The organism is Caulobacter sp. S45, assembly GCF_009765965.1.
In the GTDB taxonomy this organism is placed as follows: Bacteria; Pseudomonadota; Alphaproteobacteria; order Caulobacterales; family Caulobacteraceae; genus CAHJWH01.
This window is the reverse complement of the sequence record NZ_LMUL01000014.1, coordinates 1,730,969-1,785,598: the sequence shown is the minus strand read 5'-3', so window position 1 is coordinate 1,785,598 and position 54,630 is coordinate 1,730,969. Positions and strand designations below refer to the sequence as shown.

The following is a 54,630-nucleotide window of genomic DNA, read 5'->3' as shown; positions in this document are numbered from 1 at the left end:
AAATAGCGCCCGGTTTGCGTGGGTGAGGAGCCGTGGGCGCAGGCCGCCAGCAGAGACAGCAGCACGGGCAGGGCGAGGAGACGCAGCTTCATGCGCCCTCCCTAGCCGTCGCCGGCGCATCCGTCATCCGGTCGTGCGCGGCGAGATTGGCGGAGGCTTCGGCGAAAACGCCGCTATGCGCCTCGGCGCGGCCGTAGGGGTCGGGGTGGATCAGCAGGTCGGCGGAGGGAAAACGCGCCAGGATGCGATGTTCGGCCCGGATCAGGATGCGATGCGCCTCCTCCAGGGTCAGGCGCGGGTCCATGTCCACATGCATCTGGATGTGGACGATCGGGCCGGCGGCGCGGGTCCTGAGGTCATGCACGCTTTGGATCGCCGGGTCCTCAATCGCCAGGGCGACGATGGCGTCGCGTTCCGTGTCGTCCAGCTCGTGATCCATCAGGTTGTCGGCGGCGTTGCGCAGGGCGTGGACGCCGCCCCAGGCCAGGGCCAGCGCCACCGCCAGGCCCGCAAGGGCGTCGGCGCGGGGCGAATGCAGCAGGCCCGCCAGGACCACGCCGACGAAGGCGGCCACATTGGAGCCGGCGTCGGCGAGATAGTGCAGGCGGTCGCTCTCCACCGCCACCGAACGGCTGTCCTTCAGCACCCGCCCCTGGGCCGCCGCCACCGCCAGGGCCAGGACGGTGGAGAGCACCAGGATGGCCAGCGCAAGCCACTGGGTCTGCAAGGGCCTCGGGTCGATCAGCCGGCTGATCGCTTCGCGCGCGATAAGCGCCGCCGAGGTGAAGATCAGGGCCGCTTGCAGCAGGCTGGCGAACGCCTCCGCCTTGCCGTGGCCGAAGCGGTGCTCGGCGTCGGGCGGGGTCGAGGCGTAGCCGATCGCCGCCAGGGTGCTGCTCGCCGCCACCACGTCCAGCCCGGAGTCCGCCAGCGACGCCAGCAGCCCGACCGAACCGCTCAGCCACCAGCCGACCAGCTTGATCGCCGTCAGTCCCAGCGCCACCGAAACCGACAGCATCGCCACCCGGCGAGCGGGGAGGGTGGCGTCTTTTAGGGTCGCATGTCGGGGCGCGAGGTCGCTCATCGCGGCGACCATAACCCAGCTCGAACCGATACGGCGCCGGCCGTTGCAGGATTCACCGCCGATTCCGGCTTTTTAGCGCCGCCCGATCACCTGGCCTGATCACTTGGGATGGGTCTTCAGGTCTGGGGCGGGAAGGATTAAGTCATGCGTCATGACCGTCCTTGCCAGCCCAGCCGTCGCACCCGCCTCCGCCCTGGGGGCCAAGGGCGTCCGTTATGTCGAACTGGTCGAAGAGATCGCCGCCGTGCTGGAGGGCGAAGCCAACCAGATTGCGCGCTACGCCACCGTGGCCGCCATGCTGGCCGACGCCTTCCCGCAGTTCTTCTGGACCGGCTTCTATCTGGTCGACCCCGAAAAGCCCGAAGAGCTGGTGGTCGGGCCTTACCTGGGTACGCTGGGATGTCTGCGGATCGCCTTCGGGCGGGGCGTGTGCGGAAAGGCGGCGGCGACGCGCACGACCCAGATCGTGGCCGACGTCCACGCCTTCCCCGACCATATCGCCTGCGACAGCCGCTCCGAGAGCGAGATCGTCGTGCCGGTGCTGGACCGCAACGGGGTCCTGATCGCGGTGCTGGACGTGGACGCGACGGAGAAGGACGTCTTCGACCAGACCGACGCCAAGGGCCTGGAGGCGATCGTGGCGCGGATTTTCGGCAGCTAGTCCGGCTGGCCAGTCCTAGGCGGCCAGCGCCGGCGCCGGTTCGCGGAAGACCCAGAACCGGCAGACCAGGAAGGTGCTGACGGTGTAGACGCCCATGCCGGCGAGTTGGGCGGTCATGTGCTGGACCGCGCCGGGGCCCAGGACGTGCAGGGCGGTTTGCAGCACCAGCTGGTTCAGCACGAAGCCGGTGACGGCGGCGAGCAGGTATTTGGGACCGGAGCTGCGCGCGCGGGTCTGGCTGCGGAACACGAAGCGCCGGTTCAGCAGGAAGCCGCTCAGCATCCCCACCGCATAGCCCGCGGCGTTGGCCAGGGCCGGCGGCGCATGCAGGCCCACATCCAGCGCCGCGATGATCGACAGCCCGACCAGGGTGTTGAGCGCGCCGGCCAGGCCGAAGCGCGAGAGCTGCAGGATGTGGGGCAGATACCTACGCATGGGCGAGCGTGTAGTACTGCGCGCCGATGGGCAGGCGGGCCATGTAGCGCTCCAGCGGGCGCAGCGAGCGCAACGCGCCGGGGAAGAAGCCGGTGTAGGCGACCTCGATCCTGTCGAAGCCCGCCGCGGCCTGGCTGCGCTTCAGTTCGCCCGAGGACAGCAGCACCGCATTGGCGTCGAACGGGCAGGTGGCCACGATGTGGCGCGTGGCCGGATTGACCGGGTTGTGCTCGAAGATCGCCATCAAGCCGCCCGGCCGCAGCAGGCGGCGCAGCTGGGCGAAGATGGCCGCGTGCTCAGCCGCGTCGATATGGTGGAACACGCAGGCGGAGAAGATCAGGTCGAAGCTCTGCGCCGGCAGCGGGATCTCCACGCCGTCGTAGGGAACCAGGGTGGCGATGCCGGAGAAGCGGCGGTCGGCCACCGCCAGGCTCTTTTCCGAAACGTCCAGCCCCGTCAGCGCCGCGCCGGGGAACAGGCGGGCCAGGTGGGGCAGGGAATTGCCGATGCCCGCGCCGAAATCCATGATCGCGCGGGGCTCCGCACGGCCCGTCTCGGTCCAGCGGCGGCGGACTTCCTCGATCTTGTAGCGGGCGAAATACTCCGGGTCCTCGCCGCTCATGCGGATATTGGCGGCGTGGGTCGCGGTGTACTCGTCGGCGAACTGGTCGAACTCGGCGACGTCCATCTCAGGCCTCTCCGGCGCCGGCGGAATTGGAGCCGCCCACCACCTCGTCGATCATGAACAACGGACGTCCTTTAACTTGTGTGTAGATGCGGCTCAGATAGGCGCCGATGATGGCGATGCAGCCGAGTTGCCCCACTCCGAAGAACACCGTGATCAGCGCCAGGCTGGTCCAGCCCGGCTGGGCTGTGCCGGTCATGAAGCCGATCAGGGCGTAGACCACGATCAGAGCCGCCAGCCCCATGCCGGCGAAGGCCAGCACCACGGCGATCTTCAGCGGCGCGGTGGAGAAGCCGGTCAGCCCGTTGACCGCCAGCCGCACCATCTTGGACACGGTGTAGGCGGTCTCGCCGGCGACGCGCGGGTCGCGGTCGTACAGCACCTCGGTCTGGCGTCCGCCCAGCCACGCCACCATGCCGCGCAGGAAACGGTCCCGCTCGGGCATGGCGTTCAGCCGGTCCACGATCCGCTTCGACATCAGGCGGAAGTCGCCCACATCCTGAGGAATCTCGACCTCCGAGATCGAATGCAGCAGGCGGTAGAACAGCTTGGCGGTGGTCAGCTTGAAGACGCTCTCGCCCTCGCGATTGCGGCGGCGGCCGTAGACGACGTCGAACCCCTCGTCCATCTTGTCCATCATCGCCGACAGCACCTCGGGCGGGTCCTGCAGATCGGCGTCGATGATCAGCACCCGCGCCCCTTTGGCCAGGTTTAGCCCGGCGCTGACGGCGAGCTGGTGGCCGTGGTTGCGCGACAGGTTGACCCCCACGATCTCCTGGCGGCTCATGGCCAGGGCGCGGATGCAGGGCCAGGTGGCGTCGCGCGAGCCGTCGTTGACCAGGATCAGCTCGAACGCCGGCCCCGCCGCCGCGCGGGCCGCCGTGCACATCCGCTCCACGAAGGCCGGAAGCGCGCCTTCCTCATTGTAGCAGGGGGCGACGATGGACAGGATCATGGGGTCGCCCGTCCTGACGCCTGTCCCTGGGGCTGTCCCTGCACCGGGGCCACGAACGGCAGCACGCCGGTGAAGGCGGTGGTGTAGGCCTGATGGTAGTCCAGGCCCTTGGGATAGACGCCAAGCCCGGACGCGGTGTCGAAGAAGGTCTTCCAGCGGGCGTCGGTCATCGCCCCGATCCCGCCCGCGACCGCATCGCCCGAGCGGACCAGGCCGTACTGGCGCATCTTGGCCCGCGCCTGGGACAGGATGTCGGGCCGCATCTCCTTGTTCAGCTTCAGGATCAGCGCGTCGGCGGGGGCCGGATCGCCCTCGAGATAAGTCTTCCAGCCGATGGCGGAGGCTTCCACGAAGGCCTGCACCGCCTTGGGATTGGAGGCGATCAGCCGGTCGGGGGCCAGCACCATGGCCGCGTAGCCGGGATAACCGTTGTCGGCCAGCAGGAAGACCTTGGGCGCTTTGCCGATCTGCTGCTCGATGGTGTAGGGCTCCGACGTCGCATAGCCTTCCTGCACCGCGCGCGGATCGGCGATGAAGGGCGCGGTGCTGAAGCTGTACTTGCGCACCTGGGCGTCGGTCAGGCCGTACTTGGCCTTCAGCCAGGGCCAGAACGAGGTGACGGCGGCGTCGGCCAGCAGGATCGGATGGCCCTTCAGGTCGGCCAACCCGTTCACGCCCGCGTCCGGGTGGGCGATCAGCACCTGCGGGTCCTTCTGGAACGAGGCCATCACCGCCTTGATCGGCACGTGCTCGGCCGCCAGGTTCATCACCCCGAAGCTGTTGGAGCCAATCCCCATCTCGGCCGCGCCCGAGGCGATCAGTTCCGGTACGTTGGCGCCGGGGCCGCCGGGGATGATGGTCACGTCCAGGCCGCGCCTGGCGTACTCGCCGGTGGCGTAGGCTTCGAAGAAGCCGCCCTGCTCGGCCTCGGCCCGCCAGTCGGTGGCGAAGCGGATGGCCGTGCGCCCGCTGGCCGACGCCGACGGCTTCCTGGTCGGGGAACAGGCGGCGAGCACGAGCAGCAGCGCCAGCATGGCGGGACGGAAACGCAAGGGTGGGTTCTCCGGGGCGAACTGCCGAAATCCCATGGGCGGAACTCTAAGGCAAGCATAAGGCCCGCAACCCACGCCCTGGCGTCGCGCGGCGGATTGCGTGAAGCTGGCCCCATGACCACGCCCATTCCGGCGCCGGCCGCCGACGCCGCCCTGTACGCGCACATCCGGGTGATGGTGAGCATCATCCTGGGGCTGGCGGTCGCGCGCCTGCTGAGCGGGCTGGCGCGGTTCGCCCAGCATCCGGGGCGGCTGCGCGCCTGGTGGGTGCATCTGGGGTGGTGCGGGTGGACGCTGCTGTCGACGACGGCCTTCTGGTGGTGGGAGTTCCGCCTGGCCTATGTGCCGCAATGGAGCTTCGGCGCGTATCTGATCGTGCTGGCCTATGCGGCCGCCTATTTCGCCCTGGCCGCCATGCTGCTGCCTGACGACATCGGCGAGTATGCGGGTTTCGAGGACTACTTCCTCTCGCGCCGGCGGTGGATCTTCGCCGTGATCGCGGTGGTGTTCGTGCTCGACCTGCTCGACACCGGGCTGAAGGGCGCGGCGCGGTTCCAGGCCCTGGGGCCGGAGTATGTGGTGCGGTTCGGGCTCTATATGGTCCTGTGCGCGGTCGGGAGCTTCAGCCGCGACCGGCGGGTGCAGGCGGGGCTGATGGTCTTGGCCCTGGGCTATCAGGCGATCTACATCGCGCGTTTCTACGGCACGCTGGCCTGAGGCTGTGGCCCTGACCGGGTCAGGACTGGGACGGGACCAGCGCATCGGCCCGGCGCAGTCGCGTGGCGAAGATCACACCCATCACCGCGCAGACCGCTATCGTGTCGGCCGCCCAGTCCGTGATGCTGCTGTCGCGATGCACCCAGGGCAGCCCCTGGACGACCTCGATCAGGGCGCCGCTGCCGCTGAGCGCCGCTCCGACCCACAGCAGGGGCATGCGGGGAAAGGCCACGATGGCGCAGGCGGTTAAGGAGAAGAAGGCGCTGAAATGCTCGGCCTTGTCCCAGGGGAACAGGTGCGGCTTGTACGAATGCTCCGGCGCGAAGGCGCCCCAGGCCGTGAGCAGGATGCAGATCGCCAGCGCCATCCGCGCCGAGATGACCCAGAAAGACAGGGGAGTGCGATCACCGGGGCTCATGGCCGCTCCCTTGCCGAGCCATTGCGGCGGCGGCAAGGCTGGACGGGGCGACCCGGGCGAGGGTAGGGAAGATTGACTGGAAATGATCCAGGCCGGCATAGCTCAGCTGGTAGAGCAGCTGATTTGTAATCAGAAGGTCGCGGGTTCGATTCCTGCTGTCGGCGCCACCCTCCATCGTTCACGCCGTTAACGATCCGGCGCGCGGTCCGTGCTTTAAGCTGCGGAACACATGACGAACGCGATTCGAATCCTAGGGCTCGATCCAGGCCTCCGCCGCACCGGCTGGGGGGTGGTGATCTGTTCCGGCGCCCGGCTGACCCACGTGGCCCACGGGGTGGTCACCGCGCCCGAGAAGGGCGGTCTGGCCGAACGCCTGCTGGTGCTGCTGGAGGGGATCGCGGCGGTGATCGCCGAGCATTCGCCCGATGAGGCGGCGGTCGAGGAGGTGTTCGTCAACGTCAATCCGTCCTCCACGCTGAAGCTCGGCCACGCCCGCGCCTGCGCCCTGCTGGCCCCCGCCCAGGCCGGCCTGCCGGTGGCGGAATACGCCGCGCGGCTGGTCAAGAAGGCCGTGGTCGGCACGGGCGCGGCGGACAAGGCCCAGATCGCCTTCATGGTGCGCCGCCTGCTGCCCACCGCCGGCGAGACCACCGCCGACGCCGCCGATGCGCTTGCCGTCGCCATCACCCACGCCCACCTGCGCACGGCCTCGATGCGCGACGCGGCGCTGCGGGGCGCGGCATGATCGGGCGGCTGCGGGGCGTGGTCGCCGACATCGAGACCGAAGAGACGCTGATCGACGTGATGGGGGTGGGCTATGTGGTGCGCTGCGGCGCGCGCACGCTCCAGCGTCTGCCGCCGCTGGGCGAGGAGGCGGTGCTGCACATCGACAGCCAGACCCGCGAGGACGGCACACGGCTGTACGGCTTCCTCAGCAAGGACGACCGCTCGGCCTTCCTGGCGCTGCAGGCGATCCAGGGCGTGGGGCCCAAGGCGGCGCTGGCGGTGCTCGACGTCCTGCCGCCGGCCGAGCTGACCCAGGCCATCGCGCGGGAGGACAAGGCGGCGGTGGCCCGCGCCAGCGGGGTGGGGCCGAAGCTCGCCCTGCGCATCGTCACCGAGCTGAAGGGCAAGTCGCTGGGCGCGGGGCTGTCGATGCCGGCGCACAGCGGGCTCGGCCCGGTCGCGGCCCCCACGCCGGAACACCCTTCCGCCTCGGGCGAGGCGGTGGCGGCGCTGATCGGGCTGGGCATAGCCGAGCCGCTGGGTCGCCGCGCGGTGGAGACCGCCATCGGCCGCCTGGGCGTCGACGCCACCCTGCCCACCCTGATCAAGGCCGCCTTGCAGGAGCTTGGCCGTTGAGAGCCGCCCTATGAGCCGGTTGGTGTCCGGCGAGCCCGGCCCGGCGGAGACGGCCGACCGCGCGCTGCGTCCCCAGACGCTCGCCGAGTTCACCGGCCAGGCCCCGGTCAAGGCCAACCTCAAGGTGTTCATCGACGCCGCCCGCGCGCGCGGCGAGGCGCTGGACCATGTGCTGCTGTTCGGGCCGCCGGGCCTGGGCAAGACCACCCTGGCCCAGATCGTCGCGCGCGAGCTGGGGGTGAACTTCCGCGCCACCTCCGGCCCGGTGCTGGCCAAGGCGGGCGACCTCGCCGCCATCCTGACCAATCTTGAGCCGCGCGACGTGCTGTTCATCGACGAGGTGCACCGCATGCCCTCGATCGTGGAGGAGATCCTGTATCCGGCGATGGAGGACCACGTGCTGGACCTGATCATCGGCGAGGGGCCGTCGGCGCGCTCGGTGCAGATCCCGCTCAACCCCTTCACCCTGGTCGCCGCCACCACCCGCGCGGGCCTCTTGGCCACGCCCTTGCGCGACCGCTTCGGCATCCCGCTGCGGCTGGAGTTCTATACGCCTAAGGAACTGCAATCGGTGCTGGGCCACGGCGCGCGCAAGATGGGGATCGAGCTGGCGGCGGACGGGGCGGCCGAGATCGCGGCCCGCGCGCGTGGCACCCCGCGCGTGGCCGGCCGCCTGCTGCGCCGGGTGCGCGACTTCGCCGAGGCGGACGGGTGCGTGGTCATCGACCGGCTGGCCGCCGCCAAGGCGCTGGCCCGGCTGGAGGTGGACGAGGCCGGGCTGGACGGGCTGGACCGCCGCTACCTGCGCGCCCTGATCGAGACCTATGGCGGCGGCCCGGTGGGCGCCGAGACCCTGGCCGCCGCCCTCGCCGAGGCCCGCGACGCGGTCGAGGACGTGATCGAGCCCTACCTGCTGCAACAGGGCTACGTCCTGCGCACCCCGCGCGGCCGCGTGGCGGGCGGCAAGGCGTACGAGCACCTGGGACTCAAGCTGCCCGCGCAGAAGCCGCCGCAGGGTGGGCTGTTCGAGGAGTGAGGGGGGCTGAGACAGCAATGCGGCCCGAGTAAGGGGCAGCACAATCTGACTCAGCAAATGGTGCAGTGGGGAAAAGGGATTCTGTTCAAAGGGTTAGGCGTGTTCTCAGCACGACGGCGAGAATTTCTTTTAGAGTCATTGACTTAAGCGTGCCAATCGGTGACGATTCTGAGGTCCTTAGGTCGGGCAATGGGTAACCACCCCCGTAGCGTCCGTGCAGCACGCTTGGCATTTGAGCTGGGCTATTCGGCGGCGGAGTAGACGGCCTAGGGGCTACCTGCCCGCCACTGGTCAGGGTAGCCGAAGTGTCGAAATATCTCGAGTTGTTCGGACTGCGTTTTGTTTATTAGCTTGCCCAACGTCGGCATTAATTTGACGCCATAGCCGGCGATCGCCCCATTTGGCTCTGGCCAGCGCGCCATTCTTGGCGCTAACGCCTTTGCAAAGCGCGGATCGCATGCTCCCGTGTCCCATCTATCGGCGGCCTTAAAGAGAGCGCTGGCAACTATGTCCGGCATCTTTAAGCCGTCATGGCCAGTGTGATTTTGAACTTCCAGAAGCCGCATATCCATAGTTTCATAAACCAAATTTCCTGCCGTCAGAAATTGGTTTTCACCCTTTGATCGAAGCCAGCTATAGTAGGCGTTCATTTGAGAATATGATAAACCGCCTCGCTCGCTATAGACCAATTTGACCTTTCGGATTTCTCCATAATCTTTTAAAGAACGATGTTCCGCCCAATGCGTCACACGTTCGAGTAGAAGGCGAGTCATCCAGCAATAAAACCAATTGTCTGAGCGAATTTTCTCAGCGAAAGGATTGCGCCAACCGCGCATATTTTGTTTGTTCGATGCAACGGCAAAGCATCTGACGGGGAGGCTGGCGACGTGTTCGCAGGCTTGAAGTTTGCGAGTCGGATTGAGCTTTGCGAAATGAACCTCCCGCATCTGACGGCTGTTTAGAGTCGACATCAGTGTGCCGTTCCAGGCGGATAATTGCGCTTCTCTCGAAGCTGCAACGACAACTGCTGCGACTATCAACCATTCACTCGAGCCGCGCTCATCCAAGGGCTTTACCCTGGTAATGCCTGGGTCGCCCGACTCGTCGATATATGCAACGTAGTCGTAGTTCGGCGGCGCATCTGCATTAGGCATGATGACGAGAATCGTTCATCAACCACCGATTCGCGCAAGTGTTATTGACAACTGATACGCGACCGAGCCCTTAGCAAAACAAATTTCACGGCTCTGGTTCACAGAGCGAGGACGAGGGCCCTCAACAAAGAGCAGTGTTGGCCAATGGGAATGCGAGACTTAAACTTGTACCCGCCCCGCCAACCGATCCACCACCGCACACACCGCCTCGAACACATAGTCCGGCCGCGTCACGCTCACCGGGCCGACCCCCACTTCCGCCAGGGCCGCCGCCAGATCGAACAGGGCGCTTTCGGGGGCGAGCAGGCCGTCAGCCACCGCGTCTGCCGCAGGCGACCGCGCTACGTTAGCTCTGATCGCCTATCTCTAACCTCTGATGCCCAAAACTTTTCACCAGGCAATCCGTTTTGCGGACCCGGATGAACCATGGTCCCGTTTCCGGGAGACCATTCGGGTCCGGGCTCGATCCGGAGACGAGCCAATCTTCCCCTAAATCCGTGGATCGCAACGGCTGCTGTTGGGCGAGTTTCGCCGCGCCGTATAACCTCTTCAAAATAATGGTCGCGAACGCCTCGGCCACTTCCTCATTTTTGAGCAAGGGGCCAAACAGCGGTCCGAAGAGCTGCATATAGCCCGTTTCGGAAGTGTCGTTCATGCCGTTCCCCCATTTGCAATCGGGAGGTAACGATACGTTCGTCTTTTGTTCCACGCAAGGTGGGCGCTGAAATCGGATTACGTTTGCGGAGGCGCATTTAAGCGCGGTGACTCACCCGCTCCGCCAACCGATCCACCACCGCGCACACCGCCTCGAACACATAGTCCGGCCGCGTCACGCTCACCGGGCCGACGCCGGCCTCCGCCAACGCCGCCGCCAGATCGAACAAGGCGCTCTCCGGGGCCAGCAGGCCGTCGGTGCGGCGGGTGGCGCCGGCGGTGAGCCAGGGGGCGACGGCGGCCTCCGCTACGGTGTCCGCCTCCGGGGGCCAGCGCAGGGAGGCGAGCTTGCGGGCGCGGGCGCGGGCCTCGGCGGTGGAGACCAGCCGGCGCACCGAGCCGAGCTGTCCCGCCGTCCAGGGCGCGCGCAGGGATGCGGCGAGCTGGGCCTGGCTCTTCAGGATCACCCCGTCGGAGATGATCTTCAGATTGTTGGCGGCCAGCGTCGCGCCGGTGGTGGTGATGTCGACCACCAGCTCGGCCAGGCCCGCGGCCGGCGCGCCCTCGGTGGCCCCGCCGCTCTCGACGATGCGGTAGTCGGCAACCCCCTTGGCCGCGAAGAAGGCGCGGGTCTGCACCGCATACTTGGTGGCCACGCGCAGCCGCCCGCCGGTGCGCGCCAGATACAGGTGCGCCACCTCCTCCAGGTCGGCCATGACCTCGACGTCGATCCAGCTCTGGGGCGCGGCGACCACCAGATCGGCCCGGCCGAAGCCGAGCGCACGCAGCAGCATCACACGGTCATCCGTATGCGGATCGTCGGTGAGCGAGCCGCTCTCGCGCAGCAGATCCTCGCCAGTGACGCCCAGGTGGATGTCGCCGGCGTCCAGCGCCGCAGCGATGTCGGAGGCCGACATCAGCCGCACGTCGACCTGGGGCAGGCCGCGCAGGCGGGCGCGATAGCCGCGCTCGCCACCGTCGGTCTCCAGCGTGAAGCCGCAGTCGGTCAGCCAGCCGTCGACCTGTTCCTTCAGACGCCCCTTGGAGGGGATGGCGAAGATGAGGGGTTCGCTCACGCCTTGGCTCCTGACCACGCCCGGCCGGGCCGGACCATGCAGCCCACCGCGCCGCCGCCGGCCGGCGCACCGAGCCGGGTCAGCAGGCCGTCATAGCGTCCACCGCCCACCACCGGCTGCTCGAAGCCGAGCGCCAGGCTGCGCACCTCGAACAGCACGCCGTCGTAATAGCCGAATGGGCGCACGAAGCCCGGCGACAGGATCAGGGCGTGTTCCGGCACGCCGGCCCGCTCCAGCGCCATCAGCCGCCGCGTCCAGGGCTGAAGCTGGATGTCGAACTCCGCCTTGGCCTCGTAGGCCAGGCTCTCGACCCGCTCCAGCGCCTCCTTGGGCGGGGCGACGATGTCGAGATAGCGGCCGATCAGGGCGGCCTCGGCGGGGGTGAGGCGCGGGCCCTGGGCCTGTTCGGCGCGGGTGGTCAGGCGATGGGCGATCTCGGCCGGGGCGCGGCCGCCGACCGGGCGGATGCCGGCCAGCTTCCACAGCTCGTCCAGCACGTCGGCCGCTTCGCTCTCGGGCAGGCCGCTGAGCAGTTCGGCCAGCCGCCCGCCCGCCGCCGGGCCGGCATGGGCCTGGGCGCGGGCCAGTTCGGTCTTGACGTTGCGGCCGGCGGCGAAGGCGCGCTTCAGTCGGGCCTGGATGGGTTGAGGCAGGTCGAGCGCCGCCAGGAAGGCGCCGAAAAGGGCGACGTCGCCAAACACCAGCCCCAGGTCCTGGCGCCCTCCGGCGCTGGCCGCATGCCAGCCGAGCGCGGCGATCTCCACCTCCTGCTGCACCGGGTCGGCGCTGGCGCCGTAGACCTCGACCCCGATCTGCAGGAACTCCACCGGCCGGTCCTGGGCCTGGGCGACGCTGCGGAAGGCCTTGCCCTCGTAAAGGTAGCGTCCCTCGGCGGCGCCCGACGCCAGGTGGGCGGTGGCGACGGGGATGGTGAAGTCCGGCCGCAGGCAGGCCTCGGTCGAGCCCTCGCCCTGGACCACGAACAGCCGCCCGCGCATGGCCTCGCCGGCTAGGTCCAGCAGCAGGGTCAGGGGCTGGAGCATCGGTGTGTCGGTCCACACCCCGCCCGACGCCTCGCCGAACGCCTGGAACGGGGCGCGGATGGCGGCCAGGATCGGGGCCGGCGGCGCGGGCTCGGTCAGCAGGGCGGTGGCGTCCGGCATCAGGATCAGCCTTCCAGGATGCGGCGGATGTGGGCGACCAGATCGGCGCGCGGGATGGTCGCCTGGCCCGGCCGCTCGTTGCGCCAGGCCTGGTTGTCGCTGACCTTGGACGCCAGCTCGCGGCCGAGGTCCAGGTCCTTCACCGTGGCCGTGCCGGCGGCCAGCTCGTCGTCGCCGACGATGATGGCGGCGGGCGACAGGCGGCGGTCGGCGTACTTCATCTGCGCCTTCATGCCGGATGCGCCCAGATAGACCTCGGCCGCGATCCCCGCCGCGCGCAGCTCGCCGGCGATGGCGAAGTAGTCGGCCATGTTGGCCTCGTTGAAGGCGATCACCACCACCGGCCCGCGGGTGGTCGCCGCCGCCTCGCGTCCCGCCGCGCGCAACGCCGAGGCCAGCCGGCTGACGCCGAAGGAGAAGCCGGTGGCGGGCGTGCGCTCGCCGGTGAAGCGCGCCACCAGGTCGTCGTAGCGCCCGCCGCCGCCGACCGAGCCGAAGCGGACCTTGTGGCCCTTCTCGTCCAGGGTATCGAGCAGCAGCTCGGCCTCGAACACCGCGCCGGTATAGTATTCCAGCCCACGCACCACTGAGGGGTCGAAGGCGGCCTGGTCTTCGGCCACGCCCAGCCCCTTCAACGCGGCGTCGATACGCGCCAGGTCGGCCAGGCCCTCGTCGCCCTCGGCCGAGCCGCCGATGACGTCGGCGATCTTGGCCAGGGTCTCGGCGCGCGACCCGCCGCCCGCCGCCACGAAGGCCAGCACGCTCTCCGCGCCCTTGGCGTTCAGGCCCGCGCCCTTGGTGAAGGCGCCGCTCTCGTCCTTGCGGCCCTCGCCCAGCAGCAGGCGCACGCCGTCCGGCCCCAGCCGGTCCAGCTTGTCCACCGCGCGCAGCACCGCCAGCTTCTGGCCGCCGTCCACCACGCCCGCGGACGACAGCAGGCCGTTCAGCAGCTTGCGATTGTTGATCTTCAGCATGGCCGCCCCGCGCGGCAGGCCGGCGGCCTCCAGCCCCTCGACCGCCATGGCGATGATCTCCGCGTCCGCCTCGGGGCGGGCGGAGCCGACGGTGTCGGCGTCGCACTGGATGAATTCGCGGAAGCGGCCGGGGCCGGGCTTCTCGTTGCGCCACACCGTGCCGAAGGCGTAGCGGCGGAACGGCTTGGGCAGGGTCTCCCAGGTCTGGGCGGCGAAGCGGGCCAGCGGCGCGGTCAGGTCGTAGCGCAGCGCCATCCACTGCTCGTCGTCGTCCTGCATGGCGAACACGCCCTCGTTGGGACGGTCGCTGTCCGGCAGGAACTTGCCCAGCGCATCGGCGTACTCGAAGGCCGGGGTGTCGAGCTGCTCGAAGCCGTAGCGCTCGTAGACCGCCGAGACTGCCATCAGGATGGTGCGCTCGGCCCGCAGGTCGCGGGCGCGCCGGTCCTGGAATCCTCGCGGCGAGCGGGCTTCGGGGCGGAACGGAACGGTATCGGACATTTGGGCGCAGCCTGACTTACAGCCGGGCGTGCCTAGCGGATCGGGGCAGGTGCGGCAAGGAAAGGGCGGCCGCGACGGCGATCCGCCAAGCCCTAGGATGTTCACCACGATCGGGCCCTGCGGCCTGGGGTTATTGCAATCCGGCCCGCGGCGGCGGTTGGCGGCGGCGCGAAAGCCTTTTTACGCTTGGGGTGAGTCGGTTCGCCGCGCCTTAAGATTCAAAACGTTAATGAGGAGTCTTGCGAGTTGACTCGAAATCAGGGATGATTCTCAACGCTTTGTTGAGCATTAACTTTTCTTAAGCGACTCGCCCGGTACGGTGGCGGGAAATGGGTTGCGCCAGAAGGCGCGGCTTTGGGGGCCGTTGCGGGGCTGGAGAATACAGATGCGCGTTCTGCTGATCGAAGACGACAGCGCCACCGCACAGAGCATCGAGTTGATGCTGAAGTCGGAAGGCTTCAACATCTACACGACCGATCTCGGCGAAGAGGGCGTCGACCTTGGCAAGATCTACGATTACGACCTGATCCTGCTGGACCTGAACCTGCCCGACATGAGCGGGCTGGATGTGCTGCGCCAACTGCGCGTGGCCAAGATCAACACGCCGATCATGATCCTGTCGGGCTCGACCGAGATCGACACCAAGGTGAAGACCTTCGGCGGCGGCGCGGACGATTACCTTACCAAGCCCTTCCACAAGGACGAGCTGATCGCGCGCATCCACGCGGTGGTCCGCCGGTCCAAGGGCCACGCCCAGTCGGTCATCACCACCGGCGACATCCTAGTCAACCTCGACGCCAAGACGGTCGAGGTGAACGGCTCGCGCGTCCACCTGACCGGCAAGGAGTACCAGATGCTGGAGCTCCTCTCGCTGCGCAAGGGCACGACCCTGACCAAGGAGATGTTCCTGAACCATCTCTACGGCGGCATGGACGAGCCCGAGCTGAAGATCATCGACGTCTTCATCTGCAAGCTGCGCAAGAAGCTGTCGGCGGCCACCGGCGGGTTCAACCACATCGAGACGGTGTGGGGGCGCGGCTACGTCCTGCGCGATCCCAACGAGAGCAGCGCGGTTTCGGCGGCCTGATTGTTTCTCCTCTCCCTTGACGGGAGAGGAAGGGGCCCATCGCTTAGGCGATGGGAAGGCGAGGGTGGACGGTGGCGTGATGCGCCATCTGCGCCCTTTCCTGTTTCGTTCGTAGACCACCCTCACCCCAACCCTCTCCCGTCGAGGGAGAGGGGGAAGACGCGTGCTACGCCTTGCGCCGGTTGACCCTCGCGGCGCCTGCCCCTATCCGCTCCCTATGTTGCATGGCCTGATCCCCCTGGCGCGTGAAGCGCGAAGCTGGCCGTTCGAGCAGGCCCGCGCCCTGCTTGCGCGGATTTTGCGCGTGCGCCTGGACGGCGAGGCCCAGCACGAGGCCGCCGCCCTGATCGCCGACGGCCGGCTGGACGAGGTCCTGACCCGTTTCCCGGCGCTGGCGGCGACGCCGGTCCGGCTCGAGACCGGCTACGGCCCCTCGGGCCTGCCGCACCTGGGCACCTTCCAGGAGGTGCTGCGCACGACCATGGTGCGCACCGCCTTCCGCGCCTTGACCGACGACCGCATCCCCACCGAGCTGATCTGCTTCAGCGACGACATGGACGGCCTGCGCAAGGCGCCGCCCAACGTGCCTGACCAGGCCTCGCTGCTGGAGGACATGGGCAAGCCGCTGACCGTGGTGCGCGATCCCTTCGGCGAGCACGCCAGTTTCGGCGCGCACAACAACGCCCGGCTACGGGCCTTCCTCGACCATTTCGGTTTCGAGTACAGCTTCCGCTCCTCGACCGAGGCCTACAGGTCCGGTGTGTTCGACGAGAAGCTGCAGCTGGCGCTGGAACGGTTCGACGAGATCCAAGCGGTGATGCTGCCCACGCTTGGTCCGGATCGCCGCGCCACCTATTCGCCCTTCCTGCCGATCAGCCCCACCACCGGCCGGGTGCTGCAAGTCCCGACGCTCGAGCGCAACGTCGAACGCGGGACCATCGTGTTCGAGGACGAGGACGGGACCAAGACCGAGCTCCCCGTCGTCGGCGGCGCGGTCAAGCTGCAATGGAAGCCGGACTGGGCCATGCGCTGGGCCGCGCTGGGCATCGACTACGAGATGAGCGGCAAGGACCTGATCGACTCGGTCAAGGTCTCCAACCGCATCTGCAGGATCCTCGGGGGTGTCCAGCCCGAGGGCTTCAACTACGAGCTGTTCCTCGACGCCGAGGGGGCCAAGATCTCCAAGTCCAAGGGCAACGGCCTGACCATGGAGGAGTGGCTGCGCTACGGCGCGCCGGAAAGCCTGGCCTACTACCTGTTCGCCTCGCCCAAGTCGGCCAAGCGGCTGCACTTCGACGTCATCCCCAAGGCGGCCGACGAGTACCTGCAGCAGCTCGACGCCTACCAGGGCCAGGAGCCGGCCAAGCGGATCGACAACCCGGTCTGGCACGTCCACTTCGGCGACGCGCCCCGCACGAGCTCGCCGGTTTCGTTCAGCCTGCTGCTGAACCTGGTCTCGGCGGCCAACGCCTCGGACAAGGCGATCCTGTGGGGGTTCATCGACCGCTATATCGAGGGCGCGACGCCGCAGAGCCACCCGCTGCTCGACCGCATGGCCGACAACGCCATCCACTATTACGAAGACTTCGTGCGGCCGAACAAACGCTTCCGCCTGCCCGACGACCGCGAGCGCGCCGCCATGCAGGACCTGGCCCAGCGCCTGCGCGCCCTGCCGCCCGGATGCCAGGACGCCGAGCTGATCCAGGCCGAGGTCTACGAGGCCGGCAAGGCCGCCGGGTTCGAGCCCCTGCGCGGCTGGTTTCAGGCCCTGTATGAGGTGCTGCTGGGCCAGAGCCAGGGTCCCCGCTTCGGCTCCTTCGCCGCCATCTTCGGCCTGGACCGCACGCTTGCCCTGATCGAGCAGGGCGTTTCGGGCGCGCTGTACGACGCGCAGGGCGGGGCGGCGCGAGCGTAAGATTGCCGTTTCAGACCGGCGCGTTCAGCTCGAACTCTTCGAGATACATAAGCGTGCTGATGTGGTGGCTTAGGCCAAACTCGAGCCGGAGGTTGTACCCAGTGTCGTATACCCTGACCGCTCCGATCCGGCTGGGATCTTCTTCCGAGTCCATATCGAAATAGAGAGTCTCCAAGCCGATATAATAGCCGTTTTTCAATTGAATTCGTCGGTCAACCGTCTCGGTTTCATCCAAAGGTTTTACCTTCAATAAGAAGTCGTTGTAGCCAGGTCTATGGCCCGGGTCATCGACGTATATCAGTACGGAGTCGGTCTTCCTCCCGATGCCTATCCACGGGAAATAGGTCCGTTTTCCAGCTCGATGCGACTCGGGAGGGAGAAGGATGGTCTCGATAGTCCAGCCTTGCACGAGGGCGATCAGAGCCTCGTCCGCGCGACGACTCGTTATCCTGAGTGACGGGCCAGATTTCTCCTCGTCCGGCATGGCGGTGGTTGTCCCGAACTTCGTTGGCCGCCGAATGCGGTCCATTGCACACTTGCCTAGGACGGCGCGGGTCGCAATGTAGGAGCCATGAACGCGTTCTCGCCCCAACCCTCGATCCTCGAAGCCTCCGACGTCGCCACCGACGCGGCGCTGTCGATCCTGCAGTCCGCCTTGCAGGGCGCCGACGATGGGGAGCTGTTCCTCGAACGCTCCGAGAGCGAGATGCTGGTGTTCGACGACGGGCGGCTGAAATCGGCCAGCTATGACGCATCCGAGGGCTTCGGCCTGCGGGTGGTGGCGGGCGAAAAGGCCGGCTACGCCCATTCCAGCGAGATCAGCGAGGCCGCCATCCGCCGCTCCGCCGACGCCGCCTCGGCGGTCAAGCGCGGCTACGAGGGCCAGGTCGCGGCCGGCCCGCGCCAGACCAACGTCAAGCTCTACGGCGAGGACGATCCGCTCGCCCACCCGGTGTTCGGCGACAAGGCGGCCCTGCTGCAGGAGATCGACGCCTTCGCCCGCGCCCGCGACCCGCGCGTGGTCCAGGTCTCGGCCTCCATCGCCGGCGAGCGGCGGGTGGTGGAGATCCTGCGCGCGGACGGCCGGCTGCTGCGCGACGTGCGCCCGCTGGTGCGGCTGAACGTCCAGCTGACGGTGGAGCGCGACGGGCGGCGCGAGAACGGCTCCTCCGGCGCGGGCGGCCGCGCCAGCTTCCACACCTGGATCGCGCCGGAGCACTGGCAGGGTCAGGTCGACGAGGCGCTGCGCCAGGCCATGGTCAACCTGGACGCGGTGGCCTGTCCGGCCGGCGAGATGGACGTGGTGCTGGGCCCGGGCTGGAATGGGGTGCTGCTGCACGAGGCGGTGGGCCACGGCCTGGAAGGCGACTTCAACCGCAAGGGCATCTCGGCCTTTTCCGGCCGCCTGGGCGAGCGGGTGGCCGCGCGGGGCGTCACCGTGATCGACGACGGCACCGAGCTGAACCGCCGCGGCTCGCTAACCATCGACGACGAGGGCACGCCGACCGAGCGCACCGTGCTGATCGAGGACGGGGTGCTGGTCGGCTACATGCACGACCGGATGAGCGCGCGGCTGATGGGCATGGCGCCCACCGGCAACGGGCGCCGACAGTCCTACGCCCACATGCCCATGCCGCGGATGACCAACACCGCGATGCTGGGCGGGAACGCCACCCAGGCCGAGATGATCGCCTCGACCAAGCGTGGGCTGTATTGCGCCAACTTCGGTGGCGGCCAGGTAGACATCACCAACGGCAAGTTCGTATTCCAGTGCACCGAGGCCTACCTGATCGAGGACGGCAAGGTCACGACCCCGGTCAAGGGTGCAACCCTGATCGGCGACGGCCCGACCGCGCTGACCAAGGTGACGATGATCGGCGACGACTTCTGCTACGACCCGGGCATCGGCGTCTGCGGCAAGTCGGGCCAGGGTGTGCCGGTGGGCGTCGGCCAGCCGTCGATGAAGCTCAGCGGGCTGACCGTGGGCGGCACCGCGATCGGGTAGGGCGTTCGAGCGCTGCGTGCTTCGAGACGCGCTACGCGCTCCTCAGCATGACGAAGGTTTTTGAACCCACCCACACTCGTCATCCTGAGGAGCCCCAACGGGGCGTCTCGAAGGACGCAAAACCGCCCGGCGCCTAATGCGACGCCGGCGCGCCGGGCTGCTTCAGGGGCACGGCGCGAGCGAAGGCGTCGATGGCCAGGCAGGCCTCGGTGATGCGGGCGATGTTGGGCAGGTCGGTCACCCCGACCTGGAAGCCCGCGGCGCCAGTGACCTGGCTGATCATGCACAGGTCGGCGATGGTTGGCGTGTCGCCGTGGCAGAACCTGCCCGTGGCGGGATCGTCGGCCAGGCGCGCCTCGGCCTGGACCAGGCCCTCGCGGAACCAGTGGCGAATCCAGGCCTTGCGCTGAGCCTCGTCCATCTTCAGCTCCTCGCTGAGATAGCGGCGGATGCGCGGGACGATCAGCGGATGGTGGTCGGCGGCGAAGATCAGGGCCAGCGAACGCACCCGCGCCCGTCCGCGCGCGTCGGCGGGCAGCAGGGGCGGCTCGGGATGGGTCTCTTCCAGGTATTCCAGGATGGCCAGGGACTGCGTCATTGGCGGGCCGTCGTCGACGAACACCGAAGGCACGGCCGACTGCGGGTTCATGGCCTTGTAGCCGGGCGCGTACTGCTCGCCCGCGTCGATGTCGACCATCTGTTCCTCGTACGCCAGCCCCTTCAGGTTCAGGGCGATGCGGACGCGGAACGAGGCGGCGGAGCGCCAGAAGCCGTACATCTTGATCATGGCGGCGTCGTAATCGGGAAGCGCGGCCCAAGCTAGGCTTAGGTTGCCGTCAGCCTCAGCTCGACTTGCACTTTTCTGTCATCCCGGCCGCAGCGAAGCGGAGAGCCGGGACCCAGGCGCCGTGCGCGCCGCCCCTGGGTCCCGGATAAGCGCCTATGCGCTTTCCGGAACGACAGGGATGGAGGAGATCAGAGCAGCGCGCCGTGGCAGTGCTTGAACTTCTTGCCCGAGCCGCATGGGCAGGGCGCATTGCGCGAGGTGCGCTCCCAGCCCTCCGGCAGGGCGGACGGCGGCAGGCGCTCGGCGGCGGCCGGGTCGATGAAGCCGCCCTCCGAGCCCAGCGCCGCGCCCAGGCGGGCGACGTTCTCGCCGGTCACCGGGTCGAGGTGCATCTCGTAGAACTGCTGCGGCTGGGGCTCGAACGCCTCGGGCGGCTGGAACTGGAACTCCACCGTCATCATCCAACGGGTGACGCTCTGGCGCAGCTCCACCGACAGCTTCTCAAACAGGGCGTAGGCCTCGGTCTTGTACTCGTTCAGCGGATCGCGCTGGCCGTAGCCGCGCAGCCCGATCACTTGGCGCAAATGGTCCAGGTGCATCAGGTGCTCGCGCCACTGCATGTCGATCATCTGCAGCATGAAGTTCTTTTCCAGGCCGCGCGCCTGCTCGACCCCGATCTGGGCCTCGCGCTCGGCGGCGCGGGCGTCGGTCGCCTCCAGGATGCGGTTGTGGATGTCTTCCGGCGTCACGCCGTCTTCGGCGACCCAATCCTTGATCGGCAGGTCCATGGCGAAGATCTGGAACACGCGGGTGTACAGGCTCTCCGCGTCCCATTGCTCGGCGTAGGTCTTGGGCGGCAGGTAGAGCTGGACCAGGTCCTCCACCGTGTCGTGACGCATCTCGGTGATGGTCTCCGACAGATCGGTGTCTTCCATGAAGGCCTGACGCTGCTCGAACACGGCCTTGCGCTGGTCGTTGACCACGTCGTCGTACTTGAGCAGGTTCTTGCGCATCTCGTAGTTGCGCTCTTCCACCTTGCGCTGGGCGGTGGAGATGGCCCGGTTCAGCCAGGGGTGGGTGATCGCCTCGCCCGGCTGCACGCCGAAGGTGCGCATGATGGTGTCGAGCCGCTCCCCGGCGAAGATGCGCAGCAGGTCGTCCTCGCAGGACAGGTAGAACTTGGAGTGGCCGGGGTCGCCCTGGCGGCCGGTGCGACCGCGCAGCTGGTTGTCGATCCGCCGGCTTTCGTGGCGCTCGGTGCCGAGCACATACAGCCCGCCGGCGGCGAGCGCCTTCTGCTTGCCGACCGCGATATCGGCCTTGAGCTCGATCTCCTTGGCCTTGATCTCTTCCTCGGTGGGCGTGACGCCGAAGCCCAGGCCGTCGCGCCAGCGCTGCACGCGCATCTCGAGGTTGCCGCCGAGCTGGATGTCGGTGCCGCGGCCGGCCATGTTGGTGGCGATGGTCACCGAGCCGGGCGTGCCGGCCTCGGCGACGATGAAGGCTTCCTGCTCGTGGTAGCGGGCGTTCAGCACGCTGTGCGGGATGCCCTTCTTCTTCTGGCCGTCGACCTCGTATTCATGGGCGTTCAGCAGTTCGGACAGGGTCTCGGACTTCTCGATCGAGACAGTGCCGACCAGGATCGGCTGGCTGCGCATGTAGCAGTCGGCGATCTGCAGGCAGATGGCCTGGTTCTTCTCTTCGGAGGTGCGATAGACCTCGTCGTCGTCGTCGATGCGGGTGATCGGGCGGTTGGTCGGGATTTCCGCCACGTCCATCTTGTAGATGTCGCCGAACTCCTGCGCCTCGGTGGCTGCGGTGCCGGTCATGCCCGACAGCTTGGCGTACAGGCGGAAGTAGTTCTGAATGGTGACCGAGGCCAGGGTCTGGTTCTCGGGCTGGACCTCGACGTGCTCTTTGGCCTCGATGGCCTGGTGCAGGCCTTCCGACAGGCGACGGCCCTGCATCATGCGGCCGGTGAACTCGTCGATCAGCATGATCTCGCCGGCGCGCACGATGTAGTCGCGGTCGCGCAGGTAGATGATGTTGGCCCGCAGCGCCTGGTTGACGTGGTGCACCACCGAGATGTTGACCGCGTCGTAGAGGCCGGCCGACTCGGGATCGAGCGCGCCGGAGGCCGTCAGCATCTCCTCGATCTTCTCGTTGCCGTATTCGGTGAGGTGGACCTGCTTCTGCTTCTCGTCGTGCTCGTAGGTCTCGGGGTCCTGGATCAGGCTTTTCACCTGGGCGTCGATGGTGCGGTAGAAGTCCGAGCGGTCTTCCGTCGGGCCGGAGATGATCAGCGGCGTGCGCGCCTCGTCGATCAGGATGGAGTCCACCTCGTCGACGATAGAGAAGTTGTGGCCGCGCTGGACCATCTCACTGACGTCGTAGGTCAGGTTGTCGCGTAGGTAGTCGAAGCCGAACTCGTTGTTGGTGCCGTAGGTGACGTCGCTGCCGTAGGCTTGCTGGCGCTCCGTCTGGGACAGGCCGTTGACGATCAGGCCGGTGGTCAGGCCCAGCCACTTGTAGAGCTGGCCCATGTGCTCGGCGTCGCGTGAGGCCAGGTAGTCGTTGACGGTGATCAGGTGCACGCCCTTGCCGGACAGCGCGTTCAGATAGACCGGCAGGGTGGCGACCAGGGTCTTGCCCTCGCCGGTGCGCATCTCGGCGATGCCGCCCCGGTGCAGGGTCATGCCGCCGACCAGCTGCACGTCGAAGTGGCGCATCCCCAGCACCCGCTTGGAGGCCTCGCGCACGACGGCGAAGGCTTCCACCAGCAGGTCGTCCAGGCTTTCGCCCTTGGCGACGCGTTCCTTGAACTCGACCGTCTTGGCCTTGAGCTGATCGTCGCTGAGCGCGGCCATGGCGGGCTCGAGCGCATTGATCGCCTCCACGCGGCCGCGCAGTTGCTTGACCTTGCGTTCGTTGGAGGAGCCGAAAAGTTTTCTGGCCAGACCGAGCATTTAGTTTCCAGACCGTAGGGGCGACAGGCGGCGCAGACGCGGACATGCGCGTGCGCGCATCTCCACAACCACACAGGATTGCGCCTCATGTAAGCGTTTAAGCCGCCTGCGGGAATAGGAGCCGGCGCGGCGGATGTTCCGGGATGGGCTCAGCCGTGCTCAACCTGGATGGCGGCGGGAAGAACGCCCACCTCTTCGGGTTCGGCGTCGACGGCGGCCACCCGGTGCGCCCATCGCTTCAGCCAGGGCGTGGCGATCAGGAAGGCGACGCCGAAGCCGATCGCCGCCCAGCCGATGATCCCGAAGATATGGGTCGAGGTGTTCAGCGCTAGCCTGGGGTCCAGCACCTGGCCGCCGACGGTGTCGGTGCCGGCGAGCTGGGTGATCTTGCCGCCCATCCATTCGCCCCACGAGATCGACAGGTACCAGACCGCCATCAGGGTCGAGACCAGCACGGCCGGGGCCAGCTTGGTGATCTCCGACAGGCCGATGGGCGACAGGCAGAACTCGCCGGTGGTTTGCAGCAGATACGAGATCACCAGCACCAGCAGCGGTTCGCGGTACTGGGCGTCGACGAAGTGCGCGCCCCAGACCAGCACCAGGAAGGCCACACCGACCTGCAACAGGGCCAGGCCGAACTTGGCCGTGGGGCTGGGGTCCTTGCCGACCCGCCCGAGCCGGGCCCAGAGCGCTGCGAACACCGGGGCGAAGATCAGGATGAAGGCCGGGTTGAACGACTGGGTCTGGGGCGCGGTCACGGTCCAGAAGCCGTTGGAGGGCAGCTGGACGTTGCGGTCGGTGAACAGGCTGATGGCCGAGCCCTGCAGCTCGAACAGGGCCCAGAACACCGCCGAGCCCAGCAGCAGGATCAGGGCCAGGCCCAGCCGCTCGCGCGCGATCTTGTCGCAACGCCGGATCATGAACCAGGCCAGATAGCCCAGCACCATCACCGAACCCAGGCCCAGGAGGGCGCCGACGACCGCGTTGTGGCGCAGCAGGACATAGACCGCGGCCACGCCCACCAGGCCCAGCAGGTACAGGCTACCTTCCAGCTTCACCGGGCCGGCGACTGGCCGCTTCAGCTCGGCCGGCGCGGGCGCCTCGCCGTTGCCTTCCAGCAGCGGCTTGCCGAGCACGAAGATGATCAGGCCCAGCGCCATGCCGATCCCGCCCAGGCCGAAGCCCGCCCACCAGCCCACGCTCTGGCCCACCCAGCCGCAGATGATGGCCGCCCAGAAGGCCCCGAGGTTCATGCCGTAGTAATAGAGGGTGAAGCCGCTGTCCCGTCGCGGGTCGCCCTGGGGATAGAGCTGGCCGGCGATGGTGGAGATGTTGGCCTTCAGATAGCCGACGCCGATGATGATCAGCGACAGGGCCAGATAGAAGACGTTGAGGAACAGCGGGTTACGCTTCTGCACCGCCAGGGTGTAGCTGCCCTTGGCCAGCACGCCCGGCAGGGGGCTGGCGGCGGGCAGGCCCTTGACGGCCAGGCCGCCCCCGCTGTCGGCGGCGAAATCGTAGGCCCCCTCGCCGACCTTGAGCTGCACGTGGCGGGCGCTGGCGCGGCCTGTGACCTGGAAGGCGTAGGTGTGGCCCTGATAGGTCAGGGTCTGTTTGGCTGGCGGCCCCTCGATCGCCAAGCCCAACTGGCCCAGCGTCAACAGCACCGCGCCGAACATGATGGCCTTGCGGGTGCCCAGGTACTTGTCCGCCAATATCCCGCCGACCAGCGGCAGCAGGTAGATCAGGGTGGTGTAGGCGGCGTACTGGCCGCCGGCGTCGCGGTCCTCGAACAGGAAGTGCTGGGTCAGGTAATAGATCAGCAGCGCCCGCATCCCGTAGTAGGAGAACCGCTCCCACATCTCGGTGAAGAACAGCACGAACAGCCCGCGCGGGTGCTTGCGCAACTGCAGGAACACGGGAATGGCGGTCAGGACGTTGATGACGATCCCGGCCAGGAGCACGATATTCATAGGGTGGGCGTTTCCACAGGCGACGGTCTTGCGCCGTCCGAAGGTTCGGCGAACTGATCATGCGCGGGGCGCCGCGACAAGCGAGGCGTCATGCCTCTCCCCGCGAATGCGGAAACATCGGGCAGGGCTAGGCGGTTGGACCGGTGGACCCCAGATATCCGCTGCAGACCGCCCAGGAGACCACCATGAAGACGCCCGGCCCGGATCATCCCATCACCCTCACGCCCGCCGCCCGGCAGGTGCGTGTCGCCTACGAGGGCCACGTCATCGCGGCCAGCGACGCGGCGCTGGTGCTGCAGGAGGCGAGCTATCCGCCGGTGTTCTACATCCCGCGGGCGGACGTGGAGACGGGCTTCATGTCCAAGACCGCCCACACCACCAACTGCCCCTACAAGGGCGACGCCAGCTACTATTCGCTGCTGATGAACGGCGACCTGACGGAGAACGTGGCCTGGAGCTACGAGGCGCCCTATCCGGCGATGGAGCAGATCCGCGGGATGCTGGCCTTCTATCCGGACAAGGTGAGGATCTACGAGGTGGATGAGGCCGCGCTTGACGACCGCCGGCATTCGGAAGCGATGGAAAGCTGAGAGGAGCGGCGGTGCGTCCTTCGAGACGCCCCTTCGGGGGCATCCTCAGGATGACGTATGGGAGTGGCTTCCAACAACCTTCGTCATGCTGAGGAGCGGGGCCTAAGCCCCGCGTCTCGAAGCACCCAGTTCCCTAAGCCGCCACCTTGCGCGGCACCAGCCGCTCGCTCTTCAGCGCCGACTCCGCGCCGGACAGGCCGGCCTCGGTGTATTCGGCGTCCTCGTTGACCTGCCAGGTGTCGTACTTGCGATGGCCGGCCAGGATGTTCTCCACGCTGAGCATGGCGGTCATCATGGCGTGGTCCTGGTTGTTGTACTTGTGCATGCCGTTGCGGCCGACCAGGTGCAGGGTGGGGTACTTGCCCTCCAGCTCCATGCGCACGGCGTCGACATTGGCCTGGTAGGCGTCGTCGTAGACCGGATAGGCCTTGGGCTGGCGCACTACGGAGGCGTCGATCACGTCCTCGGGGCGGATCAGGCCGATCTTGCCGATCTCCTCGCGGGCCAGGGCGATCAGGTCCTTGTCGGGCGAGGTCCACAGGCCGTCCCCCTCGAAGCAGAAGTATTCCAGACCCAGGCAGGCGTAGCCCGCCGGCGCCATCTCGGGCGACCAGGACAGGAAGTTCTGGATGCGCCCGACCTTCACGCTCGGATCGTGGATGTAGATCCAGTTGTCGGGGAAGGTCCTGGTCGACTCCACCTTGGTGATCAGGGCCACGGTGATGAAGTCCCGGTAGCGCAGGGCTGCGGCCGGCGCGGTGCAATCGGGGCGCGGGTCGATCGAGGCGACCAGCTCGGTGATCGCGGCCGACGAGATCACGTGGGTGGCGGTGATGTCCTCGACCTCGCCCTCCGCGCCGTTGCGCGCGGCGACCACCCAGTGGCGCTGCTGCTCGTTCCAGCGCAGGCGCTCCAGCGTGGTGTCCATGAAAATCTGGCCGCCCAGGGCCTCGATCTTCTTGGCCGCGGTCTCCCACATCATGCCGGGACCCTTGCGGGGATAGCGGAAGCTCTCGATCAGGGACTTCACGCCGCCCTGTTCGCCGAGCGTGGCGGAGGGCTTCTTCTTCAGGCCGAGCGAGCGCGTCACCCCGTCGATCACCGCCGAGCTGAGGCTCAGCCCCTTGATCCGCTGGGCCGCCCAGTCCGACGAGATTTCGTCGCAGGACATGCCCCAGACCTTCTCGGTGTAGGTCTTGAAGAAGATCGAGAACAGCTTCTCGCCGAACTGATTGCGCACCCACTGGTGGAAGGTCTTGGGCGACTTGATCGGCGACAGCTTGGCCATGCCGTAGGAGGCCATGCACCGGGCGCTGGTGAGCAGGCCGAGGTTGGACAGGGCCTCGAACGCCTTCAGCGGATAGGAATAGTATTTGCCGCCGTAATAGATGCGCGACAGGCGCGGCCGGTCGATGAAGTCGTCCGGCAGGATCTCGTTCCACAGGTCGACCACCTCCTTCGCCTTGGAGAAGAAGCGGTGGCCGCCGATGTCGAAGTGGAAGTCCTTGTAGCGCACCGTGCGGCTGATCCCGCCGACATAGACCGGGTCGCGCTCGATGATGGTGACGGACTTGCCGGCCTTGGCCAGCAGGTATCCGGCGGTCAGCCCCGCGGGGCCCGCACCGATGATCAGGACGTCGACGTCTGCGGTCATATGACTGGGATATCCGAAATGACAGGCTCGCCGTCGGCCGTCTTGGGCGCGGCGAAGGTGAAGAAACGTTGGCCGGTATAGGAGAAGATCGTCGCCACCCCGGCCCCCGCGATCAGGGCGATGGTGCGAGGCAGGTGGGGCGCCAGCCCGCCCAGAGCCAGGAACACGCTATAGCTGATTCCCTGCGCCACGGCTGTGACCAGCACGTAACGCGCGATCTCCGCGCCCTGGCCACGACCGCTGGGAGAGAAGGTCAGCTTGCGGTTCAGGGTCCAGGTGACGGCGGTGGCCACGATCAGGGCCGTCCACCAGGAGACGTGCTCACCCACGCCCGCGCCATGCAGAAGCACGGTGAACAACAGGCTGTGGATCGCCAGGCCCGTCACGCCGACGGACAGGAAACGGAACATGCCCTTGGGAATCACGCCCAGCAGGCGTTCGGCGTGTCGGCGCGGCGAGGTTGATTCGGCCATCGATTTTCCCCGCCTGCTCCTGGCATTTTTTCTCGTCCGGCGCCGGCGGCTCCGGTAGGACGGTGATCACATAAGCTTTACCCGGTAAATCTGAAACCTTGACTTACGCCAAGCCAAAAGCCAGCGGCCTAGCGCCGCGCGGGTTCAGCCTCGCCGGGCTGGGAGCGCGAATAGCATCCTTGTTCAGCGTCCGCTCGCCCGACCTGGGCGGCCGGCGGTGGATCGTGCTCGCGGCCCTGGCGGTGACGGCGATCGTGGCCGTGGTGCTGGCGGTCCAGGATGGCGGCAAACTGGCGCTCGCGCTCGGCGACACCGACGACGCCACCCGGCTGGTGCTGGTGCGCCAACTGGTGAACGGCGGCGGCTGGTGGGACCAGCACCTGATGCGGTTCCAGCCGCCGGTGGGCGTCTACATGCACTGGTCGCGGCTGCTCGACGGCGGGATCGCGAGCCTGGACATGCTGTTCCGTCTCGGGCTTTCGGCCGCCGACGCCGAGATCGCCACCCGCTTCCTGTGGCCGCTGCTGTGGATATTCCCCGCCGTGCTGGCGGTGATGCTGATCGCGCGGCGCCTCGGACTGGGCTTGGTGGGGAATGCGGCCGTGGTCATGGCGGGGGTGATCCTGGCCAGCGACATCCCCCTCTACATCCAGTTCCATCCGGGGCGGATCGATCATCACGACGTGCAGATGACCCTGGCCTTCCTGGCCCTGGCCGGCGCGATCCAGCGCGCGCCCAACGTCAAGGGCGCGATCCTGGCCGGGATCGCCACCGGCCTGGGCCTGGCGGTCGGCCTCGAGGGGCTGGTGTTCGACGCGGTGATCGGCGCCGGCCTGGCGCTGCGCTTCGCCGCCGACCCGCGCGAGGCGTCGGCGGCCAAGGCCTACGCCCTGTCCCTGACCGCCTCGACCGTGCTGGCCTTCCTGGTCCAGACGCCGCCCTGGCGTTGGAGCGTGCCGGCCTGCGACATGCTGGCTTCGAACCTTACGGCGGCGATCGCAGCGGCGGGCGTCGGGCTGTTTGTGGCCGTGCGGCTGACGACGGGTCGTGGTCTGGCCTGGCGGCTCGGCGCGTTGGCCCTGGCGGGCGCCGTGGCTGGGGCGGTCTATCTGGGCGTCTATCCGCGCTGCCGGGCCGGGTTCTTCGCCGACGTCGACCCGCGCATCCGCCCGATCTGGCTGAACTACGTGCAGGAGGTCCGCCCGATCTGGGTCGTGGCCAAGCGGGACATGGAGCAGGGCGTTATCCTGATCTCTTTCTGGACCTGGGGTGTGCTGGCGTGGCTGGTGCTGGGTCTGCGGCGTGAACGCTGGACCGATCCGGCGTGGCTGATGTCCGGCGTATGCCTGTTGCTGGGCGTCGCTTTCGGCGCGAGCCTGATCCGCGCGTCTGGCTATGCGGAGTGGTTCGCCATCCCGATCATCGCCGCGGCCGCGGCCGACATCCTCAGCCGGCTCCGCTACCGCAGCCTGTTCGCGGTGGTGCTGGCGGCGGCGGTGGCCAGCCCCCTCACCGCGACCGGCGTCGCCGTCGCCGCCGCCGATCGGATCGCGCCCCTGCTGCCGACCAAGGGCAAGCCGAAGACCAAGCCCGTGGCCAAGAAGACCGCTCCCGCCAAGCGTGGGGCTGTTAAAAAGACCAGCTCCGGCGACCCGTGCTTCGCCACCGCGCCCTACAGGGCGATCAACGCCGCCGGTCCGGCGGCCCTGGTCCTGTCGGAGGTCGATCTGGGCGCCTTCATCATCGCCAACACCGATCACAGCGCGCTCAGCGGTCCCTATCACCGCATGGGCTGGGGCATCCTGAAGGCGCACGCCATCCTCAAGGCGCCGGCTGACGGGACGGCGCCGGGAAGCGCCTACGCCCTGGCCCGCGACGCCGGCGTGGCCTACGTGCTCGAGTGCCCCGCCCACCACAAGCACGGCGACCGGGACGACATGGGCAAGCTCGCCCTGCAAAAGCAGCTCGACGCCGGACATCCGCCCGCATGGCTGCAAGCGACGACGCCGAATGGCGCCGCGCTCCAGTTCTACCGAGTGATCCCGCCGCCCGCGCCGCCGCCCCGCCGCCCGTGAAAGCCCTGCGCGCGATCTGGCGGGTGCTTGGTCCGGGCGCCTGGCTGTGGGAACTGAGCCTGATCTCCTGGGCGCTGCTCGCCTCCTATTTCCTGATCGGACGGGAAGGGCATCTGGACTGGACCGGCCATGCGCTCGGCCGCGACTTCATCAATTCCTGGACCGCCGGGCACATGCTCTGGCTCGGGCAGATCGCCGACATCTTCGACCCCCGGCGCTTCCTCGGCCACGAGCGGGCGCTGTTCGACCGGCGGCTCCCGTTCCACTTCTGGTCCTATCCGCCGCCCAACCTGTTCCTGGTCGCGCCTCTGGGCTTCACCGGCTATTTCGAGGGGCTGACGCTGTGGAGCTTCGCCGGCGTGCTGGCCCTGCTCCCGGCGGTACGGCTGTGGGCGCAGGAGAACTGGTTGCGGGTGCTGCTGGTGGTGTCACCGGCGGTGCCGACCAATATCGGGCTCGGCCAGAACGGCGCCTTCACCGCCGCCCTGCTGATCTCGGGGCTGTGTCTGATCGACACCCGTCCGGTGCTGGCGGGCGCGCTGCTGGGCCTGTTGATCTTCAAGCCGCAGATCGCGGTGCTGCTGCCCGTCCTGGTGTTGGCGGGGCGGCGCTGGCGGACCATGTGGGCGGCGGCAGGCGTGGTCGCGGTCGTGTTGCTGCTCTCGTGGCTGGCGTTCGGGACGCAGGCCTGGACCGGCTTTTTCGGCCCCACGCTGACGACCCAGGGCATCATGCTGAAACAGGGGCGAGGGCCGTTCGTTTGGATGATGCCCTCGGCCTACATGGCGGGGCGCGCGCTGAAGTGGAGCGCGCCGATCGCGGCCCTGGCCCAGGTTCCGTTCACCCTGGCGGCGATCGGGGTGGTCTGGTTCGAGTGGAGCCGCAAGGATAGGCCGCTGGAGCTGCGCGCCGCCGTGGTGATGATCGCCACCTTCGTCGCCTCGCCCCAGGCGTTCAACTACGACCTGATCCCCGCCTGCGCGGCGGCGCTAGTGCTGTGGCGGCGCGATCCGATCCCGTGGCTGGGCCTGGGCCTGGCCATGCTGGTCTGGGCCCTGCCGGTGGTGATGCTGGGGCTGCAGCAGATCCACGCCCCGGTCGCGCCGCTGGTGCTGACCGCCGCCATGATCCGGCTGGCGACCTTGCCGAGCTGGAGCGTACGCACGAACCGTGGCGTACGGGCAGGCGAGGGACCTACCCTGCAACCCATGGGCGCCGCGCCATGACCGAGACCCCGACAGCCGGCGCCTTCCATGGCCGCGAGCACCGCTTGCCGGTGCGGGTCTACTACGAGGACACCGACTTCACCGGCCTAGTCTATCACGCCAGCTATGTCCGGTTCTTCGAGCGCGGACGGTCGGACTACTTGCGGCTGGCCGGCGCCGACCACGTGGCGATGGCGGCGGTGCAGACCGCCTTCGCCGTGCTGAGCCTGAACGTGACCTTCAAGGCGGCGGCGCGGATCGACGACGCGCTCATCGTCCATACCCGCTTCGAGACGGTGAAGGGCGCGCGCATCCTGATCGCCCAGACGATCACCCGTGGAGGCGAATTGCTGGCGACCGCCGAGGTCCAGGCCGCCTGCATCGACCCCACCGGCCGGGCGCGCAGGCCGCCGGCGGAACTGGTCGCGGCGCTGGGACCAAGGTTGGCTTAGGGACGAACGCCCGGTGCGTCCTTCGAGACGCCCCTTCGGGGCTCCTCAGGATGACATATGATATTGGATTCCCCCCAACCCTCGTCATGCTGAGGAGCGCGTAGCGCGTCTCGAAGCACGCAGGCGCTAGGCCTCGCCCTCGGACTTGCCCTCGTCCAGCCTGCCCACCGCGCTCTGCAGGTAGTTCTGCACGCCGAGCGCGTCGATCAGGCCGACCTGGGTCTCCAGGTAGTCGAGGTGTTCCTCGGTGTCCTTGAGGATGGTCTTGAGCAGGTCGCGGCTGACATAGTCCTCGCGCGCCTCGCAGAGCCGGATGCCCTCGACCAGGGTGGCGCGGCTCTTCTGCTCCAGCGCCAGGTCGGCGGTCAGGGCTTCGGGCACGCTCTCGCCGATGGCCAGCTTGTGCAGGTCTTGCAGGTTGGGCAGGCCGTCGAGGAACAGCACGCGCTGGATCAGCCAGTCGGCGTGGCGCATCTCCTCGATCGACTCGTCGTAGACGATCTTGCCGAGGCGGTAGAAGCCCCAGTGCTGGAACATCCGTGCGTGCAGGAAGTACTGGTTCACCGCGGTCAGCTCGTTGGTGAGCACCGCGTTGAGATTCCGGATGATGTCCGGGTCGCCCTTCATGCCGTCGCCTTCCGCGTTGAGGGACTAACCCCTACTCCGCTGCGTGGCGGAGCGCGACCTCGGCGTCCTGGATCATCCGGCGGAGGTCGCAGACGCATTTGGCGCACTTGGCGGTGGACTGGCAATGGCGGAAGACGTCGGCCGGACGCCGCGCGCCGGCCGAGATGGCGGCGTGGGCCTCGCGTTCGCGGATACCATTGCAATTACAGACGTACATGGACGGTCCCGTGCAGGTCGACGTGGGCTCATATAGGGACATTGAGAGTGGGGTTGCAACTCATTCGCATGCAAAGGGTGCGGGACGGATGGACGCGGCCGATCCGCGGCTCTGTTCCGGCCTTGATGTTCGCCCCTTGACCCGCCGCCCGCGCGCCGCCAAGCCGAAACGATGACGCTCGCCTGCCGCCTCTACCTGATTACGCCGCCGGTCCTGTCCGATCTGGATCGGTTCGCGCGCAACCTCGCCGAGGCCTTGGAAGGCGGCGATGTGGCCGCCTTGCAGGTCCGGCTGAAGGATGTGAGCGACGATGCGATCGCCCAGGCCGTCCGCGCCTTGCAGCCGATCGCCCAGCCCCGCGGCGTGGCTGTGATCCTGAACGATCGCCCGGACTTGGCGGCGCAGCTGGACTGCGACGGAGTCCATGTCGGGCAGGAGGACGCCAGCTATGCCGAGGCGCGCCGGTTGATGGGCCCGGATCGGATCGTCGGCGTCACCTGCCATGACAGCTTCCACCTGGCCATGGAGGCGGCGGACGCGGGCGCGGACTACGTCGCGTTTGGGGCCTTCTTCGACACCGCCACCAAGGTCCCGATCTCGCGCGCAGACCCGGAAATCCTGGGCGTGTGGCAGGAAGGCATGCAGACCCCTTGCGTCGCCATCGGCGGGATCACCGCCGACAACGCCCGTGGTCTGGCCCAGGCGGGCGCGGATTTCCTGGCGGTGAGCGCCGGCGTCTGGAACGCCGAGGAGGGGCCGCGCGACGCCGTGCGCCGTCTGAACGCCGAGATTGCCGAAGGCCTCGCCGCCAGGGCGTGATCGGGCTGCGGTCGAGAGCTTTCGATCAGCTCGCCTTGAACAGGGACAGCACTGCTTGAGGTCCGGCGTTGGCTATGCCGCTGGTCTGGCCCGACAACAGTTGTTGAAGCTGTAGGGCCTGCAGCCGGACGCCGTCGGCGTCGTCGGGCGCGGTGCTCGATCCGGCGCTGAGGCTTGCGCCTAACGTGGCGACGAAGTCCGCGTGGGCGCCGATCTGCTTGGCTTGGTTCGAGAGGTTGGCGAGCGCGCTGCTCGTCGATTGCAGCGAGCTGGAGATTTCCGACAGGGCGTTGGCGGCGCTGGTGGCGGTGGTCAGCGACGCGTCCGACGGCAGCGTGACCACGGGGCCGCCCAGCGAAAGATTATAGGCCGACAACGAGGCGCGTCCTCCGTCGGCGTCGGCGGCCACCTGCACGCTTGGCGTGGCGGAGCCGTCGACCAGGTTGACGCCGCCGGCCGAAGCGCCGCCGACCGCCTGGGTCAGGTTCGCCGTCAAGGTCTGGAAGGTGGCGTCCAGGCTCGCACGGGAGGCGGAGTCCAGGTTGGGGTTCGAGGCGGCGCTGGCGGCCTGCTGCAGCTGACGCAGGAGCTGGACGACGCTGCCGGCTGCGGACTGGGCGGTGTCGGCGATCGAGGTGGCCTGGCCCAGGCTGTCGGCGGCGGCCGAGGTGGTCGCGCCCGTCGAGGTCGTATCGGTGAGTGTGGTCGAGCTGGAGGCGTTCGCGTCCGCGATAGGGGCGATGATCTGGGCCGAGTTGGCCTGATTGGCGTCCTGGGTGGTTAGGGGCTGGGTTTGGAATGCGGCCAGGGCGCTTAAGGCGCTGCTAACGGTTAGGGTCATGACGTCTCCTTCCGACCGGCGCCGTCGCGTCCGCAACGGGGCGAGGCGAATACGCACCCCGCGGCCGGGAGACTAGCCCGCCAAAGATGACCGCCCCGTTAACCTTAACGGGGCGGCGGCGACGCCGTGGTCGCACGGCTCCGGTCCCCTGGAAGACGACACGTGGATCAGGCCGTGGTGGAGATCAGGGCGCCTGCCGCATAGTCGTCGGCGTCCTTGAGGTTCTCGATCTGCTCGCTGGGAATTTCGACCAGGACATTGCCGGTCGTGGCGTCGACGATGCGGTAGACGAAGACGCCGGTGGTCTTGTCCTGGTCGATGAAAAGCCGCGTGGTCGGTTTGGCCGGCGCGGTCAGGTCCTCTGTGGTCGGATCCTGGGCGGTGGTCGCCGGGGTGGACGAAGGCGCGATGGGTGGGTCGGCGCCGCCCTGACCCTTCGGGTCCTTGGACGTGGCGTCCGAGCCTGTCGCCGCCGGCACGGCCGCGGCTGTGTTGATGCTCTCGATCATCTCCTGTTCGCCAGGACCTCCCGGCCGTGGCGCTCCCCAATGAAGGGGCGGCGCGTGGACGCCTAGGTCCGCGCGCCGCCGTTTTCAGGGTCCTGGATCAGCCGCGGAAGAGGCTGAGCAGGTTGGAGGACGACGAGTTGGCGATCGACAGGGCCTGGATGCCAAGCTGTTGCTTGGTTTGCAGGGCCTGTAGGGTCGCGCTCTCCGCCGCCACGTCCGCGTCCACCAGGTTGCCGACGCCCTGGTTGAGGGAGTCGCTCAGGTTGGACACGAAGGTCAGGCTGGAGGTCACTTCGTTGGCTTCGGTGCCGAGCGCCGCAACCGCCGCGTTGGTGTTGGTGATCGAGTTGTTGATGACGGTCAGCAACGAAGCGGCGTGGGTCGCGGTGGAAAACGACGCCGACGCCGTCAGGCTCACGTTCGCGCCGCCCAAGGCCAAGGATTGGGCCGCCAGGGTCAGCTTCTGGGTGGCGCTCGGGCCAGACAGTGCGACGATGGCGGTCGAGCCGCTGGAGATGAGGTTGCCGCCGTCGAAGCTGGCGTTGGCGACCGCGCTGCTGATCTGGCTGACCAGCGACTTGAACGAGGAGTTCAGAGCGGCGCGGTCGGTGGAGCTGAGCGAGGTATCCGAGCCTTCCAGGGCCTTCGACTTGAGCTGGTTCAGCAGGTCGGAGATAGTTTGGCCGGCGGTGACGGCCACGTCCAGCACGGACGAGGCGCGGTTCAGCGAGTCGGTCACGGCCGACAGGGCGGTGATCTGGGAGCGCTGGCCCTGGGCGATGGACCAGATGGCTCCGTCGTCCTGGGCGCCGGCGACGCGCAGGCCGGTGGAGATTTGGTTCTGGGCGGTTTCGAGGGCGGAGTTGGTGGAGTTCAGGGTCTGCAGAGCGATCTGAGAGCCGACGTTCGTGTTGATGCTGTTCAGCGACATAACACGGGGTTCCTTTTTCAGGGTGTCCGACGCCATTTTAGCGAAGGGAGCATTTTGCTCGTGGAGACCTGAAGCAATTGCCGGGCCACCTGAAAACGGGCTAACTCATTGAAATAATGCGTTTACGACCTGGAAACCATGCACTTTCCGCCTAGTCGGCGGCATGCCGCCCGGCAGATATTGCCGACCGACCCGGCGCCATTTGCCGGGTCGGCGCCGATTTGGCGAGACGCCTAGGCGGGATGCACCAATACGCTCTTGATGTTGACGAACTCCAGCAGGCCGTAGCGGGACACCTCGCGACCATAGCCGCTGTGCTTCACCCCGCCGAAGGGCAGGCGGGAATCGGAGCGCACGTTCTGGTTCACGAAGCTCATCCCCGCCTCCAGGTCTTCCGCCGCGATGCGTTCGCCGCGGGCCAGATCGCGGGTGAGCACGCCGGAGCCCAGACCGAACGGCGAATCGTTGGCGATGCGGATCGCGTCGGCCTCGCCTTCGGCTTCGATCACCGCGGCGACCGGACCGAACACTTCCTCGTCGTGGGCGGGCTGGCCGGGCCTGACGTTGGTCAGCACCGTGGCGGGATACCAGGCGCCCGGCCGGTCGGGGATTTCACCGCCGACCAGGATGCGCGCGCCTTTCTCGACGCTGCGGCGGACCTGGTCGTGGATCTCGTCGCGGGCGGCCACGCTCTGCATCGGCCCGAGCCTGGTGTCGGCGTGGCGCGGATCGCCCATGGGGTATTCGGCCATGGCCTCGACCAGGGCCTGTTCGAAGGCTGCGCGCACGGACTTGACCACGATGAAGCGCTTGCCGGCGATGCAGCTCTGGCCGCCATTGACCATCCGCGCCATGGCCGCGACCTTGGCCGCCGCCTTCACGTCGACATCCTCGAGCACGACGTAGGCGTCGGCCCCACCCAGTTCCAGCACCACCTTCTTGAGCTGGCGACCGGCGGCCTCGGCCACCTTGCGCCCGGCGTCGACGCTGCCGGTCAGGGTGATGGCGGCGACGGAGGGGCTGTCGATGATCGCCTTAACGTCCTTGCCGCCGATCAGTAGGGTGCGGAAGACGTCCTTGGGAAAGCCGGCCTCGCGGAACACCTCCTCGATGGCCAGGGCGCAGCCCGGCACGTTGCTGGCGTGCTTGAGCAGGCCGACATTGCCTGCCATCAGGTTGGGAGCTGCGAACCGGAAGACCTGCCACAGAGGGAAGTTCCAGGGCATCACCGCCAGGATCGGGCCCAGGGGATTATAGGTGACGAAGGCCTTGGGGCCGCCCATGTCCACCGGCTCGCGGGCCAGGAACGGCTCGGCGTGCTCGGCGTAGTAGTCGCAATTGCCCGCGCACTTCTCTACCTCGTCCAGGCCCTCGGTCAGGGTCTTGCCCATCTCGTCGGTCATCAGGCTGGCGAGGTCGGCCTTGCGGCGGCGCAGAACAGCGGCGGCTTCGCGCATCAGCCGGGCGCGTTCGGTGAAGCGGGTCCTGCGCCAGCTCAGGAAGGCGGTGTGCACGTCGCGCGCGATGGCCTGCGCTTCCTGCGGCGTATGGCCGGGATAGACGCGGCCGGGCTTGCCGGTGGCCGGATCGACGGTCTTCAGCGATGGCCGTTCCTCGGCGCCGGCATGGGCGCCGGTGGCGGGTTGGGATCGAGCTTCTGAGGGAACATGGTCCATGGAAACGTCTCCTGTTCGATGTCTAAACCCCCGGCGAGGCGGGATCGTTCGCCGCACGTCCTCGCCATATCGGTCCGCACGCCCTAGATGTCGGCCATGTCGCTCGCCTTGACCGACCGCCTGGACACCCTCGACATCGCTGATGAGGCGGTGCGCGAAGCCGTGCGCCTGCCGGTGGGAACCCGGATCGTGGCCGCCATGTCGGGCGGAGTGGACTCCACAGTCGCCGCCGCTCTGCTCAAGCGCGCCGGCTACGACGTGGTGGGCGTGACCCTGCAGCTCTACGATCATGGCGCGGCGGTGAAGAAGGCCGGGGCCTGTTGCGCCGGCCAGGACATCCGCGATGCGCGCCAGGCGTCCGAGCGGATCGGCATCCCGCATTATGTACTCGACTACGAAAGCCGCTTCCGCCAGGCGGTGATCGACGACTTCGCCGACGCCTACCTGCGGGGCGAGACGCCGATCCCCTGCATCCGCTGCAACCAGACGGTCAAGTTCCGCGACCTGCTGGACGTGGCCCGCGACCTGGGCGCGGAGGCCATGGCGACGGGGCACTATGTCCGACGCAAGCTCGGCTCCAGGGGCGCGGAGCTGCATCGCGCCGCCGATCCCGGGCGCGACCAGAGCTATTTCCTGTTCGCCACCACAGCCGACCAGCTCGACTACCTGCGCTTCCCATTGGGCGAGATGCCCAAGCCGGCGGTGCGGGCGGCGGCGGAGGCGCTGGAACTGGCGGTGGCCGACAAGCCCGACAGCCAGGACATCTGCTTCGTTCCTGAGGGCAAGTACTCCACCCTGATCGACAAGCTGCGTCCCGACGCGGCCGGCGAGGGCGAGATCGTGCACATGGACGGCCGGGTGCTGGGCCGCCACGGCGGGGTTTCGCGCTTCACCGTGGGTCAGCGGCGCGGGCTGAACGTGGCGGTGGGCGAGCCGCTGTTCGTGGTGGCGCTGGACCCTGGCCGAAAGCAGGTCCGCGTCGGCCCGCGCGAGGCCCTGCTCACCAGTTCGCTGCGCCTGAAGGAGATCAACTGGCTCGGCGATCAGCCGACGCTGGAGGATGCGGCGGGCGAATCCCTGGCGGTGCTGGCGCGGGTGCGCTCGACCCGCGCACCGGCGCCTGCGCGCCTGAAGCTCGGCGGCGATGGGCCCGAGGTGGTGTTCGACGCCGATGAAGAGGGCGTATCGCCCGGTCAGGCTTGCGTGCTCTACGCGACGGCCGCCCCTGATCGGCTGTTGGGCGGTGGGTTCATCGCTTCCACTCGTCCGGCGCTCACCGCCCTGGCGCCTGAATCCTAGGCGGTTGCCTTTTCGGTAAGCGTAATCGGGCGTTCAGTATCTCAAGTCCCGGTTTCAGCGTTTCTAGTGTCGACCGCTCTTGCCGCCTCACGTATACGGAACTCGCGCCTTCGGGCGTTTCCTCCCTATGAACTTTGGCCGCGCTTTTGCGCGGCCTTTTTTTTGCGCTCCGACTTGGCGACTAACGCGCCAGGCACTGGCCTAAAGCGGCTGCGCGGCCGGCGGCGGCAGATCTTCCGGCAGCGGGATGAATTCCTGGTCGTCTCCCGGCGGCAGGGTCATCCGCCCGGCGGCCCAGTCCGCCTTGGCCTGCTCGATCCGCTCCGACGACGACGACACCAGGTTCCACCAGATGTGACGCGGGCCGACCGGCTCACCGCCCAGCGCCGCCACGGTCGCATCGGTGATAGCCGTGACCGTCGGCCGCTGGTTCCCGCTCAGCACCAGCATTTGGCCGGCGTGGAAGGTGCGACCCTCCACCTCGATCTCGCCGCGCACGACATAGAGCGCGTTCTCCGGATAGCCTTCCGGCGGCGCGCAGCGGGTCCCGGCCTTCAGCTCCCAATGGATGTAGTAGAGCGGGGAGTGGGTCTTGACCTTGGCCGCCACCCCATAGGCGCTGCCCGCGATCAGCCGCGCCCACAGGCCGCCGGTCTCGTAGCTCGGCAGGTCGGCTTCGGGATGGTGGGCGAAGGCGGGCTCGATTTCCTCGTCCGCCTCGGGCAGGGCGACCCAGGCCTGGAGGCCGTGGGCGCGACGGCTCTGGGACAGCAGGGTGGGGTCGGTGCGCTCGGAATGGACGATGCCCTGGCCGGCGGTCATCCAATTCACCTCGCCAGGCCGGATCGCCTGGGTCGAGCCCAGGCTGTCGCGGTGCAGGATCTCGCCCTCGAACAGATAGGTGACGGTGGACAGGCCGATATGGGGATGGGGCCGTACGTTGATCCCCTCGCCGGGCGCGAACGCCGCCGGGCCCATGTGGTCGAGGAAGATGAAAGGGCCGACCATCCGCCGCTTGGCGAAGGGCAGGATGCGCCCGACCTCGAAGCCGCCCAGGTCCTTGCGGCGGGCGTCGATCACGAGGTCGATCATGGCCTACTCCTTGGCGGCGGCGAGATTGGGCGTGGGGGTGTTCAGGTGCGGGGCCACTAGGCCGAGCGGCACGGTGGTGACGTTCTTGACGCTGCGCACCACGATGCGGCTCTCGACGTTGGACACTAGGCCCAGCGACAGCAGCTTCTCGCGCAGGAAGTCGTCGAACGCATGCATGTCGCGGGTGACGATGCGCAGCACATAGTCCATGCCGCCGGTGACGGTGGCGCAGTGGGTGACTTCCTGCCAGTTGGCCACGGCCGCGTCGAAGGCGTCCAGGTTGTCCTTGGTGGGCAGGCTCAGCTTGACCTCGGCATAGACTTCGAAGCCCAGGCCGAGCTGTTCGCGATCCAGCAGGGTGACGCGTCCGCGGATCACGCCGGCGTCTTCCAGCCGCTTGATCCGCCGCCAGCAGGGCGAGGACGAGAGTCCCACCCGCTCGGCGATCTCGGCCACCGAAAGGGCGGCGTCGTGCTGGATCAGATCGAGGATCTTGGCGTCGACGGCGTCTAGCGTTTCGGGCAAGGTGTTCTCCGCAAGAGCCCGATCCGGGTGGGATGTTGCTCGCGCCCCTGGGTTCGCACGGTCGGGATGGTGTTTCAAGCCCTTCTGGAGCCAGTTCGCCTCAACCTGGCAATCGAATTGCGGCGCGCAGACCACCCAACGGACCCGGAGCCAGCACCACGTCCCCGCCATGGCCGCGCGCCACGTCGCGCGCGATCGCCAGTCCCAGGCCCACCCCCTTGGCGTTGGGATTGCGGGCGGGATCGAGCCGCGAGAAAGGCCGGAACGCCTCCTCGTAGTTCTCCGGCGCGATGCCTGGCCCGTCGTCGTCCACCCAGATTTCCAGGCCGCCGTCGGGCCGTCGGGCGGCGGCCACCTCTACCCGCCCGGCGTGAGCGACCGCGTTCATCACCAGGTTGCCGAGCGCCCGCTTCATCGCCAGCGGTCGCAGGGTGGCGAACAGGTCCAGCGGGGCCGAAATCTGCACCTGGGCTCCGGTGCGCGCGGCGGCGCCGCTGACCTCGGCCACCAGCCGGCCGACATCCACCCGCTCCGCCGGCTCGCCGCCCTCGCCGCGGGCGAAGGCGAGGTATTCGTCGACCATGTGCTGCATCTCGTCCAGGTCGCGACGGATGGCGTCCATGTGCGGCGCCGGCGGGGCCAGCGCGACCTCGAGCTTCAGACGCGTGAGCGGCGTGCGCAGGTCGTGGCTGACGGCCGCCAGCAGGGTGGTGCGCTGGTCGATATGGCGTTGGATGCGCTCGCGCATGTCCAGGAAGGCGCTGGCGGCGGCGCGCACCTCACGCGCGCCGTGCGGCTTGAAGGGCACGTCCATCCCCTTGCCGAACGCCTCCGCCGCCGCCGCCAACCGCTCGATCGAACGCACCTGGTTGCGGATGAACAGCACCGCCACCCCGGTGAGCAGCAGGGTCGCCCCGGTCAGCAGCCAGATGAAGGCGTGCCCGCGCGCGGCGAACACCCGGTCGCGCGGCGCGATGATCCGCAACACGCCGGTCTTCACCGCCACCCGGATGTCGACATAGGCGGGGTAGCGGGTGGTATCGACCCAGAAGTTCTCCGGGATCTGGTTGTCGACCGCCAGGCGCAGGGCGTCGTCGTTGCTGGGGAACAGGCTCGGCCGGGGTTTCTCCGGCAGCTTGCCGTCCGGCTGCAGCACGATGGAGAGCGATTGCAGCCGCTCCGCGCGCATGGCGATCCGGTCCAGGTTGGCCGGCGTCGGATCGGCCTGGTAGTCGCCCACGTCCATGGCGACGTCGCCCGCCAGCCCGCTGGACAGCTGCTCGTTCACCGCGCGCAGGTGGGCCTCGAAGAAGCCCCAGACCGTGGCCCCCTGCATCAGGGCGATGGGCAGCACGATGATCAGCAGCGAGCGCCCGAACAGCGATCGCGGCAGCCAGCGCTTCAGCAGGCGTGGCCAGAGCACCCGCAGGATGCGGTGGAATTTCATCAGTCCGGCGCCAGCATGTAGCCGACGCCGCGTACGGTCTTGAGATAGCGCGGGTTGGCGGGGTCGGGCTCGATCTTGCGGCGCAGGCGCGTGACCTGCACGTCCACCGCCCGGCCGCCGTCGCCGGGGTCGTCGGCCAGTTCGTAGCGGTCCACCGGCGCGTCGGGGTTCTGGGCCAGCCGGCGCAACAGGCGGATTTCACCCTCGGTCAGGCGCACGGGCGTGTCGCCGTCTAGCAGCTCGCCGCGCTCCAGGTCGAAGGCGAAGGCGCCCAGCGACAGCCGCTGCTTGGACGCCCTCGTGCCGGCCCGGCGCAGGATGGCCTCGATGCGCAGCACCAGCTCCTGGGGCTCGAACGGCTTGCCGAGATAGTCGTCCACACCCAGCGACAAGCCCTCGATCCGGTCGCCGGGCAGGCCGCGCGCGGTGAGGATCAGGATCGGGGTGGCGTTGCGGGTGCGAATCCAGCGGGTGAGCGAGAAGCCGTCCTCGCCCGGCATCATCACGTCCAGCACCAGCAGGTCGAACGACAGCGAATCCAGCAGCTTGCGCGCGCCGGCCGCATCCGCCGCCACGCTGATGCGAAATCCCGCCCGGGTCAGGTACTCGCGCAGCAGTCCGCGCAGGCGGTCGTCGTCGTCCACCACCAGCAGGTGCGGCTCCGCCCCGCCTGGACGCCTGATCTCGGGGTTCACGTTCGCCTCCGAACCGTTGACGCCTGCGCGCGATAGGCGTCTAAGCCTTTGCGCCGGATAGGCCAAATACGGGCAGGAAACACCCTATGAACCTTATTCCATTCGACGATCGTGACGGTGTTATCTGGTTCGATGGTGAATTCGTCCCTTGGCGCGACGCCAAAATCCATGTCCTGAGCCATGGGCTGCACTATGCGTCCTGCGTGTTCGAGGGCGCGCGCCTGTACAATGGGCAGGTGTTCAAGCTGACGGCGCACAGCGAGCGTCTGGTGCGTTCGGCCGAGTTGCTGGACATGCCCATGCCGTTCAGCGTCGCCGAACTGGACGCGGCGTGCAAGCAGACCGCCGAGCGCATGGGCCTGACCGACGCCTACCTGCGTCCCGTCGCTTGGCGCGGGCCGGAACAGATGGGCGTCTCCGCGCCGGCCACCCGCACCCACGTCGCCATCGCCCTGTGGGATTGGCCGAGCTATTTCGACCCGGAGGTGAAGCGTCGAGGCGTCCGCCTGACCCATGCCCGCTATCGCCGTCCGGCTCCGGACGCGGCGCCCTGGCAGGCGAAGGCGGCGGGGCTCTACATGATCTGCACCCTGTCCAAGCACGCCGCCGAGAAGGCGGGCTACGCCGACGCCCTGATGCTGGACCACAAGGGTGATGTGGCCGAGGCGACCGGCGCCAACATCTTCTTCGTGCGCGACGGCGTGCTGCACACGCCGACCCCCGACAGCTTCCTGAACGGCCTGACCCGCCAGACGGTGATGGGGATCGCGCGGGCCAAGGGGATCGAGGTGGTGGAGCGGACCATCGCGCTGTCCGAGCTGCCGACCTTCTCCGAATGCTTCCTGACCGGCTCGGCGGCCGAGGTGACGCCCGTGTCGGAGATCGCCGAGCATCGCTTCACGCCCGCCGACATCTCGCTCGGGCTGATGGACGACTATGCGCGGCTGGTGCGGGGCGGGTAGACGCGCCGTCACCGCTTGGCCGGAGCGACTTTGGCTGGCGTGGCCTTGACCGGATAGGGGTGCGCCGCCGAGCCTCTGACCACGCCCAAGGTCGCGCCCGAAACGCCGACGATGATGAACTGCACGGCCATCGCGGTGAGCACCAGGCCCAGCACCCGCACCACGATGGTCATGCCGATCTTGCCGAGCGCGCGCGAGATCAGGCGGCTGGCCAGGAAGGCGACCAGCACGCAGACGCACACTCCGCAGATGCCGGCCAGCCCCGCCGCATAGCCGGCCCAGCCCAGCGGCCGCGCCTCGTCGGCGTAGATCACCGCCGCCGAGATGGCGCCGGGTCCAACCAGTAGCGGCATGCCGAACGGCACCACCAGGCTCTCGAACCGCTTCTTGGCGTAGGCGCTGGAGGACAGCGCCTCTTCGCCCTCCACTGCGGCGTCGGCGAACATGGTGCTGAAGTCGTCCCGCGCCATGTTCAGGCCCATCAGCAGCAGCATCAGCCCGCCGGCGATGCGGAACGCCGGCATGGAGATGCCGAAGAACTTCAGCATGGCTGTGCCGGTCAGGAAGAAGAAGGCCATGAACACCATGGCGAACAGCGAGACGTAGAGCGCGATGCGCCGCTGGGCCGAGGCCGGCGCGCCCAGCGTCGCGGCGGCGAACAGCGGGGCCATGCCGACCGGGTCGAGCAGGGCGAACAGGGCGACGAACACATTCACCGCGAAGGCGACGGGGGTCATGGCGCTAGGTCCCAGGACAATCGGGGGTCTTCCGGACTTGTCCTACATGCAGCATAGCTTCGCCCATCCCCTTTCCGCCATGCCGAGGACGCCCCCATGACCGCCGACGCCCGCCTGATCTGCGCGCTCGACCTGCCCGAGGTGGCCGAAGCGGAGGCGCTGGTGGCGCGGCTCGGCGATGCGGTCTCGTCCTACAAGATCGGGCTGGAGCTGCTGAGCCGGGGCGGCATGGCGATGGCCAACGCGCTGAAGGCGCGCGGCTGCAGCGTCTTCCTGGACTGGAAGCTGCACGACATCGGCGAGACCGTGCGCCGCGCCGCCTCGGCCATCGCCGCCACCGGGGCCTGCGACCTGCTCACCGTCCACGCCGAGCCGCAGGTGATGCGCGCGGCGGTGGCGGGTCGGGGCGAGGGGAGCGGCGTGCGCATCCTGGGCGTCACCGTGCTGACCAGCCTGAACGAGGCCGACCTACAGGAGATGGGCTATGCGCTGGGCGTGCGCGACCTGGTGGAGCGGCGTATCCGCCAGGCGCTGGACTGCGGCGTCGACGGCGTGGTCGCCAGCCCCCAGGAAGCCGCCCTGGCGCGGCGGCTGGCGATGGAGGCCGGCCGGCCGGAGTTCCTGGTGGTGACGCCTGGCGTGCGCCCGGTGGGTGCGGCGAAGAACGATCAGGCCCGCGCCGCTACTCCGTCCGACGCGCTGCGCGACGGGGCGAGCCACCTGGTGGTCGGCCGGCCGATCACCGCCGCGCCCGATCCGCGGGCGGCTGCGCTGGCGATCGTGGCCGAGATGGCGGGGGTGGGCTGATGCGAGCTGGGTGCTTCAGCGTACTGCGTGCTTCGAGACGCGGCTCACGCCGCTCCTCAGCATGACGAAGGTTTTTGCAGTCCCCTCACCTACGTCATCCTGAGGAGCCCCGAAGGGGCGTCTCGAAGGACGCAGTTCCTAGGCCCGCGTCTCGATCTGCGGCGGCTTCTGCACGGCGGAACGGCGGCGCAGGCGGGTCAGGCGGCGCAGGCGACGCCAGAAGCGGGTTTTCTCCGCCTCGGGATAGGGCTGCAGGTTCAGCACGAACTCTTCGGCCGAGGCGCGCCAGGAAAAGCCCTCCGCATAGCGCCGCGCCGCCGCCCGGTCGATCTCCAGCGCGCCGAGGCAGGCCGTGCGCAGGTCCTCGTCGACCACGCCCGCGCCGGAGCCGGGGATGATGTCGATGGGGCCGGGCGCGGGATAGGCGGCCACGGGCGTGCCTGCGGCCATGGCCTCCAGGATCACCAGGCCGAAGGTGTCGGTCAGCGAGGGGAAGACCAGAACATCCGCCGTGGCGAAATAGGCCGCCAGCATCTCGCCCTGGTGGGCGCCGACGAACATGGCGGCGGGATAGCGCTCCTTCAGCGCCTCGCGCGCGGGGCCGTCGCCGACGATCACCTTGGTGCCCGGCAGGTCGAGCGCCAGGAAGGCCTCGATGTTCTTTTCCGGCGCCACCCGCCCGACGTTGAGGAAGATCGGACGCGCCACGCCCGCCAGCAGGTCGGGGAACTGGGCCGCCCGGTCGGGGTGGAACATCTCGGTGTCCACGCCGCGCGACCAGGGCGAGAGGTTGCGGAAGCCGCGCTTGGTCAGTTCCTCGCGCATGGTGGGCGTGGCCACCATCACCCGGCCGGACGGCTTGTGGAACCAGCGCATGTAGGCGTAGCCGGCCGAGACGGGCGCGGGGAACCGCGCCGCCACGTATTCGGGGAAACGGGTGTGGTAGCTGGTGGTGAAGGGCAGCTTCCACTCGATGCACAGCCGCCGCGCGGCCAGGCCGACCGGGCCTTCGGTGGCGATGTGGATGGCCTCGGGCTCGAACGCCTTGAAGCGCTCCTGCATGGGCTCGTAGGCGCCCATGGCCAGCCGGATCTCGGGATAGGTCGGCAGCGGCAGGGTCTTGAACTGGTCGGGCGAGACCACCTCGACGATGTGGCCCATCTCGCGGCACTCGGCGACGGTGCGGCTTAACGTGCGCACGACCCCGTTGACCTGCGGCTCCCATGCATCGGTGGCCAGGAGGATTCGCATCAGCGGGCGTCTCCCCGGAAAAACGTTGTGGGACGAAGCGTGTCGATAACCTTGCGCGCGCGCATTTCGATCGGTTGTCGCCTTGTATTCACCCTGAATTCCATCCGGCGAGGGCGCATTGCGCGTCTTGATCCGACTTGCCGCCGGACCATCGGCTGAACGTTCGCCTATAGGGTCAAAGCCGCAGGAAGGCGAGCCCTCTCGCCTTAGATGTGCATTCGTTAAAGATGAGGGACTAGGCGCGGCGCGGCTGAACGCCTATTTCCCAAAGACTAGGTTGCAGTGCAGCACGAGGCCCGGACGTATGGATGGATCGGTCGATGGTCAGACCGTCGCAGATCAGGAGACACTGACGCAAGGCGCGCGTCCGCGACAGGCCGGCGACAGCCGCAAGTCGCAGCGGACCCGTGCACGTATCCTGGACACCGCCATGCGGCTGTTCGCGGAGGTGGGCTACCACCCCGCCAGCAATGCGGTGATCGCGGAGGCGTCGGGCCTGACGCGCGGCGCCATGCTGTATCACTTCGCCTCGCGCGAGGCGTTGCTGGACGCGCTGATCCCTCACATCGAAGCCGCTCGCGCCCGCCTGTTCGAAAGCGCGGCCGACGAGACGCCCCCGGGTTCGGACCGCACCGACCACGCCATCGACGCCTACTGGCGGCTGCTGCACGAGACGCCGTTCATCGCCTTCAACGAGATGGAGGCGGCGGCCCGTACCGACGCCACCCTGCGCGACCGGCTGCGCGCCGCCCAGGCGGCGTTCGACCGGTTGCAGGTGGGCGAGCACACCTCCGGCCTGATGGGCGCGGGCGAGGCGCCGCGTCTACAGGCCAGCCGCGACCTGGCGCGCTTCGTGCTGGAGGGGCTGTCCAAGGCTCACCTCGCCTATGACGGCGACGCCCGCACCGAGCGCCTTCTGGGCGTGGTCAAGCGCGCGGCCCACATGCTAAACCGTAAGGGCTCCATCGCCGATCTCTGGTCGTAGGACCTACGCCGGCGGAAACACCAGGGCGGTGCGCAGGCCCGGACCCTTGCCGTCGACCATACCGGGTCCCTCGTCGAGCTCCAGCCGGCCGCCGTGCGCCGTCGCCACCGCCGCCACCAGCGACAGGCCCAGGCCCGAGCCGGGCGCACTGCGGCTCTGCTCCAGCCGGACGAAGCGTTCCAGCACCCGGTCGCGATCCTCTTCGGGGATGCCGGGGCCGGTGTCGGTGACGGTGATCTCGATCTCGCCCGAGCCCCGCCTGCGGGCGCGCAGCATCACCGCCCCGCCTCCGGGCGTGTACTTCACCGCATTGTCCAGCAGATTGGCCAGGGCCTGGGCCACGAAGTCCCGGTCGCCCTTGATCATCAGCCCGGGGGCCAGCTCCATGCCGAAGTCCTGGCCCTTCTCCTCGCACAGCACCTCGTAGAGTTCGGCCACGCCCCCAGCCAGTTCGGAGACGTCGAACGGCTTCGGCTCGACGATGCGGCCGGCGGCTTCCAGGCGGGTGATCGCCAGCACGGCGGAGAAGGTGCGCAAAACCGCGTCGCTGTCCTCCAGCGCCTGGACCAGGGCGGCGCGGGGATCGGCGTGGCCGGCCTCCACCTCCATCAGCGCTACCTCAAGCCGGGCGCGCAACCGGGTCAGGGGCGAGCGCAGGTCGTGGGCGATGGCGTCGCCGGCGTGGCGAAGTCCGCCCATCAGCCGCTCCAGCCGGTCCAGCATCCCGTTCAGCCGCAACGCCAGCTCGTCGTATTCGTCGCGCACGCCACGCACCGGGATGCGGGCGTGCAGGTCGCCGCCCTCGACCGCCGCCACCGCCTTGTTCACCTCCGCCAGGCTGCGGCTGACGTTGCGGCTGACCACCAGGCCGACAACCAACCCCAGCGGGATCACCAGAACCGCTGCACCCTCGATCGCCCGCACGATGCGAATCACCGCAGCGCGCCCCTCGCTGATGTCGGCCCCGACGAACAGCAGTTCTCCACTGGGCAGGCGAATCTGACGACCCCAGCCCTGAGTGTGGACCACTGCGCCGTCCGGGTCGGTGTCGGTGATGCGAAATCCGGTCTCCGCCGGGGCCTTGAGGGCGGGGTCGACCGGCGTTCTGGCCAAGGTGCCGGTGACCGGCTTGGCGTGGGCGTCCATCAACAGATAGACGAACGGGCGGTCGCCCACCGATCGCTGGATCACTTCCTGATTCAGCGCGGTGATTCCGCCGCGAGCATAGACGGCTTGGAGCGAGTCGAATTCGCGCCCGATCTCACGATCCGCCTGCCGGGTCACTTCGCCCGCGGTGGCGATGTAGATGTAGGCGAGGAAGATCGCCGCCACGGTGGCGAACAGGCTGAGGAAGATCAACGTCAGCCGGAACGGCGTGGTGCGCGCTAAGGCCGGGAGCCTCACCCGTCAGCCTTTCGCGGCGGAAGGCGCGATCCTAGGCGTCAAGCCGGTAGCCCGCCCCGCGCACGGTCTGCAGCATCGGCCGGTCGAAACCCTTGTCGATCTTGGAGCGCAGGCGGGAGATGTGCACGTCGATCACATTGGTCTGGGGATCGAAGTGATATTCCCAGACCTCTTCCAGCAGCATGGTGCGCGTCACCGACTGGCCGGCGTGGCGCATCAGGTATTCCAGCAGCTGGAATTCGCGCGGCTGCAGGTCGATCTCCTTGCCCGCGCGGGTCACGCGCCGGCCGATCAGGTCCATCTCCAGCTCGCCGGTGCGCAGCAGGGTCTGGACCGAGCCGGTCTCCCGCCGCCGGGCCAGGGCCTCGACCCGGGCGATCAGTTCGGCGAAGGCGTAGGGCTTGACCAGGTAATCGTCGCCGCCGGCCTTCAGGCCCGTGACCCGGTCCTCGATCTCGCCCAGCGCGCTGAGGAACAGCACGGGGGTCTGGTCGCCTTCCCGGCGCAGGGTCTCGACCAGGGTGACGCCGTCCATGCGCGGCATCATCCGGTCGACCACCATGACGTCGAAGGTCCCGGCGCGCGCGGCGTCCAGGCCGAACACGCCATCCGCCGCGGTCATGCACTCATGCCCCGCCTCGCCGAGGCCCCGGCACATGGCGGAGGCGGCGGCCGCATCATCCTCGATCACCAGAATCCGCACGGTCCCCCCTCGCGAGTGGGGACCGTCCGTCCCCGGGCCTATTCTTGACCGGTCCCGCCGTCGCTGTCCAACTTCACCGGAACGAAGCCGGTGCGCCCGCCCATATTGACCAGCAGCAGCACCGACGGCCGCTTCTCGCGCTTGGCGTCCGCCACCGCGGCGGCCACGTCCGCTGGCGAGTTCACGGTGTGGTCGCCCGCCCGCTGGATCACATAGCCGGGGCGCAGGCCCACGTGCATGGCGTCGGAAGTTGTGGCGATGGCGGTGACCACCACGCCATGGACCGTCGGCCCGATATTATACTTCTGACGGGCGGTCGCATCGACCGGCGTCAACTTCATGCCCAGCACGGTGGTCGAGGCCGGAACGCCCGGCGTCGCGCCGGAGCCGTCTTCGTCGTCGTCCTTGGCCCCGCCGTTCAGCGTCGCTTCGGACGGACGCACGCCGGAGTGGGCCAGGATCGAGAGGTGATGGCCGGCCCGCAGGATCTCCAGCTTCAGCTCGCCGCCGGCAGGCACTTGGGCGGTGGTCTGCGACAGGTCCTCGGAGGACTTCACCGGATGGCCGTTGATCGACAGGATGATGTCGCCGACCTGCACGCCCGCCTTGGCGCCCGGGCCCCCGGCGGTGACGTCGCCGACCAGTGCGCCCTGGTGGGGCGTGATGCCTTCGGCCGCGGCCACTTCGGGCGTCACGGTCTGGATCGACACGCCCAGATAGCCGCGCACGATGTGATGGGTGGCGATCAGCTGCTTGGTGATCGAATTGGCCAGGTCGGCCGGGATGGCGAAGCCGATGCCCACCGATCCGCCCGATTCTGAGAAGATCGCGGTGTTCACGCCCACGACCCGTCCGTAGACGTCGAAGGTCGGGCCGCCCGAATTGCCCCGGTTGATGGGGGCGTCGATCTGCAGGTAGTTGACGAACTGCTGGCCGATGTTGCGCTCTTCGGCCGAGACGATGCCCGCCGTGACCGTGCCGCCCAGGGTGTAGGGGTTGCCGATGGCGATGACCCAGTCGCCGACGCGCGGCTTGGAGGCGGTCTCGAAGCTGACGAACGGGAAGTCGTTCCCCTCGACCTTGATCACCGCCAGGTCGCTCAGGGGGTCGCGGCCGACCAGCTTGGCGGTCAGCTCGCGCTGGTCGCTGAGCGTCACCTTGATGGTGTCGGCCTTCTCGACCACGTGGTTGTTGGTCACCACGTAGCCGTCGGCCGAGATGAAGAAGCCGGAACCGGCGGCCATCGCCTCGGGGCCACGCGGCGCGCGCTTGGGGGCGGGCTTATGGCCGCCACGCGTTGTGGGGGGAGCGACCTGATCGCCCGGATCGGCGCCCTGGCCCGCGCTGTCGTCGTTGTCGTCGCCCTGATCGTCGCCGCCGCCCTGCGGGGGGACGTTGAACTGGAACGGCAAGCCGGGGATCTGCATGGTCCGCGGCTGCTCGAGATGGGTGGTCACCTCGATCGACACCACCGCCGGCGCCACGCGCTGGATGATGTTGGCGAACGACATCGGCGCGCCGGTCGGCGCCATCGCGCCCGGAGGGGCCATGGGCTGTATCGCTTGGGCTTCGGCCGAGGCGCGCTGGATATGGACGCCCGCACCCACGGCCGCCGCCGCAGTCAGCCCGATCCCGATGGTCGCGCCCGCCAGGAAACCCTTGTTCTTGATCGACATCTATCGTTTTTCCCTGCGCTGATGGACGACGGGCGTCCACCGACGTTGCGGCGTTAAGGTCCGAAACCGCCCACGGGTTGCGATCGTGGGCGTCACTGTCGAATACTGCTAGCTCATACCGGCAGGTCGTTCGTGGGGCCGACCTGCGGCGGAACCATGGCTTCAGATATAGGCGAAGCGTACAGGGCGTGCAGCCTCTCTTCCTCTTCGGGGGTCAAGGACGGCTCGCCCTGACTATCCTTGAGGCGGCGGCGACGCGAAAGCACTACCAATCCACCCAGGCCGACCACCACGAACGGGCTCAGCCACAAGGCCGCATTGGCCGGCGAGAAGGCGGGGCGCATCAGCACGAACTCGCCGTAGCGCTGGGTCAGAAAGGCTTTGATCTCAACGTCCGAGCGGCCGGCGAGGATCTGCTGGCGTACGATCCGGCGCAGGTCTTCGGCCAGGTCCGCCTCGCTGTCGTCGATGGACTCGTTCTGGCAGACCAGGCAGCGGACCTGGCGGAACAGGGTGCGGGCGCGGGCCTCCTGCGCGGAGTTGTGCAGCACCTCGGCCGGATCGCCCGCCGCCGCCCCGAGACAGAGCGCCGCAGCCAGGGCGACCAGGAGCGCGCGGCGCCTCATTCCGCCGCCAACGCCGCCGGAACCGGCCGCGTGCGCCGGCCGACCGCCAGCCGCAGCCGACGATCCGACAGCGAGGCCAAGCCGCCCAGCGCCATCAGGATCGGCCCCGCGAAGATCATCCGCGCCAGGGGGTTGAAGAACACCCGCACCAGCCAGGTCGGGCCGTGCGCGCCCTCGCGGCGTTCGCCCAGCACCACATAGAGGTCGCTCGCGCCCCGCCGGCGGATCGCCACCTTCGAGGTGGTCTGGCGCTGGGCCGGATAGAACCGCCGCTCCGGCGTCGCCTCGAACCGCGCGCCGTGGGGGCCTGAGACCTGGATCGTCGCGCGCTCGGCGGTGAAGTTGGGGCCATCGATCGGGGCGACCGCGGCCAAGGTCAGGGTGTAGGCGCCGGCGGTCAGCGATTGGCCCAGGTTCAGCGCCTTCACCGTCTCGGTGCGGAGCGACAGCTCGCAGCAGGCGCCGATGATGAACACGCCCAACCCCAGGTGCGCCAGGGTCATGCCCCACTCCGCCCGCGGCAGGCGGCGCAGGCGCTGGAAGGCCAGGGCGAAACCCGTCCGGCCGAAGCCGCAGCGATGGGCCACGTCGGTCGCCACCCCGATCACGAGCCAGGCGCCCAGGGCCAGGCCGATCGCCGCCATCGCCTTCTGCGGCTGGAGCAGCAACAACGACACCAGCCCGACGGCGACCGCGATCGCGCCGGCGAACCACAGCCGTTGCAACGCGCCGAGCAGATCGCCCCGCTTCCAGGCCAGCAGCGGGCCGGCGGGCAGCACCAGCAGGCAGGCGCCCATCAGGGGCGCGAAGGTCAGGGCGAAATAGGGTGCGCCGACCGAGATGGCCTCGCCGCTCAGCGCCTGGCGGATCAACGGATACAGGGTGCCGAGCGCGACGCTGACCACGGCGGCGGCCAGGAACAGGTTGTTCAGCACCAGCGCGCCCTCGCGGCTGATCGGGGCGAACAGACCGCCGGGCGCCAGGCTCGGCGCGCGCCAAGCGAACAGGGCGAATGCGGTCCCGGACGCTATGCCCAGGATGCTCAGCAGCAGCACCCCGCGCGTCGGGTCCACCGCGAAGGCGTGGACCGAGGTCAGTACGCCCGAGCGCACCAGGAAGCCGCCGAGCATGGAGAAGCTGAACGCCGCCAGCGCCAGGAACACGGTCCAGCCGGCCAGCGCCCCACGTTTCTCGGTGACGATGGCGGAGTGGATCAAGGCCGTACCGACCAGCCAGGGCATGAAGCTGGCGTTCTCCACCGGGTCCCAGAACCACCAGCCGCCCCAGCCCAGTTCGTAATAGGCCCAGAACGAGCCGAGCATGATGCCGACGGTCAAGAGGCTCCATGCGGCCAACGCCCAGGGCCGGACCCAGCGCGCCCAGGCCGCATCGACCCGGCCCTCGATCAGGGCGGCGACGGCCAGCGAGAACACCACCGAAAAGCCGACATAGCCGGAGTAGAGGAACGGCGGATGGATCGCCATGAACGGGTCTTGCAGGATCGGGTTGAGCGAATGGCCCTGCACCGGCGCCATCGCCACCCGCTGGAACGGGCTGGAGGCGAACACGGTGTAGCCGATGAACAGCACGCCCAGCGCGCCCTGGCAGGCCAGGGTCAGGCTCTTCAGCCCCGTCGGCAGGTTGGCGCCGAACACCGCCACCGCTGCGCCCAGCCCGGTCAGGGCCAGGTTCCACAGCAGCATGGAGCCCTCGTGCGAGCCCCAGGTCGCCGCCACCCGGTAGAACAGGGGCTGGTCGGTATGGGAGTTGGCCACCACGTTGGCGACCGAGAAGTCGGAGGTGACGAAGGCGGTCATCAGGCTGGCGAAGGCGAGGGCCATGGCCACGAAGGCCGCGCCGGCCGCGCCTTCGCCCGCGCCCCTCAGCGTGGCGTTGCGCCGGATGCGTCCGGCGGCGGACAGGGCGAACTGCAACGCCGACAGCACCAGGGCCAGCATCAGCGCGAAGGCGCCGACCTCCACGGTCATCGCATACCCCCGGCGGTTTGAGCGCCCGCGCCCGCATAGCTGGGCGTCGCCGCCCCGTCGCCGCGCCACTCGCCGGACTTCTTCAAGGCGTCGGCGACCTCCTTGGGCATGTACTTCTCGTCGTGCTTGGCCAGCACCTCGCGCGCCTCGAACACGCCGTCGGGACGGAACGCGCCTTGCGCCACCACGCCCTGGCCCTCGCGGAACAGGTCGGGCAGCTCGCCGCGATACTCCACCACGTCGTGGCCGGCATGGTCGGCGACGCTGAAGCTGACCACGCCGTCGTCGCGCTTGACCACGGTGCCGGTCTGCACCAGGCCGCCGAGACGGATCAGCCGACCGGCGGGCACATGCTTCTGCGCCGCCTGGCTGGGGCTGTAGAAGAACACCGCCGCATCGCCCATGGCGTAGAGCGACAGGCCCACCGACAGGGCCAGGATCGGGGCTGCCGCGGCCACCACCATCAGGCGTCGCCGCGCCCTGCGAGATTTGGGAAGAAAGCCCATTATGGGCCGGAACATAGCGACCGTCCGCCGGGCGACAAAGGGGTTGTGACGTTCGGGCCGGCCGCTAGCGCATGGCGACGAAGAATAGGCGCGGAAAAGCCAGCAGCAGTCGGCCGTCCGTCCGATGCGGATAGGCCTTTTCGATGGCCTGGGCGTAGCGGTCCACGAATGCGGGCCGCTGCGCGGGCTCCAACCTTTCCAGGAAAAGCTTCAGGTGCGAGCCGCGCATCCAGTCGACGATGGCCTGGGCCGAGGGCATCGGGTGCAGATAGGTCGTGCGCCAGATATCCACCCGCGACGCCCGAGACGCCAGCAGGTCGTAGTAGTCCGACGCCGAGGCAAGCGGCGATCGGAGCGCCGCCGGATCGCCGAATGCGGCGGCCCACGGCTCTTCGGCGGCGACCTCGCGCATCAGGGTGTGGGTGGGTTCGTCGTGGTTGTCGGGCATCTGCACCGCCAGCGCCCCGCCGGGCGCCAGCAGACCGAGCAGGCGCGGCAGCAGGGTCGCGTGATCGGGAACCCATTGCAGCGCCGCATTGGCGAAGATCAGGTCCGGCGTCGCTCCGGGCCGCCAGTCGGCGATGTCGTGGGCCTCGAACCGCGCTTCGGGCAGGCGCTGGCGGGCGCTTTCCAGCATGGCCTCGGAATTGTCGACGCCGAGGATTTCCGCATCTGGATATCGGTCCGCCAGAACGTCGGTGGAGGTCGCCGGCCCGCAGCCGAGGTCGACAATCTGGCTGGGCGTCTTCAGTTCGATGCGCGCCAGCAGGTCCTTGGCCGGCTGGCTGCGTTCGGCCTCGAAGCGGCGGTAGAGGTCTGGCTCCCAGGCCACCATCGGACACCCGCCATTGCTGCGTACTGACGACTCCGGTGGTACGCCGCGCGGCGGCTATTCGTCCAGCGCGCCCAGCACGTTGGCGGACTGGCCGTGCTCGACCGCCACCGACTTCAGCACCGCCCAGACCTCGCGTCCCGGCGCCAGGGCGAGATCGTGGACGGCGTCGTCGGTCACGGCGGCCAGTAGGGTCGGTCCCCCGCGCAGGCGCACCTCGACCAGCACCGCGTCCGGCCCTGGCGTCATGCGCTCGATCCGCGCCGGTAGGACGTTGCGGGCCGACAGGCCCCGCGGCGGCTCGACAGCCAGCAGCACTTCCCGCGCCAGGGTCGCCACGCGTACCCGGACGCCCTTGTCCAACGC

56 protein-coding genes and 1 tRNA gene (1 of these 57 running past the window's edge) are annotated in these 54,630 nt (G+C 68.5%); 18 read left to right on the top strand and 39 right to left on the bottom strand.

Annotated features, from left to right (window positions below; translation table 11 throughout):
* Both GSQ87_RS15390 and GSQ87_RS15385 read right to left on the bottom strand, forming a co-directional pair.
* A protein-coding gene (locus GSQ87_RS15390) for an SGNH/GDSL hydrolase family protein (RefSeq protein ID WP_158916231.1) crosses the window boundary here: on the bottom strand, positions 1-92 show its 5' portion. It extends 640 nt beyond the left edge of the window; only the first 92 of its 732 coding nucleotides appear in the window; the start codon lies at positions 90-92; its stop codon lies beyond the left edge, outside the window.
* Positions 89-1,084 carry a cation diffusion facilitator family transporter gene (locus GSQ87_RS15385; RefSeq protein ID WP_158916230.1) on the bottom strand — a complete coding sequence of 332 codons (996 nt, stop codon included), beginning with the start codon at positions 1,082-1,084 and terminating at the stop codon, positions 89-91. Before GSQ87_RS15385 ends, GSQ87_RS15390 begins: the two co-directional genes overlap by 4 nt.
* A gap of 151 nt (positions 1,085-1,235) precedes the next feature.
* Here GSQ87_RS15385 and GSQ87_RS15380 point away from each other — a divergent pair, with 151 nt between their 5' ends.
* Positions 1,236-1,745, top strand: coding sequence for a GAF domain-containing protein (locus tag GSQ87_RS15380; protein WP_158916229.1), 510 nt, complete (start codon positions 1,236-1,238; stop codon positions 1,743-1,745).
* Between the two features lie 15 nt (positions 1,746-1,760).
* On the opposite strand, the gene GSQ87_RS15375 is transcribed toward GSQ87_RS15380, so the two are convergent.
* Genes GSQ87_RS15375 through GSQ87_RS15360 form a run of 4 tightly spaced genes read right to left on the bottom strand, consistent with a single transcriptional unit; the run spans position 1,761 to position 4,854 of the window.
* Complete coding sequence (locus tag GSQ87_RS15375; protein ID WP_158916228.1) at positions 1,761-2,180, bottom strand: GtrA family protein; 420 nt, start codon at positions 2,178-2,180, stop codon at positions 1,761-1,763.
* Complete coding sequence (locus GSQ87_RS15370; protein ID WP_158916227.1) at positions 2,173-2,868, bottom strand: class I SAM-dependent methyltransferase; 696 nt, start codon at positions 2,866-2,868, stop codon at positions 2,173-2,175. The genes GSQ87_RS15375 and GSQ87_RS15370 overlap by 8 nt, the downstream gene beginning before the upstream one ends.
* A gap of 1 nt (position 2,869) precedes the next feature.
* Complete coding sequence (locus GSQ87_RS15365; protein ID WP_158916226.1) at positions 2,870-3,820, bottom strand: glycosyltransferase family 2 protein; 951 nt, start codon at positions 3,818-3,820, stop codon at positions 2,870-2,872.
* Entirely contained in the window at positions 3,817-4,854 is a 1,038-nt protein-coding gene (locus GSQ87_RS15360) for an ABC transporter substrate-binding protein (protein ID WP_158917756.1), read from the bottom strand. The genes GSQ87_RS15365 and GSQ87_RS15360 overlap by 4 nt, the downstream gene beginning before the upstream one ends.
* Before the next feature lie 132 nt (positions 4,855-4,986).
* Here GSQ87_RS15360 and GSQ87_RS15355 point away from each other — a divergent pair, with 132 nt between their 5' ends.
* The gene (locus GSQ87_RS15355) at positions 4,987-5,589 is read left to right on the top strand and encodes a hypothetical protein (RefSeq protein ID WP_158916225.1); all 603 of its coding nucleotides are present in this window, start codon (positions 4,987-4,989) and stop codon (positions 5,587-5,589) included.
* Positions 5,590-5,608: 19 nt separating this feature from the next.
* On the opposite strand, the gene GSQ87_RS15350 is transcribed toward GSQ87_RS15355, so the two are convergent.
* Positions 5,609-6,007 carry a hypothetical protein gene (locus tag GSQ87_RS15350; RefSeq protein ID WP_158916224.1) on the bottom strand — a complete coding sequence of 133 codons (399 nt, stop codon included), beginning with the start codon at positions 6,005-6,007 and terminating at the stop codon, positions 5,609-5,611.
* Positions 6,008-6,098: 91 nt separating this feature from the next.
* On the opposite strand from GSQ87_RS15350, the gene GSQ87_RS15345 reads away from it, so the two are divergent.
* The 4 genes from GSQ87_RS15345 (at position 6,099) to ruvB (ending at position 8,405) form a co-directional block, all read left to right on the top strand.
* Positions 6,099-6,174: transfer RNA gene (locus GSQ87_RS15345), tRNA-Thr, on the top strand.
* Positions 6,175-6,236: 62 nt separating this feature from the next.
* Positions 6,237-6,752 carry a crossover junction endodeoxyribonuclease RuvC gene (gene ruvC, locus GSQ87_RS15340; protein ID WP_158916223.1) on the top strand — a complete coding sequence of 172 codons (516 nt, stop codon included), beginning with the start codon at positions 6,237-6,239 and terminating at the stop codon, positions 6,750-6,752.
* The gene (gene ruvA / locus GSQ87_RS15335; protein ID WP_158916222.1) at positions 6,749-7,369 is read left to right on the top strand and encodes a Holliday junction branch migration protein RuvA; all 621 of its coding nucleotides are present in this window, start codon (positions 6,749-6,751) and stop codon (positions 7,367-7,369) included. Before ruvC ends, ruvA begins: the two co-directional genes overlap by 4 nt.
* 10 nt (positions 7,370-7,379) lie before the next feature.
* Positions 7,380-8,405 carry a Holliday junction branch migration DNA helicase RuvB gene (ruvB, locus tag GSQ87_RS15330; RefSeq protein WP_158916221.1) on the top strand — a complete coding sequence of 342 codons (1,026 nt, stop codon included), beginning with the start codon at positions 7,380-7,382 and terminating at the stop codon, positions 8,403-8,405.
* A gap of 266 nt (positions 8,406-8,671) precedes the next feature.
* Here the strand turns inward: ruvB and GSQ87_RS15325 are convergent, their stop codons facing one another.
* The 6 genes from GSQ87_RS15325 to hisS form a co-directional block, all read right to left on the bottom strand.
* A complete protein-coding gene (locus GSQ87_RS15325) occupies positions 8,672-9,559 on the bottom strand; it encodes a DUF3800 domain-containing protein (protein ID WP_158916220.1) in 888 nt (295 codons plus the stop codon).
* A 159-nt stretch (positions 9,560-9,718) separates the two neighbouring features.
* On the bottom strand, positions 9,719-9,877 hold the full coding sequence (locus GSQ87_RS15320) for a hypothetical protein (protein WP_158916219.1): 159 nt from the start codon (positions 9,875-9,877) through the stop codon (positions 9,719-9,721).
* A 28-nt stretch (positions 9,878-9,905) separates the two neighbouring features.
* Positions 9,906-10,214, bottom strand: a complete 309-nt coding sequence (locus GSQ87_RS15315) for an NTF2 fold immunity protein (RefSeq protein ID WP_158916218.1) — start codon at positions 10,212-10,214, stop codon at positions 9,906-9,908.
* Between the two features lie 97 nt (positions 10,215-10,311).
* Positions 10,312-11,289, bottom strand: coding sequence for an ATP phosphoribosyltransferase (gene hisG / locus GSQ87_RS15310; RefSeq protein ID WP_158916217.1), 978 nt, complete (start codon positions 11,287-11,289; stop codon positions 10,312-10,314).
* Positions 11,286-12,452, bottom strand: coding sequence for an ATP phosphoribosyltransferase regulatory subunit (locus GSQ87_RS15305; protein WP_158916216.1), 1,167 nt, complete (start codon positions 12,450-12,452; stop codon positions 11,286-11,288). Before GSQ87_RS15305 ends, hisG begins: the two co-directional genes overlap by 4 nt.
* A 5-nt stretch (positions 12,453-12,457) precedes the next feature.
* A complete protein-coding gene (gene hisS / locus GSQ87_RS15300; RefSeq protein ID WP_158916215.1) occupies positions 12,458-13,927 on the bottom strand; it encodes a histidine--tRNA ligase in 1,470 nt (489 codons plus the stop codon).
* A 385-nt stretch (positions 13,928-14,312) separates the two neighbouring features.
* On the opposite strand from hisS, the gene ctrA reads away from it, so the two are divergent.
* Entirely contained in the window at positions 14,313-15,014 is a 702-nt protein-coding gene (gene ctrA / locus GSQ87_RS15295; protein ID WP_158916214.1) for a response regulator transcription factor CtrA, read from the top strand.
* Positions 15,015-15,231: 217 nt separating this feature from the next.
* Complete coding sequence (locus tag GSQ87_RS15290) at positions 15,232-16,929, top strand: lysine--tRNA ligase (RefSeq protein ID WP_158916213.1); 1,698 nt, start codon at positions 15,232-15,234, stop codon at positions 16,927-16,929.
* Between the two features lie 10 nt (positions 16,930-16,939).
* On the opposite strand, the gene GSQ87_RS15285 is transcribed toward GSQ87_RS15290, so the two are convergent.
* A complete protein-coding gene (locus GSQ87_RS15285; RefSeq protein WP_158916212.1) occupies positions 16,940-17,413 on the bottom strand; it encodes a hypothetical protein in 474 nt (157 codons plus the stop codon).
* An 87-nt stretch (positions 17,414-17,500) separates the two neighbouring features.
* Between GSQ87_RS15285 and tldD the strand changes: the two genes are divergently transcribed.
* Entirely contained in the window at positions 17,501-18,934 is a 1,434-nt protein-coding gene (gene tldD, locus GSQ87_RS15280) for a metalloprotease TldD (protein WP_158916211.1), read from the top strand.
* 133 nt (positions 18,935-19,067) lie between these two features.
* Here the strand turns inward: tldD and maiA are convergent, their stop codons facing one another.
* The 3 genes from maiA to GSQ87_RS15260 all read right to left on the bottom strand — a co-directional run bounded on the left by maiA (position 19,068) and on the right by GSQ87_RS15260 (position 24,660).
* Positions 19,068-19,721 (bottom strand): maleylacetoacetate isomerase, encoded by a 654-nt coding sequence (maiA, locus tag GSQ87_RS15275; protein ID WP_216839345.1) that lies wholly within the window; start codon positions 19,719-19,721, stop codon positions 19,068-19,070.
* Between the two features lie 188 nt (positions 19,722-19,909).
* On the bottom strand, positions 19,910-22,687 hold the full coding sequence (secA, locus tag GSQ87_RS15265) for a preprotein translocase subunit SecA (RefSeq protein ID WP_158916210.1): 2,778 nt from the start codon (positions 22,685-22,687) through the stop codon (positions 19,910-19,912).
* A gap of 149 nt (positions 22,688-22,836) precedes the next feature.
* Complete coding sequence (locus GSQ87_RS15260; RefSeq protein ID WP_158916209.1) at positions 22,837-24,660, bottom strand: peptide MFS transporter; 1,824 nt, start codon at positions 24,658-24,660, stop codon at positions 22,837-22,839.
* Positions 24,661-24,803: 143 nt separating this feature from the next.
* On the opposite strand from GSQ87_RS15260, the gene GSQ87_RS15255 reads away from it, so the two are divergent.
* Positions 24,804-25,250, top strand: a complete 447-nt coding sequence (locus GSQ87_RS15255) for a DUF427 domain-containing protein (protein ID WP_254063008.1) — start codon at positions 24,804-24,806, stop codon at positions 25,248-25,250.
* Between the two features lie 133 nt (positions 25,251-25,383).
* Here the strand turns inward: GSQ87_RS15255 and GSQ87_RS15250 are convergent, their stop codons facing one another.
* A complete protein-coding gene (locus tag GSQ87_RS15250) occupies positions 25,384-26,904 on the bottom strand; it encodes an NAD(P)/FAD-dependent oxidoreductase (RefSeq protein ID WP_158916208.1) in 1,521 nt (506 codons plus the stop codon).
* On the bottom strand, positions 26,901-27,377 hold the full coding sequence (locus GSQ87_RS15245; RefSeq protein WP_158916207.1) for a GtrA family protein: 477 nt from the start codon (positions 27,375-27,377) through the stop codon (positions 26,901-26,903). Before GSQ87_RS15245 ends, GSQ87_RS15250 begins: the two co-directional genes overlap by 4 nt.
* Before the next feature lie 179 nt (positions 27,378-27,556).
* Between GSQ87_RS15245 and GSQ87_RS15240 the strand changes: the two genes are divergently transcribed.
* The 3 genes from GSQ87_RS15240 to ybgC are packed head-to-tail and all read left to right on the top strand — an operon-like array spanning position 27,557 to position 31,109.
* Positions 27,557-29,452 carry a hypothetical protein gene (locus tag GSQ87_RS15240; RefSeq protein WP_158916206.1) on the top strand — a complete coding sequence of 632 codons (1,896 nt, stop codon included), beginning with the start codon at positions 27,557-27,559 and terminating at the stop codon, positions 29,450-29,452.
* Complete coding sequence (locus GSQ87_RS15235; RefSeq protein WP_158916205.1) at positions 29,365-30,678, top strand: glycosyltransferase family 87 protein; 1,314 nt, start codon at positions 29,365-29,367, stop codon at positions 30,676-30,678. The genes GSQ87_RS15240 and GSQ87_RS15235 overlap by 88 nt, the downstream gene beginning before the upstream one ends.
* Entirely contained in the window at positions 30,675-31,109 is a 435-nt protein-coding gene (gene ybgC, locus GSQ87_RS15230) for a tol-pal system-associated acyl-CoA thioesterase (RefSeq protein ID WP_158916204.1), read from the top strand. Before GSQ87_RS15235 ends, ybgC begins: the two co-directional genes overlap by 4 nt.
* Before the next feature lie 126 nt (positions 31,110-31,235).
* Here ybgC and bfr read toward each other — a convergent pair whose 3' ends face one another.
* Together bfr and GSQ87_RS15220 are read right to left on the bottom strand one after the other, a co-directional pair.
* Positions 31,236-31,736 (bottom strand): bacterioferritin, encoded by a 501-nt coding sequence (gene bfr / locus GSQ87_RS15225; RefSeq protein WP_158916203.1) that lies wholly within the window; start codon positions 31,734-31,736, stop codon positions 31,236-31,238.
* 31 nt (positions 31,737-31,767) lie between these two features.
* A complete protein-coding gene (locus GSQ87_RS15220; protein ID WP_158916202.1) occupies positions 31,768-31,953 on the bottom strand; it encodes a bacterioferritin-associated ferredoxin in 186 nt (61 codons plus the stop codon).
* 171 nt (positions 31,954-32,124) lie between these two features.
* Between GSQ87_RS15220 and thiE the strand changes: the two genes are divergently transcribed.
* The gene (thiE, locus tag GSQ87_RS15215) at positions 32,125-32,772 is read left to right on the top strand and encodes a thiamine phosphate synthase (protein ID WP_158916201.1); all 648 of its coding nucleotides are present in this window, start codon (positions 32,125-32,127) and stop codon (positions 32,770-32,772) included.
* 25 nt (positions 32,773-32,797) lie between these two features.
* Here the strand turns inward: thiE and GSQ87_RS15210 are convergent, their stop codons facing one another.
* From GSQ87_RS15210 to GSQ87_RS15195, 4 genes are all read right to left on the bottom strand, one after another.
* Positions 32,798-33,613, bottom strand: coding sequence for a flagellin (locus GSQ87_RS15210; RefSeq protein ID WP_158916200.1), 816 nt, complete (start codon positions 33,611-33,613; stop codon positions 32,798-32,800).
* A gap of 167 nt (positions 33,614-33,780) precedes the next feature.
* Entirely contained in the window at positions 33,781-34,122 is a 342-nt protein-coding gene (locus GSQ87_RS15205) for a hypothetical protein (RefSeq protein WP_158916199.1), read from the bottom strand.
* 97 nt (positions 34,123-34,219) lie between these two features.
* Positions 34,220-35,053 (bottom strand): flagellin, encoded by an 834-nt coding sequence (locus GSQ87_RS15200; protein ID WP_158916198.1) that lies wholly within the window; start codon positions 35,051-35,053, stop codon positions 34,220-34,222.
* A 233-nt stretch (positions 35,054-35,286) separates the two neighbouring features.
* Positions 35,287-36,729 carry an NAD-dependent succinate-semialdehyde dehydrogenase gene (locus GSQ87_RS15195; protein ID WP_158916197.1) on the bottom strand — a complete coding sequence of 481 codons (1,443 nt, stop codon included), beginning with the start codon at positions 36,727-36,729 and terminating at the stop codon, positions 35,287-35,289.
* A 96-nt stretch (positions 36,730-36,825) separates the two neighbouring features.
* Here GSQ87_RS15195 and mnmA point away from each other — a divergent pair, with 96 nt between their 5' ends.
* Positions 36,826-38,028, top strand: coding sequence for a tRNA 2-thiouridine(34) synthase MnmA (mnmA, locus tag GSQ87_RS15190; RefSeq protein WP_254063006.1), 1,203 nt, complete (start codon positions 36,826-36,828; stop codon positions 38,026-38,028).
* 201 nt (positions 38,029-38,229) lie between these two features.
* Here mnmA and GSQ87_RS15185 read toward each other — a convergent pair whose 3' ends face one another.
* The 4 genes from GSQ87_RS15185 to GSQ87_RS15170 form a co-directional block, all read right to left on the bottom strand.
* Positions 38,230-39,120 (bottom strand): pirin family protein, encoded by an 891-nt coding sequence (locus GSQ87_RS15185; protein WP_158916195.1) that lies wholly within the window; start codon positions 39,118-39,120, stop codon positions 38,230-38,232.
* Positions 39,121-39,123: 3 nt separating this feature from the next.
* Positions 39,124-39,645, bottom strand: a complete 522-nt coding sequence (locus GSQ87_RS15180; protein ID WP_158916194.1) for an Lrp/AsnC family transcriptional regulator — start codon at positions 39,643-39,645, stop codon at positions 39,124-39,126.
* A gap of 100 nt (positions 39,646-39,745) precedes the next feature.
* A complete protein-coding gene (locus GSQ87_RS15175; RefSeq protein WP_158916193.1) occupies positions 39,746-41,092 on the bottom strand; it encodes an ATP-binding protein in 1,347 nt (448 codons plus the stop codon).
* On the bottom strand, positions 41,092-41,787 hold the full coding sequence (locus GSQ87_RS15170) for a response regulator (protein ID WP_254063005.1): 696 nt from the start codon (positions 41,785-41,787) through the stop codon (positions 41,092-41,094). Before GSQ87_RS15170 ends, GSQ87_RS15175 begins: the two co-directional genes overlap by 1 nt.
* Before the next feature lie 86 nt (positions 41,788-41,873).
* Between GSQ87_RS15170 and GSQ87_RS15165 the strand changes: the two genes are divergently transcribed.
* A complete protein-coding gene (locus GSQ87_RS15165) occupies positions 41,874-42,749 on the top strand; it encodes a branched-chain amino acid aminotransferase (protein ID WP_158916192.1) in 876 nt (291 codons plus the stop codon).
* Between the two features lie 8 nt (positions 42,750-42,757).
* On the opposite strand, the gene GSQ87_RS15160 is transcribed toward GSQ87_RS15165, so the two are convergent.
* Positions 42,758-43,486: a MarC family protein gene (locus tag GSQ87_RS15160; protein ID WP_158916191.1), complete on the bottom strand. Its 729-nt coding sequence runs from the start codon at positions 43,484-43,486 to the stop codon at positions 42,758-42,760.
* Between the two features lie 96 nt (positions 43,487-43,582).
* On the opposite strand from GSQ87_RS15160, the gene pyrF reads away from it, so the two are divergent.
* Positions 43,583-44,293: an orotidine-5'-phosphate decarboxylase gene (gene pyrF, locus GSQ87_RS15155; RefSeq protein ID WP_158916190.1), complete on the top strand. Its 711-nt coding sequence runs from the start codon at positions 43,583-43,585 to the stop codon at positions 44,291-44,293.
* A 138-nt stretch (positions 44,294-44,431) separates the two neighbouring features.
* Here the strand turns inward: pyrF and GSQ87_RS15150 are convergent, their stop codons facing one another.
* Positions 44,432-45,544 carry a glycosyltransferase family 1 protein gene (locus GSQ87_RS15150; protein ID WP_158916189.1) on the bottom strand — a complete coding sequence of 371 codons (1,113 nt, stop codon included), beginning with the start codon at positions 45,542-45,544 and terminating at the stop codon, positions 44,432-44,434.
* Between the two features lie 304 nt (positions 45,545-45,848).
* Between GSQ87_RS15150 and GSQ87_RS15145 the strand changes: the two genes are divergently transcribed.
* Entirely contained in the window at positions 45,849-46,529 is a 681-nt protein-coding gene (locus GSQ87_RS15145; RefSeq protein WP_256375889.1) for a TetR/AcrR family transcriptional regulator, read from the top strand.
* Positions 46,530-46,532: 3 nt separating this feature from the next.
* Here the strand turns inward: GSQ87_RS15145 and GSQ87_RS15140 are convergent, their stop codons facing one another.
* The 8 genes from GSQ87_RS15140 to GSQ87_RS15105 all read right to left on the bottom strand — a co-directional run.
* On the bottom strand, positions 46,533-47,933 hold the full coding sequence (locus GSQ87_RS15140; RefSeq protein WP_158916188.1) for a HAMP domain-containing sensor histidine kinase: 1,401 nt from the start codon (positions 47,931-47,933) through the stop codon (positions 46,533-46,535).
* A gap of 31 nt (positions 47,934-47,964) precedes the next feature.
* Entirely contained in the window at positions 47,965-48,636 is a 672-nt protein-coding gene (locus GSQ87_RS15135; RefSeq protein WP_158916187.1) for a response regulator transcription factor, read from the bottom strand.
* 38 nt (positions 48,637-48,674) lie between these two features.
* On the bottom strand, positions 48,675-50,312 hold the full coding sequence (locus GSQ87_RS15130) for a trypsin-like peptidase domain-containing protein (protein WP_158916186.1): 1,638 nt from the start codon (positions 50,310-50,312) through the stop codon (positions 48,675-48,677).
* Between the two features lie 113 nt (positions 50,313-50,425).
* Entirely contained in the window at positions 50,426-50,938 is a 513-nt protein-coding gene (locus GSQ87_RS15125) for a cytochrome c-type biogenesis protein (RefSeq protein ID WP_158916185.1), read from the bottom strand.
* Complete coding sequence (locus GSQ87_RS15120) at positions 50,935-52,926, bottom strand: heme lyase CcmF/NrfE family subunit (protein WP_158916184.1); 1,992 nt, start codon at positions 52,924-52,926, stop codon at positions 50,935-50,937. Before GSQ87_RS15120 ends, GSQ87_RS15125 begins: the two co-directional genes overlap by 4 nt.
* Complete coding sequence (gene ccmE, locus GSQ87_RS15115; RefSeq protein ID WP_158917747.1) at positions 52,923-53,432, bottom strand: cytochrome c maturation protein CcmE; 510 nt, start codon at positions 53,430-53,432, stop codon at positions 52,923-52,925. The genes GSQ87_RS15120 and ccmE overlap by 4 nt, the downstream gene beginning before the upstream one ends.
* Positions 53,433-53,496: 64 nt before the next feature.
* A complete protein-coding gene (gene tam / locus GSQ87_RS15110) occupies positions 53,497-54,267 on the bottom strand; it encodes a trans-aconitate 2-methyltransferase (protein ID WP_158916183.1) in 771 nt (256 codons plus the stop codon).
* A gap of 54 nt (positions 54,268-54,321) precedes the next feature.
* A partial coding sequence (locus GSQ87_RS15105) for a TOBE domain-containing protein (RefSeq protein ID WP_174241449.1) occupies positions 54,322-54,630 on the bottom strand: 309 nt, incomplete at its 5' end.

Bases quoted from the DNA above. Each gene is read 5' to 3' on its own strand.
- GSQ87_RS15355 (WP_158916225.1), top strand. From the start codon at position 4,987: ATGACCACGCCCATTCCGGCGCCGGCCGCCGACGCCGCCCTGTACGCG.
- GSQ87_RS15360 (WP_158917756.1), bottom strand. From the start codon at position 4,854: ATGCTGGCGCTGCTGCTCGTGCTCGCCGCCTGTTCCCCGACCAGGAAG.
- GSQ87_RS15235 (WP_158916205.1), top strand. From the start codon at position 29,365: ATGGCTGCAAGCGACGACGCCGAATGGCGCCGCGCTCCAGTTCTACCG.
- GSQ87_RS15195 (WP_158916197.1), bottom strand. From the start codon at position 36,729: ATGGACCATGTTCCCTCAGAAGCTCGATCCCAACCCGCCACCGGCGCC.
- GSQ87_RS15165 (WP_158916192.1), top strand. From the start codon at position 41,874: ATGAACCTTATTCCATTCGACGATCGTGACGGTGTTATCTGGTTCGAT.
- GSQ87_RS15160 (WP_158916191.1), bottom strand. From the start codon at position 43,486: ATGACCCCCGTCGCCTTCGCGGTGAATGTGTTCGTCGCCCTGTTCGCC.
- GSQ87_RS15200 (WP_158916198.1), bottom strand. From the start codon at position 35,053: ATGTCGCTGAACAGCATCAACACGAACGTCGGCTCTCAGATCGCTCTG.
- GSQ87_RS15150 (WP_158916189.1), bottom strand. From the start codon at position 45,544: ATGCGAATCCTCCTGGCCACCGATGCATGGGAGCCGCAGGTCAACGGG.
- GSQ87_RS15315 (WP_158916218.1), bottom strand. From the start codon at position 10,214: ATGAACGACACTTCCGAAACGGGCTATATGCAGCTCTTCGGACCGCTG.
- secA (WP_158916210.1), bottom strand. From the start codon at position 22,687: ATGCTCGGTCTGGCCAGAAAACTTTTCGGCTCCTCCAACGAACGCAAG.
- pyrF (WP_158916190.1), top strand. From the start codon at position 43,583: ATGACCGCCGACGCCCGCCTGATCTGCGCGCTCGACCTGCCCGAGGTG.
- ccmE (WP_158917747.1), bottom strand. From the start codon at position 53,432: ATGGGCTTTCTTCCCAAATCTCGCAGGGCGCGGCGACGCCTGATGGTG.
- tldD (WP_158916211.1), top strand. From the start codon at position 17,501: ATGAACGCGTTCTCGCCCCAACCCTCGATCCTCGAAGCCTCCGACGTC.
- GSQ87_RS15305 (WP_158916216.1), bottom strand. From the start codon at position 12,452: ATGCCGGACGCCACCGCCCTGCTGACCGAGCCCGCGCCGCCGGCCCCG.
- GSQ87_RS15205 (WP_158916199.1), bottom strand. From the start codon at position 34,122: ATGATCGAGAGCATCAACACAGCCGCGGCCGTGCCGGCGGCGACAGGC.
- GSQ87_RS15125 (WP_158916185.1), bottom strand. From the start codon at position 50,938: ATGAGGCGCCGCGCGCTCCTGGTCGCCCTGGCTGCGGCGCTCTGTCTC.
- tam (WP_158916183.1), bottom strand. From the start codon at position 54,267: ATGGTGGCCTGGGAGCCAGACCTCTACCGCCGCTTCGAGGCCGAACGC.
- GSQ87_RS15325 (WP_158916220.1), bottom strand. From the start codon at position 9,559: ATGCCTAATGCAGATGCGCCGCCGAACTACGACTACGTTGCATATATC.
- GSQ87_RS15285 (WP_158916212.1), bottom strand. From the start codon at position 17,413: ATGCCGGACGAGGAGAAATCTGGCCCGTCACTCAGGATAACGAGTCGT.
- GSQ87_RS15370 (WP_158916227.1), bottom strand. From the start codon at position 2,868: ATGGACGTCGCCGAGTTCGACCAGTTCGCCGACGAGTACACCGCGACC.
- GSQ87_RS15375 (WP_158916228.1), bottom strand. From the start codon at position 2,180: ATGCGTAGGTATCTGCCCCACATCCTGCAGCTCTCGCGCTTCGGCCTG.
- GSQ87_RS15250 (WP_158916208.1), bottom strand. From the start codon at position 26,904: ATGACCGCAGACGTCGACGTCCTGATCATCGGTGCGGGCCCCGCGGGG.
- maiA (WP_216839345.1), bottom strand. From the start codon at position 19,721: ATGATCAAGATGTACGGCTTCTGGCGCTCCGCCGCCTCGTTCCGCGTC.
- GSQ87_RS15380 (WP_158916229.1), top strand. From the start codon at position 1,236: ATGACCGTCCTTGCCAGCCCAGCCGTCGCACCCGCCTCCGCCCTGGGG.
- mnmA (WP_254063006.1), top strand. From the start codon at position 36,826: ATGTCGCTCGCCTTGACCGACCGCCTGGACACCCTCGACATCGCTGAT.
- ybgC (WP_158916204.1), top strand. From the start codon at position 30,675: ATGACCGAGACCCCGACAGCCGGCGCCTTCCATGGCCGCGAGCACCGC.
- GSQ87_RS15350 (WP_158916224.1), bottom strand. From the start codon at position 6,007: ATGAGCCCCGGTGATCGCACTCCCCTGTCTTTCTGGGTCATCTCGGCG.
- GSQ87_RS15260 (WP_158916209.1), bottom strand. From the start codon at position 24,660: ATGAATATCGTGCTCCTGGCCGGGATCGTCATCAACGTCCTGACCGCC.
- GSQ87_RS15120 (WP_158916184.1), bottom strand. From the start codon at position 52,926: ATGACCGTGGAGGTCGGCGCCTTCGCGCTGATGCTGGCCCTGGTGCTG.
- thiE (WP_158916201.1), top strand. From the start codon at position 32,125: ATGACGCTCGCCTGCCGCCTCTACCTGATTACGCCGCCGGTCCTGTCC.
- hisS (WP_158916215.1), bottom strand. From the start codon at position 13,927: ATGTCCGATACCGTTCCGTTCCGCCCCGAAGCCCGCTCGCCGCGAGGA.
- GSQ87_RS15290 (WP_158916213.1), top strand. From the start codon at position 15,232: ATGTTGCATGGCCTGATCCCCCTGGCGCGTGAAGCGCGAAGCTGGCCG.
- GSQ87_RS15220 (WP_158916202.1), bottom strand. From the start codon at position 31,953: ATGTACGTCTGTAATTGCAATGGTATCCGCGAACGCGAGGCCCACGCC.
- GSQ87_RS15185 (WP_158916195.1), bottom strand. From the start codon at position 39,120: ATGATCGACCTCGTGATCGACGCCCGCCGCAAGGACCTGGGCGGCTTC.
- ruvB (WP_158916221.1), top strand. From the start codon at position 7,380: ATGAGCCGGTTGGTGTCCGGCGAGCCCGGCCCGGCGGAGACGGCCGAC.
- ctrA (WP_158916214.1), top strand. From the start codon at position 14,313: ATGCGCGTTCTGCTGATCGAAGACGACAGCGCCACCGCACAGAGCATC.
- GSQ87_RS15245 (WP_158916207.1), bottom strand. From the start codon at position 27,377: ATGGCCGAATCAACCTCGCCGCGCCGACACGCCGAACGCCTGCTGGGC.
- GSQ87_RS15175 (WP_158916193.1), bottom strand. From the start codon at position 41,092: ATGAAATTCCACCGCATCCTGCGGGTGCTCTGGCCACGCCTGCTGAAG.
- GSQ87_RS15210 (WP_158916200.1), bottom strand. From the start codon at position 33,613: ATGACCCTAACCGTTAGCAGCGCCTTAAGCGCCCTGGCCGCATTCCAA.
- ruvC (WP_158916223.1), top strand. From the start codon at position 6,237: ATGACGAACGCGATTCGAATCCTAGGGCTCGATCCAGGCCTCCGCCGC.
- bfr (WP_158916203.1), bottom strand. From the start codon at position 31,736: ATGAAGGGCGACCCGGACATCATCCGGAATCTCAACGCGGTGCTCACC.
- ruvA (WP_158916222.1), top strand. From the start codon at position 6,749: ATGATCGGGCGGCTGCGGGGCGTGGTCGCCGACATCGAGACCGAAGAG.
- GSQ87_RS15130 (WP_158916186.1), bottom strand. From the start codon at position 50,312: ATGTCGATCAAGAACAAGGGTTTCCTGGCGGGCGCGACCATCGGGATC.
- GSQ87_RS15145 (WP_256375889.1), top strand. From the start codon at position 45,849: ATGGATGGATCGGTCGATGGTCAGACCGTCGCAGATCAGGAGACACTG.
- GSQ87_RS15365 (WP_158916226.1), bottom strand. From the start codon at position 3,820: ATGATCCTGTCCATCGTCGCCCCCTGCTACAATGAGGAAGGCGCGCTT.
- GSQ87_RS15385 (WP_158916230.1), bottom strand. From the start codon at position 1,084: ATGAGCGACCTCGCGCCCCGACATGCGACCCTAAAAGACGCCACCCTC.